Here is a 49,901-nt window from a genome sequence, read left to right on the forward strand (position 1 = left end):
TGGTCGGCGTCGTCCACATCAAGGACGTTCTGGCCGTGCCCGCCGACCGCAGGCCCCGCCAGTCGGTGGCGCATCTGATGCGCGAGCCGCTGCTCGTACCGGAGTCGCTGACCGTGGACCGGCTGCTCGACCGGCTCTCCGGCAAGCGCACGATGGCCGTCGTCATCGACGAGTACGGGGGTACGGCCGGAGTGGCCACCCTCGAGGACATCGTCGAGGAGGTCGTGGGCGAGGTCCGCGACGAGCACGATCCGCACGAGACCACCGACCTGGCCCCGGCCGGCGAGGACGAGGAGGGGCGCTCGCTGTACTCGGCGGACGGCGCCGCCCGCATGGACCAGCTGGAGAGGATCGGCCTGCATGCGCCGGACGGCCCGTACGAGACGCTCGCCGGCCTGATGGCCACCGAGCTCGGCCACATCCCGGTCGTCGGCGACAGCATCGAGGTGGCCGGCTGGCGCCTCGACGTGGTCGACGCCACCGGCCGCCGCGCCGCCCGCGTCCTGATGCACACGCCCCTGCACAAGACCTCCGCGGAGGCTCAGCGATGATCGCCGTACAGCTCCTCATCGGTCTGGCGACCCTGGTCGTCAACGCCTTCTTCGTGGGCGCCGAGTTCGCCCTGATCTCGGTGCGCCGCAGCCAGGTCGAACCTCATGCGGAAGAGGGCGACCGGCGCGCGCGCAGCGTCATGTGGGGCCTGGAGCACGTCTCGCACCTGATGGCGGCCGCCCAGCTCGGCATCACCCTGTGCACCCTGGTGCTCGGTATCGTCGCCGAGCCCGCGATCGCCCATCTCCTGGAGCCGGGCATGGACGCCATCGGGGTGCCGCACGGTCTGGTGCATCCGATCTCGTTCGTGATCGCTCTCTCGGTGGCCACGTATCTGCACATGCTGCTCGGCGAGATGATCCCGAAGAACATCGCGCTCGCCGAGCCCGTGAAGTCGGCGCTGCTGCTCGGCCCGCCGCTGGTCGCGATCACCCGGGCGCTGCGTCCGGTGATCTTCGCGATCAACGCCTTCGCCAACGCGCTGCTCAAGCTGCTGCGGGTGGAGCCGAAGGACGAGGTCGAGGCGAGCTTCTCGGACGATCAACTGGCCCGTATGGTCAAGGACTCCAGTGACGCGGGTCTGCTCGACGACCGTGCGACGGAGCGTCTGCACGATGCCCTGGAGCTGGGCAACCGTCCGGTGCGGGATGTCGTGCTGCCGCTGGAGCAGGTCACCTACGCACGGCTCGGAGTGACGCCGGAGCAGTTGGAGCGGCTCTCGGCCGAGTCCGGGTTCTCCCGCTTCCCCGTGGTGGACCAGGCGCGCAGGATCGTCGGGTATCTCCACGTCAAGGACGCGCTTGAGGTCCAGCCGCGTGATCTGCCGTTCCAGGTGCAGGACATGCGCGCGATCGCACGGGTGCGCGAGACGACCCCGCTGGACGACGTGCTGACCGCGATGCGCCGCAGCCGTACGCATGTGGCGGCGGTGCTCGGCGAGGACGGACGGCTCGCGGGTCTGGTGACCATGGAGGATGTGCTGCGGGAGCTGTTCGGGCAGCCGGTCTGAGGCCTGCCCGCTGCCGCGCCGTAAATCGGTTGACCGTGTCCATAGGGTTTCCGGCATGACCCTTCGCCTGGCAGAGATCACCCCGGACACCCTCGACACCGCGCTCGCGATCCGCGTAAGGAGCGACCAGGAGCACCTGGTCGCTCCCGTGGTGAAGTCACTCGCCGAGGCGTATGTGCATCAGGAGACGGCCTGGCCGCGGCTGATCATGGACGGGGACAGGGCCGTCGGCTTTCTCATGCTGTTTCTCGACATCCACTGGGACGAGGACCCGAACGGCACGGACATACGCTCCGGTCTGTGGCGTCTGAACATCGCGGACGGTGAACAGGGCCGCGGATACGGCCGGTTCGCGGTCGAGGCAGTCGCACAGGAGCTCCGCCGGCGGGGCGAGAAGAGCCTGTACGTGACGTGGCACCCGGGCCCGGACGGGCCCGAAGGGTTCTACCGCGGCCTCGGGTTCGAGCCCACCGGCGAGACGAGCGGCGACCAGACCGTGGGTGTGCTCGCCCTGGGGTGAGCACACCCACGCGTCGCCGGTTCAGTACTGGCCGACTTCGTAGTGGCCGGCCGGCTGCTGGGTGATGACGTTGAGCCGGTTGAAGGTGTTGATGATCGCGATACCCATCACCAGCGCCGACAACTGCTCCTCGTCGTAGTGCTTGGCGGCGTCGGCCCACGCCTCGTCGCTCACACCGCCGGCCGCGTCCGCGATCCGGGTGCCCTGCTCGGCCAGTTCCAGGGCCGCGCGCTCGGCGTCGGTGTAGACGGTGGCCTCGCGCCAGGCGGCCACGAGGTTCAGCCGGATCAGCGTCTCGCCCGCGGCGGCCGCCTCCTTGAGATGCATGTCGAGGCAGCCCGAGCAGCCGTTGATCTGGCTGGCGCGGATCTTCACCAGCTCCTGCGTGGCCCGGGGCAGCGTCGACTCCTCGAGGACCTTGCCCGCCGCGATGATGTGCTTCAGGGCCTTCATCGGGACCTGGTGGCCCATGGGGTTCAGACGAGCTTCCATTGTGTGCTCCTCGGTTCGTTGTGATGCCTGCACTCACGTGACGAGACAGCCCGGCTGCGCGTAACACGCACGCGTGTGACCTGCGTCTCAGGGTTCACGGGCAGGCGCGGCAGGTCCCGGAGCGAGGCGATAACATCACTCGCGCCATGCAGATGAATGCCACATACACCAGTCTTGTCGCGGTCGGCGACTCCTTCACCGAGGGCATGTCGGACCGCCTGCCCGACGGCAGCTACCTGCCAACGAAATCCCGACTATTGACCAGGTGAGGGACCGCAGCGGCGGGGTGTTTCTCGGGGTTCCTGGGGCGTTCCTCCGGGTGTACCCGGCATGATCGTCTCCCAAATCCCCCCCCCACCTGTCCCCCATGGCGGATCGCAGCATTCCACCGCACCTCCCCCACCCAGGAGCAGAATAGGCGCGAGCCCCCCTCCGGCTATGGGAGGGGGGCTCACTCGCGCCGGGTTCCCGACAGAGGGCCACTCGGTTGGGCCCGGCACGACAGGAAGGGCGCATGGCCCACCCTGTCCAACTGATGCCCTAGGCAAGCGGTTGTTCCCTCTTTCGAGTGAACTATGCCAGGGGAATATGCCAACACGAAGGGCCTCGCGGCGGGGTGGGGCCGCGAGGCCGGACGTGCCGAGGGGTGCGCTCCCCGCGGGGGCCGGGCGGGGGGGGGGGGAGGCCGGGGCCGCTGACCGCCGGGTCCCGAATCCCGGCGGTCAGCAGCGGAGCATGTCGAGCGTCCTACCCCCTGACAGATCGTTGAAAGCGGTGTGCTGCATATATCTAGAGCGTTCCGTTCACACGGGGCGCGCGTGGACCCTGCGATCTCCCGACGTTTTCGGCGTCATCCGAGGTGACGGCGCTTCCCTGTCGCGGAAGATCATCAAATTTACCGGGCCAGGTAAAGACACATTGCCATGATCGTTACAGCTTGTTCGAGTGCCACTCGACCCGATGCCCATCTGGGTACACACCCGCCGCCGGGCAATCGGCGAGCACATCCGCACCGCACGTCTCCATGCCAACCTCTCGCAAGCCGCGCTTGGTGAACTTGTCGGCCGCGACCACAAGACGATCCACCGGTACGAGCGCGGCGACAGTGACCCCCGGCTCAGCGACCTCCTGCTCATCGCCGACGCGCTCGAAGTCCCCGTCGCCGAACTCCTCGCTGAATAGGCCCGCCCGCCGCACAGGGGCCGTCCCCGCTCAACGCGCCGCCGGAAGGTCCAGCACGTTGCGCGAGCCACGGCGGGCGGGGGTCTTAGGCGTTCTCCCGCAGGGCGGATGGTGTCGGGCGGCCTGAGCTGGGCCACTCTGTCTTGCTGTAGCAGTGGTAGTGCTCGCCCTTGTGCTTCTCGGGGAGGGTGCAGTGGAGGCTTCCGGAAGGGTCCGCGTGGAAGCAGGGCAGGCCCGAGCCTGCGTGCGGCCTCACCCGGTGGCTGTCGTTCGCGCTCATTCCCCGCCCGCCTTCCCGCAGTTGTCGCACGCCCGCGGGAACCACGCGAAGCGCTGGCCGGCGCGGTGTGCGTACCGCGGGCCGAGATCGGTGACACTTCCGGCCGCGAGGGTGATGGAGCACCACACGCAATCCCGGCCACGTATCTGCGGCTCGCTGAGCTCACGCAGCGGCGGAAGCTGCCGCGACGGCTTCTTTCGGCTGTCGAATGCTGCGTTTGCTGTACGCGGTGTGGTCACAGGTCGATGATGGGAGTGCACGTCAGGCGGGAGATAGGCCGTGCGGTGGCCACGAGTGGCCATGTCGCGGCCATGGCCGAAAGTCTGAGCGATGACAGCGCACAATGACCGCATGGGCCGCAACGACGCGCTCCGGGCTGCCCGGCTGCGGGCGGGCTGGCGCTCTGCCGAACAGGCCGCCGAAAAGCTGCAGTTACTGGGCCAGCGGATTCTCGACGATCCGCATTTCACGGTGTCGGCGCGATCGTGGCGACGCTGGGAGGGGCAGCGTCCGGGCTGGCCCTCCGATGAGACTGCGGCGGTGTTGCACGATGCATTCGGCCTGTGGCCCGAAGATCTGGGCTTCACGACTCCGCCCGGGTGGATCCGGCCCGAGCATCACCGCGAGGGCGACATGAAGCGCCGCGGCTTCCTCAACGTGACCGCCGCCGCGCTCGTCGCCGGCCCGGTGTCCCCGCAGCACGTCGACCCCGCCCTGATCGACTACTTTCAGCAGCAGTTGGAGGGCCACTACAGGGCGGACATGTTCCTCGGTCCGCATGATCTGATCGGCACGGTGTCCGCGCAGTACCAACTGATCGACAAGCTGGTGCGGTCGGCGGCCGGCGAGACCCGTCGCGGTCTGCTGCGCGTGGGTGCCGCCTATGCCGCGCTGGTGGGCTGGCTGTATCAGGACGCCGGCGACATGGACGGAGCCTCGTTCTGGCGCGGGGTGACGCAGGAGATCGCGATGCGGTCCCGTGACCCGCACCTGATCGGATACTCGCTCGTCAACCAGGCGCAGGTGCGCACGGATCTGGGCGACGGGTACGCGGTCATCGACTTGTGCGAGGCCGCGCTCGAGGACTCGCGTCGGATCGTGCCGAAGGTCCGCATCATGGCCATGCAGCAGCAGGCCCACGGTGCCAGCCTCACCGGCGACCGCACCGCGGTAGACCGGCTCATCGACCAGGCCGACCAGCTGCTGCCCCGTGTCGATGACGATCTGCCGTGGGGGAACGCTTGTCGTCGTACCCCCGGCTATCTCGAGGTGCAACGTGCCACCTGCTATGGCCGGTTGGGGCTCGGTGATGAGGCCGGCGCCCTGTGGGGGCAGGTGCTTGATGCCGTCCCGGAGACGGCTCGTCGTGATCGCGGCGTGTACATGGCCCGGCACGCGACTGCAGCGGCCACGGCCGGCGATCCGGACCAGGCGCTGCACATTGCGCGCGTGGTCGCGGATATTGCGTCGGAGACGCGGTCGGCCAGGATGCGGAGGGAGTTGGGGGCTCTTCAGCGGGCGATGAGGCCGTGGCAGGATGCCCCGGTCGGCCGGGATCTCGGGGAGGTTCTGGCGCCTGTGACGGAGGGGATTTGATCGTGGCTGAGCTGCCGGTGCCGTTGACCGAGGATGAGATTGTGATCGCGCTGGATGGGGCGCCGGGTTGGCGGCGTGAGGGTGATGAGATCTCCCGGACGTTCGGGATCCGGTATCACGGCGGTGTGGCGATGATCGTGCACGTGGCGGACGTCGAGCGTCTCATCGGTCACCACGCGGACATCGACCTCAGGTGGGGCACGGTGCGGTTCGCGATCACCACGCACGACGCCGGGCACAAGCTGACCGCCGCGGACTTCGACCTCGCGCATCGGATCGACGCCATCGCCGAGGCGCACGGGGCTGCGCCTCGGGCGTGACTGGGCATATGCCGTCTTCCTGCGGGGATGGTGCGGTGTCAGTGCGTCCACATAGGCTTTGATCTATGCCCCCCGCCCCCTCTGCCTCTGGCTCTGTGCGCGCTGACGAGCTGAACGAGCAGATCCGTTTGCTTGTGTCGGCGTGCCCGGCGGTGCGGCTGCGTCCGGAGCAGAGCGCCGAATACTGGCGGCTCGTGGCGGAATGGAATGCCGCGGTGCGCAGCGAGGTCGTCGAGGCGGCCTGAAGGTCAACCTCGGATCTGCGAGGTGTCGGCCTCACGCCCGATGGCCGAAGCTGTCCGGGTCGATCAGCTATCGAATGGGGGATGCATGCGTCATGTGACACGAGGGACGACGGTTCTGTCCGCCGTGGCAGCCGCGGTGCTCTTTGCCGCAACAGGGGCCGCCGCCGCGCCGACCGGAGACCCTGAGATCTGGACGCGGAGTTGTGGGACGACTTACTCCGGGGTGACGACGAGCAAGAAGGCGGTCACCGGCAAGGGTAGCGATGGGTGGTGTGCCGGCCACGCGTGGCTGCGAGTGCAGTACCGGGCGGGCAACTGGTCCGCATGGAAGCACGGCACGCATCAGGCCGTCATCACAAACGCCGACGGGAACATCATGCGCAGCCAGCACAAGGGTTGCGGAGATTGCGCGGTATACAAGACCGAGAAATGACCAGGCCAGCCAGGTGATTGCCGCATGCCTGCGCTGCCTACGGCGTGGGCATGCGGCGATACGCGGCGAGGTCGCCACGGCGGCTTAAGATCCTGAGGTGGCTATCGAACTCCCTGATGATCTGATCGCGAAGGAACGAGCGGCTTGGGCTGCGATCCAGGCCGGAACGCTGAATGTGGAGACGGCTGCGCAGGTTCAGGCCGGAATCACCGCACTCGCAGAAGCGACGGGCGAAAGCCGCTACACGATTGAGCAGGCCCTCAAGCACGCTGTTCGTCACCCCGAGCCTGAGGCCGACGCGGCCTGAGTCCACAGGGGCAGGCCGCGCGCGGTCGGATGCGGATAGCCTCGCCGCGGGGGACGACGAGGCCACGCTCTGGCAGGGTCAGGCGACCGCGGGCCGCTGCGTCCACAGATCCGCTATGAGATCAAGGCCGCTCGACGATACGTAGGCGGTCGGATGGGTCCAGCCGTTGGTCATCTCCATCTTCACGGTGAAGTGACCCGAGTCCTGGTGCGGCTTACGGGGCAAGTTCCTCGCCCCACCACGCTGCGACACCTGGCGTCGGAAGATGTTGATCTCGACCAGCCAGGTAGTCAGCACCTTTACGTCGACGCCGAACAGGTCGGCCGTCTCGCGCATGCCGATCAGGCCGTCAGTAGCGAGAAACTTGTCCCACTTGCCTGCCTTCGGCGCGGCGACCTCCAACTCTGCCTTGATCTTCTGCTCGCGTTCGAGAGCCTGTACGTACTGCCGAGCCATGTCGAGTTCGGAGATCGGCTTGGACGGCCCGAGCTCGGCTTCCCGGGTCCGGACGGCGAAGTACGCCTGCGCCGCAGCGACGGCGGGCTTGTTTGGGTCGCCGTTCATGGCGACCAGGTACGCGGCGCCGCGACTCAGACGGAAGTCGATCCGCGCGGGGCCCCCTCCGGGAACGTTTTCCCGGAGTCGGGAAAACGCCTGTTCAGAATAGGTGTTGGTGTTCTCGGCGGCCCGGACCGCCCGGTCTATGACGCGCAGGAAGTTGTCCCACTTGTCGTAGGCCATGACGGGCTGAAGCTCGCGGGCGAGCCAGTATTCGCCGCGCTCGTCCTCGTGACGCAGGGCGTCGAATGGGCTGGTCGGCTGGCTGAAGGGCGACCCGGGCCGACTGAATTCGTACCCGCTGTTGACGGCGGGTACAGGAACGTTAGGGTGGAACTGATCCATGGAGCTGTTTCTCCTTGATCCGTAGCCCTCGGCGGACCCGACATCCGCGCGAGGGCTGATCTATGTCCCGACACCGATCGGCATATGCGGATCGGCTAGCCCTGAAGTCTACGCTGCGTTACCGACATGGAGCGGGCGCTAGTGGGGCGCAAGTGGCGCACGAGGGGCGTGAGTTGAAGGCGTGCGCCCCTACGGCCAGGACTTCACGACCTCGCCGGTCTCGGTGTCGACGAGCGTGATCCGCGCGGTCTCGCGGTGCCCGTATTCGCCGACGTCGCCCGCGAATTTCCGCTCAGCGGTGGCGCGGGACTTCCACCAGCCGATGGCCACGTCACGCCCGCCGATCACGAGGGTGAGGCGGTATCTGCCTGCCGAGTCCATGGCGTCATCGTCTCCCCAGGTGGTGGCGGTGGCAGCGTAACCCTAGAATCGAACGTATGAACGATCAGGATCCGGAGGAGCGGCTCGCCAAGCACAAGTCCGTGGCGGCATGGCTGGAGTACCAGCTTCAGCAGGAGATCCGGATCATCGCCGCCCTGGAGCGTGAGGTAGCCGAGCACGAGCGGCGCAAGAAGGTCGCGCACCGGGAGCTGCGGTTCGTCGTCGAACGTAGCTGGACCGAGGAAACGCCCGACGCCATGCACCGCGGCAACTGCCGCAAGAACCGCAGCGGCGGCGAACTCATCGAGGGCCAAGAGGCCGCGCTGATCATGCGCGACCGGAGCGACCACATCATCGCCTGCGCGACCTGCAACCCGCTGCCCGCGCTCAAGGCGGTATACCTCACACCCCACACACCGGACGAAGGCGCGTAGCCGCGCTCAGGAACTACCGGCCTGGCTGTTCACCGGGCCAACCCAGTGCAGGCCCTCGTGGCTCCAACTGGGGCTGACCTCCAGGTCGACCTTCGCGAGCTGGGCACGTGGCACGTCGAACCCGAACTCGGCGGTGCCTGACGAGCCAGGCGAGATGCTGCCGTCGATCCCGCCGCCGACATGGTTGGCGCTGTCGAAGATCTGCTCACACTGGACGCCCTCGTCGCCCGCTTTGACGTTCACGGTCAGAGAGCCCCGGTACGGGTCGTCAGAACCATTCGTGATCGTGATTCGCCATTTGACAGCCTGCGCACCCTCCTGCGGATACGAGGAAGTGAACTCCTCGGGTGGGAACACCGTGACGGTCAACCCGTCGTCCCACTTCATGGTGTCTCCCCATGCCCCCGCTTCGTCGCGCGCGGCAATCACCGCGTCCACACGCGCGGGGACGGCTGTGGCCGTTCCCGCGCTGGCGCCGAGGAGACAAGCAGCTACCGCCGCGACAACCCCACGGGCCACCGCCGACCTGCTGATGCCGTTCATGACTTCAGGATGCGCCTGCACCGGCGGCAGTGCCTGCCCAAGGTGCAGCGCTCGGGGCAGACCTACACCCTGGGAGTATGGGAGGCGCGCCGATCATCGTGCACCCGCCGCTCGGCACCGGCGGCCGGCGCGTCACCGTGCGCGGGCAGATGCTCGGCCTCGCGCACAATGACACCGACGTGATCGAGTTCCTGCGCCGTGCCGGGCTCCCCGACGGCGAGCGGCTCCTCGACGACGAGGCATGGGTGACGTGGCGCGGCGGACGTGCGCACCGCTACGACGCGGCGTAGGCAGATCAGAGTCCGATGTCCTCGCTGGCTGCGTCGGTCCACTTGTCGGCTTCGCGGATGTAGCCCCAGAAGGCGGGGCTGTTCTCGGCGTGGCCAGACTGCTCGCGGATCTTCTCTTCGCGCTTCCCGGCCTTGCGGCTGGTGGTGATGAACCCCGCCCGCATCGAGTGCCCGGTGAGTCGGACGGCGAGTCCAGCTCGTTCGGCGTTGCGGGCGATGATCTCGCGGACGGCTTCCGGACTGAGGGCGCGGTCGCCGAGGTGGCCCCAGACGCCGATGGGGAGGAAGGCGGGTCCGGCGGTGATGCCTGCGGCGGCGCGCCAGGTGAGCCAGGCGCGGACGGGGCAGGTGTCGGCGTTCTTGCCGTAACTGACGACGACATCGCGGGGCGGTCGTCCTTTGACGGCGGGGACGTGGACTTCGAGGCCTTGGCTGACGTGGACGATGGTGTCGGCGCGGAGGGCGGCGACTTCGGCGGAGCGTCCGGCGATGGCGAAGGCCATGAGCCAGAGGGCGCGGTCGCGGAGGCCGGAGAGTCCGTCGGCGACGGCCGCGTTCATCTGCCGTAGCTGCTCGGGGGTGACGGCGGCGGCCTTGCCCCTGCCGCGCGCCATGCGTTCGGGGTCGTTCTTCAGCGGCTTGAGCGCCTTGCGGGCCGCGACGGTGGCGGCCTTCGTGACTTCGACGCCGAGGCCGCGTGCGGTGACGGTGACGCCGGTGATCCGCCGGTCGATCGACGTGGGGGCCGCGAGCTTGATGGTGTCGAGCCAGACGACAAAGCCGACGAGGTTGCCTCTTGAGACTGCGGTCGACGGCATGCGGTGGCCGGTGCGTTCCGCGAGCCAGTCATGGAACTCTTCCCAGAGTGCCCAGTCGTTGGCGTATCCGCGCTTGGTGTTGTCGGGGATGATCCTGTCGAGGTGCTCGTCGGCCGCCTTCTCCATAGCGGCCAGGACGGCGAGCGTCGCAGCGTCGTAGACGGCCGGGGTGGCGTCCGGCTGGTGCGGGACGAGGCTGGTCACTGCTGCTCCTCGCCTACGCGCTCATGTTCCCCTGATAGGCACAGGACGCAGAACTTCGTGTTGGGTCCGGAGTGCTGTACCCGCTCGGCGGCAGACTCCAGAGCACCGTTGTTCTCGGGCGGAGTGGTCACCGCTCACGCTCCCATCGCGCGGCGTGGTGGCGCTCTCGGTCGTCCATGACGCAGGCGTGGATGCCTCCTGCGCGCTGACGCTCGAACATGGCGGCTATCCAGACCTGATCGGGTGCGTGCAGTGCAAGGTCCGCCCAGCCTTGCGGGCTCAGCCGCATGGGGTCCTTGCAATCGCCGCAGTCACAGGGGCAGTTCGGGACGGGGTCAAGGAGAACGTTCACGCCCCAGCACTTGTGATGCCAGTGCTGGGCGCAGGCATCGCATGCGTCCTTGGGGATGAAGAAGAAAGTCATCCAGCCGGGCAGGTCGCCCTTGCTCGACGGCAGCATGGCGCCGTTGCTCGCGCGTCGCACGCCTGCCTTACGACTACGGGCGCGTCGAACAGACAGCTCGTCATGAGGGTTGTCAGCCATAGCTAATTGTACCGTTTTTTCGCCCGCGATATGGCATGTTATCGAGAGCTAGCCTCGGCGAACTCCCCATGCCACGGAAGCCCGTTGAGACCTCCGGCTCCCTCGGCGGCCGAAAGAGGAAACGTGAAACATCCCCGACCCGCTGTCGCCTCGCGCCAACGGAGGGGAGGCTGGGCGCGTGGAAACCACTCCGGAAGACCTCAGCACCCTTTACCGCGAAGACCATCTTCAGTGCGTCATCGTCTCGTATGGCGACGGCCACAACGACGCACCGGCCGGCGGCGCCATCCGCGTCGACACTCGCCCTCTGCGTAACCCACCCGAGGACCCCGAGGTCCGAGACCGGATGCTGCACAGCAACGGCCTGGACCCGGAGGTCCGCCGGTACGTCATGGCGACGCCCGGCGCGAAGGAACTGGTGGCGCAGAACGCGGAGAAGGTCCGCATCCTGCTCCAGCGGGACAACCTCCACCAGTGGGCCGGCGGCCCGCAGCAGTACCGCATCGACGTCCATGTCGTCTGCGGCGGTGGCCGCCATCGTTCAGTAGCCGTTGCCGAGGAGATCGCAGTACACCTACGGGCCGCGGGGATCGGGTGCGAGGTCGAGCACCGGCACATCGACAGGCCGATCCTCACGTGAGAGTCGATGCGAGCGCACAAGGGAAAGTTATGCGCTATCTCAGTCAGGAATCAGGCGCGAGGTCGGGCAGCGTCACCTCGGGTACGGCGGCCGGGAGTTCGAGGCGGTACGCACGCCCGGGAGCATCGGTCCATTCCTCGTCGACGCGGTACAGCCAGCTGGTTGGGGTGAAGCCGTCGGCATCGGTGGCGAGGAGGTCGACGGTGAACCGGCCGGTGTCGTCAAGGGTCACCACAACCGCACCCTGCACGATGACGTCATGGTCGGCGGACCGCACCAACTCCTCAGGCGTGAAGCGGATCTGGCCCGTGTAGGGGGTGCCGTCGGGGCGGAGGTAGCCGAGCGCGCCGGCGGTCACGGTCACGGTCTGCACGTTCGACGGCCACGGCATGTCTCTCCTCGAAGTTGATCAAATCCAAGTTCCGCCGCCGGTGCGGGTCTTCACGGCGCGGGGTGTCCAGGCGCTGCCGGTCCACGTCTTGACGGGGCAAGGCTGCCAGGCGCTACCCGTCCAGACGCGGGCGCCCATGGGGATGTTGACGTTGTCGAACTCGGCGTAGTCGTCGGTGCCGTCGCTGCGGTGGGCGATGAGCTGAAACTCGAGGTTCGCGTCGGCGACCCATGTGGGGCTGGTCAAGGTCCGGCGAGTGGTCCACGTTCGGCCATTGGCGGATGTTTCCCAGTAGGTGTTGCCGCCGGTTTCACGGACGCGTAGCCACGCGTGGTCGGTGGCGGAGTAGGCAAGGGTGACGGGGTCGGCTTCGAAGTAGCCGACCCGGTTGAAGCAAACGAGCTGGCCAGTGAGGGCTTTCAGTTCGAACCCGAGATCGGTGCCGCCGACCGACGATTTGATCAGGATTTGTGCCCAGGCCTCGGTGGTGGCGCCGCCGGCAGCGGGTGGCCACGCACGCAGGGAGGCTGCGGACTCGTCGAGGGTGTAGGTGAGGGCGCTGGAGTACGCGTTGTAGCCGGTATTGCAGCCGATGCGGGCGCGTCCGCCCACCTCGCTGTAGGTGCCGAAGCTGTTGGGCCACAGCGTGGTGTTGACGGAGTTGTCGTTGAAGTCGTCGACGAGGGTCGCCAGGAGTGCCACGATATCCCCTAGTTCGTGTCGATCCACACGTCGCCGACGGCCGGCGATCCGGGCGCCGACGTGCCGACGGTGATCTTTGGGGTGCGGTTGTCGACGTACTGCTTCGTCGCGGCCTTCAGCGCGGCGTCGGGGTCGCGGGGCAGTGTCACGTCGGTCTCGAAGTCGGGCATCGGATGCTCACCCGTGGACGGTGACGCGGAACTCGTTGGATGTCGGCGCCGTCACGAAGCTGAGGGTGACGTTGTTAGTGTCGGTCGCCACCCAGTCCGTTTCGACGCGGGCGTCATCGGAGTTGCGGCGCATCGTCACGGACACGTCCTTCGTGCCCAGGTTGTGGGTTACGGCGATCGAGGTGGCGGAGCCGTTGCCGATCGATGCGGACGCGTGCCGGGTGACGACGCTCGTGTCCACTGCCACCGTGTCCGTGGCCACCGTGATTCCGGTGCCCTGTCCGACGGCCAGCACGCCGGCGGCTTCGGTGAGTCCGGCGCCAGCGGCTGCGGACCCGATACGGACGCCGCTCGCGGACTTCTGCAGCGTCGACCCGTCGAGCTCGAGCGCGAACTGGTTGCCGGAGACTTCGATGCCGTTGCCGTCGGCGGTGTACGTCTGCCCGCCGCCGAACTGGGTCCAGACGAGCGGTGTCGTGTCGAGGGTGATGGTGTCGACGGTCTGTGTGAATGCCTTGTCGGCGTTCGCGGTGCCTTCGAGTACCTGCACCGCCGCGCCGTACAGTTCGGCGGCGCTGTCGGCGTCCGTCGCGCGAGCCGGGGCGCCGGAGGCGGCGACGATGCGGATGCCGTTCTCCTGGCCCGCGGTCTGGTTCTTCAGCAGGATGCGGTCGCCGGTGACGAGGGTGACGCCGTCGACGCTGGAGCCGTTGGCGAAGGCGCTGGCGAGGGTGCCGTTGGTGGTGGTGGCGACGCGTACCGGTTGCTTCCAGCGGAGTCCGTTGAGGAGGTTGTCGACGTAGGCCTTTGTGGCGGCATCCGAGGACGAGGAGGGGTCGGCGACGGAGACGACGCGCTGCGAGCTGGCGTCGAATCCGGTGAGGGACTGGAGGGCCATCGATTGTGCCTTTCAGGAGCAGACGGCTCGGCCGCTGTAGGGGGTGGGGAACGTGATGACGACGAGGTTCGGGGTGCTGTGATCGACGTCCGCGTATACGGCGCGCCCTGCATCGTTGATGATCGACACGTTGGGGAACTTGCCGAGGCTGTGCGGGACTTGCCACGTTGCGGCCGGGCTCGACTGCACATGCTCGTACCGGAACTCGATCCCTACGGGGCCGGTGACCACGAGGTAGTCGCCAGCCGTCGGGTCGGTCGGGGCGACGGCGGCGAGGTCGACGTTCGGGGCGGCCAGCGGCAGGGACAGCGGGAATGTCCGGCCGGGTACGCCGGTCAGGAGTTCGTCGACGCGGTACGTCCACCCGGTCGGCGTGACATCGGGATCGTCGGTGGCGAGCAAGACCGCCGTGAACGATCCGGCGGCATCGAGCAGCGCGTCGACGACACCAATGACGAGAGCGCCATGGCTCGCCGAGGTGAGCGTCCGCGGCACGGGCACGAACCGGATCGCGCCGGCCAGCGGCATTCCGGACGGGCTCAGATAGCGGCCGGTGACAGTCACGGTGGAGATTCCCGCGGGCAGCGACATCACAGCCTCCTGTAGGTCACAACGAGCGTCCCCATGCCGAGCAGCCCGCGGCGGGAGGGTGCCGGCTGCTCGGCGTCACTACGCCGGCACACGAGCGCATCGGGATCGTCGGGCGGAGGCTGGAGGGTGTAGCCGTCGGGGCAGGTCTGCCCGTCCTGTCCGTCGGCGCCGGCCGGCCCTGGTTCGCCTTGCGGGCCGGCGGGACCGGGTTCTCCGGCCGGTCCGGGCGGACCTTGCGGGCCGTCGGCACCGGGAACACCTGGTTCGCCGGGAGATCCGGTCTCGCCTGCTTCTCCTGGCGTCCCGGGGGTGCCGCTCCTGCCGGGCTCGCCCTTGGGGCCGGGCGGACCGGGGATGGGCACTGGGACTTCGGCGCGCGCGGGGAGATCCTCGACGGCCCGCCCAGGGTCGGGGGCGGCGGGTGTCTCGCCCTTCGCCTGGAGCTGCGCGCGGAGTTGCCGCACGTCGGTCGCGAGCGTCGACACGGCAGTGCCGCGGAGGTCTGCCTCCGCGGCGAGGTCATCGGCCCTGCTCTGGGCGCGGTCGATCTTCAGAAATGCGACACCGACCGCGCCACCGAGGAAGAGCAGCGCTGCCGCGACCCAGAGCAGGTGTCGGCGTCGGTACAGGACCCGTTCAGCTCGCGTCACGGGGTCCCTCCCAGCTGCATGACCAAGAGCTTCAGTCGCGCGACCTCGAGTTCCAGGATCGCAAGCTCGGCCTCTGCCTTGGCCTGGTCAGCTTCGGCCTTGTCCCGCTCAGCCGTGAGCCGTGCGGTCAGGCTGTCGTATCCGGTGATCACGCCGCCCTCCCGGGCTGCCCGATTCGCGCCCCGGGTGCCGTACATGGCTGCCAGCCCGGCCACAGGGCCCGCGATCAGCGCGGCTACAGCTGTGACCATGGCGGCATCCATGCACTCTCCCGATCGCGCGTGCTTCGGGCAGCTCAGACGCCCTGAGTCGTGCGGGGACCGGCGGTCACGAGGGTGTCCTGCGCCTTGCCGCTTACTCCGGTCGGCTTCCACAGCCCGAAGTGCGCCAGGACCGCCGTGCCGAAGGACACGAGCGTCAGGGTGACGGCGGCACCGAGGTCGTATCCGTCGCCGCCTGCCTGCAGCTCGACGAGGAACCCGTTGGCGGCGGTAAGTGCGAGGAGGAGGACGGCCTTGGCGCCTGCGTGAGTTACGCGGGTGGTGACGAGGCCGACGAGGACGGGCAGGGCGACGCTGATGGCGAGGCCGAGCCAGTAGGCAGAGTCGAGGTTGACGTTCATCGCGGGTTCCCTACTTCGCTATGCGTTCGGCGAGCCAGCGCCGGACGATCTGGTTGTGTCGGGCGTCGGCGAGAGCGTTGTGCTCGCCGCTCTCTTGCTTCGGCAGGTCGTCCCAGGCGAGGCCTTGACGGGATCGCTCCTGCTGAATGTCGTGGGTGAACATCGGCACTCCGGCGGGGATCGCGACCATAGGGCCCCAGAGCTGCGCGAGCGAGACGTGGTCGTAGGCGCCGTAGTTAGCCCAGAGCTCGACCTCGGGCCCGGCGGCCTGGATGAAGTCGCGCACCTCGTTAGCGATCACCCAGTGCGGTTTGACCAGGGTGTCCTTCGTGTCGGCCCCCACCTGACTCATCGACGGCTTTGGGTGGCTGTTCTCCGGAACCCTGAGGTAGGTCTCCAGAGAGAGACGCCCTGTGATCGGCAGCGAAGGCAGCACGTTCCGGATCAGCCAGTCGTTCTCTCGAATCCGGTCCCATGGCGCGTCGGCGTTGACGGCGTAGTACTCGCGGCCGTCGTCACACACCATCCCGATTGAGATCACCGCGATGGTGAAGCCGTCCTCCAGGAACTCAAGGTCGTAATCGATGGCGGTCACGCGGTCACCTCAAAACCGTGCTTGGCGGCGAGCCGGTTGAGGGAGGCGTGGCCTGGGATGCCGTCGGCGGCGGCGCCGGAGTAGCCGCATCGCTTCTGCCAGGCCTTGTACGCAGCGACGGTCTTGGTGCCGAACGCGCCGTCGACGAACGTGGCGGACAGAAGCCCCTCGGCCTTCAGCGCCTTCTCGACGACGAGGACTTCGGCCTTGTGCGTGGTGCGGCCCTGTGCGGCCGGCGGGTCTTTCCGCGCTGCGGTGATGATGTGCGCGAGGGACACGCGAGGCTGGGCCGGCACAGGCTTCGGGACGCTCGGCTTGGGCGGGCTGGGCTTGGGGGTGTGTCCGTCGAGGCGGGCGGCGATCCGGCCCCGCATCGTCTGCATCGAGAATCCGCGGGGGTCGACCTTGCCGGGCTGCCATTCGCGGTGGCCGATGACTGATCCGGCGCCCCAGCCGTAGCGGCGGCAGACGGCTGCCGCGACCTTCTCGATCGCGAGCAGTTGGGCTTCGGGCCAGGGGTCTTCGCCGTCGCCCATGTTTTCGCACTCAAGGCCGTAGAAGTGCCGGTTGCCGTCGGTGGTCGCCTCGTTGGGCTTGGGCATGGCGTGTTCGGCGATGACCGCCTTCAGTACGTCGTCGTCGCCCATGCCGGCGTGGTTGGTGCGGCCGTAGCCGACGAGATGCACCTTGCCGTCCTTGGTGATGACGCCGTGGCACAGCGGCCCGGGCAGGGAGCTGTACCCGTCGCGGCAGATCTGCACTGTTCGGTCCGAACCCTTAGTGACGGTGTGGTGCACCATCACGCCATGCACGTCGCCCCACTTGCCCTTGTGGTTGCGGTTGTGGTGCTCCCAGTCGCCGACCTCGATGACGGTGAGGCCCTCGTCGCGGAGCAGGTCGAGGAACTCTTGGGCGGATACGGGTCTGGCCATGCGGGTCTCCCTCGCAACGTCAGCACCTTCAAATCGTAGCCTGAACACCACCGTTCACCTACGAATCACAGGTATCGTTGTGGTTGGGTTCTTGCTCAGGGACCCGTGGCGGGGATGTGGCCGTGCGGGTCTGCGTCCCCGCCACACCAACCCGCACAGGAGCAGCCGCATGTCCGAGCCGCAGGATCCGATCACTGGCCTCGTCGCTGACGCAGTGCAGGTGCACGAGATCTACCTCGCCTACGTTCAGGCCGGGTTCACTGAGCAGCAGGCCCTGGAACTGAAGACCTTCCTGGTCGCGTGCCTTGGTGGCCGCTCATGACCGGCCCATGCACGCGCCCGGAGTGCGGCAGTGAGGTCCACACCGACGGCTGGGGGAATCCGACCCGCTGCCCACACGAACCGGTTGACCCCAACCGGCGCTGTCCGCGCTGCGACTGCTCGGTCGGTCACACCCAGTGCGAGCACTGCAAGGTCTGCCCCCACGCCGACGGGCCGGCTCCAGCGCCCGAGTACGCGGTCGCCCTGTACGAGGACGGCACCGGCACGCTCATCGTCGGCATCCACCCCGACGGGCAGTTCGACTACGGCCCGAGCTACGAACCCGACGCCGCCGCGCGGGAGTTCTGGGACGCCGTCACCCGCGCCGCACGGTCCGCGTCGCCATGGGAGGCGCCGTGACAGAGCCGACGCGCCTCACCTGCGAGCAGCTCGTACCCCTCGTTGCGGCCCTGCAACACCGCGAGGCTGCCGCACTCGCTGGCCGCCTCATCAAGCGGCCCTTGCCGGACTGCCCAACGTGCGGACAGCCGCCCAGTGAGCTCATGCTCAGCAACGACCAAATCGCTCAATTCCGCAACGACCAAATCGCATTCGGCTTCCGGCCCTGCGGGCACAACTTCACAGCCGACGGAGGAGAGCTAGACAGGGCTTACTCCGCCGCACGTGCATCTGGTGCTGGCTACGCGTCCCCGTGGGAGGCGCCGTGAACACCTTCCAACTCGTCCAACTCGGCATGTGCGCCCTGTTCGCGGTCTCCTGCGCCATCGTCACCTCGCAGTGTCGTCGCGCTGTCCGCCAGGCCCAAGCCGCCGCAGCACACGCCGAGGCCCAGGCCCGCCGCGCACAAGCCGGCCCCCTCACCAGCAAGGAGCAGATATGAAGGTTCTCGTCACCGGCGGCGCCGGCTTCATCGGCACATGGATCCGCAGCGAGCTCATCGCGCGCGGCCACTCCCTCCTCGTCTTCGACCACCAAGACCGCCGCCAGCACCTCGCCGACGGCGAGGAGTTCTTCCTCGGAGACGTCCGCGACGCCACCGCCGTCACCGAAGCCGCCGCGCACGTCGACGGAATCATCCACCTCGCCGCCGTCCTCGGCACGCAGGAGACCATCAGCAACCCGCGGCCCTCCGCCGAGACCAACATCCTCGGCAGCCTCAATGTGTTCGAGGCAGCAGCGCAGTACGACCTGCCCACGGTCTACGCAGGTGTCGGCAACCACGCTTTCCGGCTGGTCGGTACGGGCTGCTACACGATCACCAAGTCGGCGGCCGAGGATCTGACGCGGATGTACAACCTCTATCGCGACGGCGGCAGGATCACGACCGTCCGCCCGGTCAACGCCTACGGGCCAGGGCAGAGCATCGCGGCCCCGTTCGGCACATCCCGAGTCCGTAAGATCCTCCCGGCACTCTCGTGCCGCGCGCTGACCGGTACGGACATCGAGGTGTACGGAGACGGCACCCAGATCTCCGACTGCGTGTACGTCGAGGACGTCGCCCGCACTTTCGTCACCGCGCTCGAGCACACCGCCGAGCACGGGCCGACCGAGAAGCCGGTGGAAGTCGGGCCGCTCACCTCTGTGACCGTGAACGACATCGCGCGCCTCGTCGCCGAGTACGCCGCGAAGGTCAACGGCCGCGAACCGGTCGGCATCACCCACCTGCCCATGCGACCCGGCGAGGTACCGAACGCCGTCGTCACATCCGACACGGACACGCTCAAGCAGATCGGCATGACCGCCGCCGACTTCGTGCCCCTCGACGAAGGCATCCGCCGCACCGTCGACTACTACGCCGGCACCTGGCTCCCCGGCTACCTGGCCGCCTGAGACAAAGAGAGGCGGCCATGGCCCGCTATAGGAAGAAGCCCGTCGAGGTCGATGCTGTTCAGTGGACAGAAGCCGCGCCCATGCGGACACTGACCGACTTCGCTGGCGGCCTGGTCATACTCAACGACGTCGATCGCGACTTTCGCGTCTACGACCGGCTCCACGACACATGGGTCGCCTTCGAGTATGGCGACTGGATCATCAGGGGCATCCGAGGCGAGTTCTACCCCTGCAAAGCAGACGTCTTCGCCGCCACCTACGAACCGGTCAAGGTCTGACGTGCGCATTCACATGTGGTCGGCCGACGAGTCCGGCTCTGGCGTGTACCGGGCCGTGCTGCCCGGCATGTCGCTGCAGTGGCTCGGCCACCAGGTGACATGGGGCATGCGGCTGCCCGACGACTGGCAGGAGCTGGACGTGATCGTCGGCTGCCGGGTCGCGAAGCCCGGAGTAAGCGAGCGGTGGCGGGAGCTGAAGGAGCAGGGCACTCGGCTGGTCCTCGACCTGGACGACGACTACCTGCACCTCGACCCGGCCAACGTGCAGGCGTACCGGCTGTGGTCCGAGCCGAGTCTCCGCCGCAGCCTCCTCGGCAACATCGCCGAGGCGGACGTCGTCACGTGCTGCTCTGAACCGCTTGCCGCCGTGCTCCGCGAACACCACGACGACGTGCGGGTCGTTCCGAACGGCCTGCCCGCCCAGTACCTGGGTGAGCCCCGCGACTACTCCCCCGAGGTGCTGTCCGTCGGCTGGGCCGGCACCGCATCCACGATGAACGAGCTCGGCGTACCGGGGGTCGTGCGGGCGCTGAACCGAATCGCCGCATACCCGCGCCCCGGCGGGGTGACGGTGCGGCTCGTCGGCATCGACGCGCCGACCGCAGTATCCCGCGGCCTGGCCGGCAAACGCCTCGGGGCGCTCGGCTGGGTGAAGGACTTCGGCCGGTATCTGCAGGCCGTCAGCGCCTTCGACGTGTGGGTGGCTCCCTACCGCGATATCCCGTTCAACCGGGCCAAGTTCGCGACCAAGTTCCTCGAGGCGTCGATGCTCGGCATCCCTCTGATCGCATCGGACATCGAGCCGTACCGGCGGGTGATCCGGCACGGCGAGAACGGCTTCCTCGTGCGCCACGAGCACGAGTGGGGCCGCAACTTGAAGCAGCTCGCCGACGATCCAGACCTCCGACAGCGGATCGGGATGACCGCCCGCGGTGAAGCATCGGGATCGATCCTTCAGGCGCTCAACCGGCAGTGGGAGACGGCGCTGATGACGCCCGCGAAGGCGGCGGCGTGAGCGGCCAGTGGCTTGCGCAGGAGGTGAGCGACACGGTGGTCCACGCCGTGCCGCTGGATGACCTCATCGTGCACGACTTCAGCGAGACCTGTCCGTGCGGCCCGCTCCCCCGGGCAATTCCACGCGACGGCAGGCCAGACGGCTGGGTCTTCACCCACCACAGCCTTGACGGGCGCGAGTTCAGCGAGCCCGACCACGGCGACGCAACGACAGGAGATGGCAGTGATTGACGGCCGCCGCGTGATCGCCTGGACTCCCTACGGCAGGCGCCGCACGTACAGCATCCTGATCAAGTACCTCCAGCGGGATGTCGAGCGCGGCCTGATCGACGAGGTGTGGGCGTTCATGAACACAGACCCCACGGGCCAGGAAGACGACGTCGCCTACGCGCACGAACTCGCTGAACAGCACGGCTGGTTCAAGCTGAAGCACCGGCCCGAAGGCATCAACCTCGGCCGGCTCCCCAAGCAGCGGTACACCGGCCTGGCCTATCGGTACATGACCGACCCGAACTCGGTGTACCTGAGGCTCGACGACGACGTGGTGTACCTGCATGACGACGCCATTGCGAACCTTGTGCGGGCCCGGCTGGAAATGCCGGCGCCGGTCGCCGTGTTCCCCGTGATCTTCAACAATGCGATCTGTAGCCACTTCCTTCAGGCCTGCGGCAAGGTGCCGATGGAGTGGGGCGAGGTCAAGCCGTACTGCATGGACCCGACCGGCTGGGCCAACGGACCCTTCGCCGTGAAGCTGCACGAGCTACTGCTCGACCACATCGAGCGCGACGCCGTCGAGGACCTGTACCTCTATCAGGACTTCCCGCTCGCTCCCGGCACGCAATTCTCTGTCAGCTGCTTCGCGAGCCTCGGCGGGACCTATGCGGGCCTACCTAAGCCTGGCGTCCTCGTCCCAGATGAGGAGGAAAGCTGGCACACGATCCACCAGCCGCTCGCCACCGGAGCGCCGAACATCATCCGTGGCGACGCGATCGTGTCGCACTGGTCCTTCTTCCCGCAGAAGCCCTTCCTGGATGGATCTGCCCTCCTGGGCCGCTACCGAGAGATCGCGGAGAAGCTGTGACCAACTGCAAGGCAGACGGCTGCGGCCGGAAGATTCTCGCCAAAGGGCTGTGCGACAAGCACTACCGCCGTGCAAGGAAGCGTGGCGACGGCTCGTTCGAGGACCGTCGGCGGTATCTCCACGGTGGGACGGCGCTGGAACGCTACGAGAACCAGATAGACCGGAGTGGCGGTCCAGATGCTTGCCATCCGTGGCTCGGAGCTCAAGGGAACGCCTACGGGGTGTTCTGGGACGGCACCTACACGCCGGGCGGGCACTGCCACCTCGTCAAGGTGCACGCATGGGGCTATCGGCAGAAGGTCGGTGCGCTTGAGCCGGGCGAAGTAGTGCGGCATCTGTGCCACAACAAGCTCTGCCAGAACGAGCGGCACTGGGCTAAAGGCACACCTCACGACAACGCACGAGACTCGATGGCGGCTGGCATCCACCTCGGGCCCGGCAAGATGACCAGCGCACGCGTCGTCGAGGCCCGGCGCCGCTACGCGGCTGGAGGACTTTCGCAGCGCGCCCTGGCGGCCGAGTACGGCATCAGTGAGGGTCACCTCCGCAACATCGTCAACTACCGGGTGTGGAAGCACGTCGGCTCAGCAGAGCAGGTGGCGTAATGGCTCAGCAGATCAGCGTTGAGGACGCTTTCCCAACATTCCGGCAGCGGTGCCGGGAGCTGTTCGAGGAGAACCTGCTCCTGCGTGCCCAGGTCGACGTGCTCGAACGGCAGCTCGCTGAGGCACAGAACGCGTCCCCGGCTAGCGGCGTGGACGAGACCGGACCGCCCTTGTTCGCGGACGAGCAGCGGAGTTAGGGCCTGCGCCAGCCGAGGAGTGATCCGATGGCGATGATGCCAACTTCGATCAACAGGATGACTTCGAACGTGGTCATGGTCCGTTCCTTGTCTATGCAATGCGTTGGGCGATGACGCCCTGGCAGGTGGCTGTGTTGGACGCCGAGGCGGTGCCCCACGTCCACGTGATCACCATGTCTGCTGCGGTTGTTGTCGACCTTGCGACGGCCGCGGCCTGCTGGATTTGCCTGTACTGACCGGGCAGCGCGGCGACGGCGACGTCCTGGTACACGGCGAGCGACGGACGCCAGGATCCGCCGCCGCCGGCCACGGCGCACACCAGGTCGAAGCGCGCGTTCCATGCCCTCGTCGTCACGCCGGTCGATGCTGTGATCGCTCCAGTTGTGCCCATGCTCGTACCCGCAACCCCACCGAGCCTCGCCTGCACCGTGAACGTCGGGGTGCCCGTCACGGACGCGATGCCCCAGGCCTCGACGCGGTAGATCGCGCCTGCCACTGGGTCGTTGGCGGGGATCGTCATGGTGGCGACGACGGTCTCCGCCACCGTGTTCGCCACGGTCGTGGTCGCGGCGTGTAGCTGGTTGCGGATCCGGCGTGTGCCGACGACGAAGTCCTTCCCGTCGACCAGTACCAGGTCGGCGTTGTACGTCGACGAGGAGTTAGGGATCTGCACCCAGGATGCGGACGCGGGTGCGGTGCCGTTGGAGAAGTAGGTGCGGTAGCTGGTGTCGGATTCGGTGATGGGCTTGCCCGCGTAGGGGGCGGCGGGCCGGGTGCCGGAGGTGACGATCTGAAAGCCGGCGGCGAGGTCGAGCTTGTCGAGGTTCTGGTTGAGGTCGGTCTGGACGTTGACGAGTTCGCTGCCGTTGTTGAGAGGGCGGTGCAGCCCGAGGCGCGACGTTGGCGTTTCAGGCATGCAGGATCTCCTCGGCGGGCCGGATGGGGAGGTCGCTGTGCTGGTGGACCCAGCGCATAGTGTCGACCTCTTCGCGCATGGTGCGCACTCGTTCTCGGTCTGGGGTGTGGGTGGCACGGATGGTGTCGACTGCGCGGGACCCGCGAACGTCGATGCGTACCGGGCACGTCTTGACGCGGCTGAGGTGGGCTTCCCGGGCGGCGCGCGTACTTTCGGCCTCCCACAGGGTGGGGCCGGGATCGGCGTAACGCTGCGGGGTGCCGTCGGCCTCATCGGTCATGGGCATGTGCGGCTCGTGGAGGAGGATCTCGAGGAGGGAGTCGGTGTCGGTCGGGTTCATGTCGTATTCGGCGGCGTACCGGTCGAGGGCAGCCATGGGGATGGTGTGGATGTGTGGCCTGCCGTCGGGCCTGAGTAGGCGGAACTGCCAGCAGGGCGTGTCGCCGATCTTCTTCTCTGCGACCGTCTCGACGGTCCAGGTCTCTGGCATTGCGTCTCCCTTCAGACCCTGTAGCACCAGAAGCTGACGTTCATGTTTTGGGTGTTGTTCCAGGAAACGGTGAAGCTCGTTGTCGATGAGGCGGAGACGCCCCACACGGTGGGCGTTGCTGTGCCGAAGTTGGAGGCGCGCAGCGTGACGATGGGAACCATGGACGTGAGCATCGTGGCGCCATACGAGTACGTGGCCCCTGCGGCGCTGGTGACGGTGTCGCTGCCGGTGAAGATGCCTTCGTTCGAGTCGACCGCCACGTAGTTCCGCCAACGCCCCAGGTGGCGCGTCAGGTTGGATTCGTACTGGTGATAGTTCGCCGTGGCGGCTGTGCCGTCGTCCCAGCCGACTTTCGCGTCCTGCACCCGGCCCCGGAAGACGCCTCCGTCGATGCCGCCGGCGTGGTAGCCGACGTGCGTCTGGAGTGATGTGACTCGGAGGTATCCGCCGCGCCTTTCCGCGGTGTCGGCGCGCACTATGCCGAGTTCTGTTGTTCCGTCGGTGAGGAAGAGACGCGAAAAGACGCTCACCCCGGCGTCGTCGAAGACGCCGGCGTTCATGCCCAGGTTCGAGTTGGTGCCGGAGGAGGCGGCGTTGATGTAGGCGTAGTTGCTGCCAGTGTTCGGGTAGAAGCGGAGCTCCGGCAGGTACGTGGCCGTAGGCATGATCTCCAGGCGGCGGCCTGATGTGCCGGAGCTGATCTGCCCGAGGAGGCTGACCGAGCCGTCCGCGGCAGCGATGTTGACGGTCTGGATACCGCCCGCGTTGTAGGCCTGCAGGCCGGCCGCATTGAGCTCGACGCGTGCTCCGGTCGTGGCGGTGCGGATAGAGGCGGCGAGGAGCCAGTTCGCGGACACGGTGCCGGCGGTGACCTTGGAGACGGTGAGGTCGGAGATGTGCGCGTCGTCGATGAGGAGCGCGGTTGCCGAGGCTGCGTCACTGGGGCCGGATTTGTTGCCGGTGATATCAACGGCGATGAGGCGCACGTACCTGGTGTTCGTTTCCTCGACTTGCACGGTGGCGACGACGGGGATCTGCGCCTGGATCATTCCGGCGGTGGCGCGGACTTTGCCCTTCAACGTGTCGTCGGTGGGTGTGAAGGTGGGTTCGTAGTCGACGTGGACCTCGAAGTGATCGAGGTCTGACTCCAGGTTGTACGTGCCGCCGGACGACTTTCCGAGCTCGTGCGTGATCTGAAGGGCGATTCGGGAGCCGGCCACCGTGGGTGCGGCGGGAGTGGATGGCGGGATGTTGTCCTCGGACGCGACGAACGTCGTGATGCTGCTCCAGGCGCCGGTGTTGCCGACCTTGTCGACGGCGCGGATCTGTATGTCGTAGCCGACGCCGGGTGACAGATCCTGTAGCTGTGCGGAGGATTCGCCCCAGGCGACGAACATCGTCTGCCACTGGCCGGTCGGGGCGACGAACGGTTGTGCCCATGTCTCCATTGCGGCCCAGGTGATCTGGGAGGCCTGGGCCCAGGTGGAGGGGTAGAGCATGTCGGCGTCGACGGCGTAGCGGATCTCGTAGTGGTCGCCGTCGAGGATGGTGGAGCCGTCGACGTTGTTGGGGGCACTCCAAGCGATGATCACGCGGGCTCGTGTGAAGCCCTCGGCAGTGAGGTACGCGGACCCGACGAACGGCTCGACCAGCACCGGAACGCCAGGTATCGACGTGTCCTGATTGGGGCGGGACCCGACCGGCTCTCCCCCGGCACGCTGCAGTGCGCGAGCGAAGCCGCCCACGGTGACGTTCACGGTGTGGCCCGTGTCGAAATCGACGTGGTCCGTGAGGTCGTACCAGGCACCGTTGGCGTCCCGGTAGGCGACGGTGTAGCCCTCGCTGATGGGCCACGACGTCTCGGTCACCTGCAGTTTGATCGGGTTGAGACGCTCGCCCCGGAAGGTGACTTCGTTGGCGGTGTCGACGAGTCCGGAGTCCGGGTCGTATACCCACACCCAGTCGCCGACATCGAAGGCGCCTTCGATGTAGTAGTTGTCGGTCTCCACGGTCAGGCCGTCATGCGTACCGGTGTACTGCTCGAGGAGCAGCTGCGCTCGGGTGTCCGCGTTGGTGACCGTGGTGTCCGACTCGGACGCCAGGCGGGTCATCTGCAGCGGGTTGCCGTGGATGTCCTTGTACGGGTTGGCGCCGGGGCCGATGTCGGCGGTGCCGGTGGCGATGGACTCGCCCTCGCCCTCGGCGAGGAGCACGATGCGTGTGGTGAAGTCCTCGGCGTCCCGCGTCACGGCGAACCCGCCGGACACGGACTCCAGTCCGCCGAGATCCTTGCCGGCCTGCTTCTTCGAGATGATGCACTGCGGGTCGGTGACGTACAGATCAGCCTCTGGGCCGGCGTCGAGGGTGCCGTCGCCGTTGACCCGCCACGACACCGGCGTGCCAGCGGCAGCGGCGAAAGTGTCGCACACGTACTGGATGGCCTGCCGAGGCGACTCGTAGACGTGCCGCCCCGAGTATGTGGTGCCGACCGGGTAGAGGGTGCCTTCAGTGACCGGGCCCGGTGTGGGCAGGAGCGCCCGGATCGTGTTCGCGAACGTCTGGCTGTTCACCTCAACGGCTGTCTCGAGGACGGCGCCCTTGTTGTCCTCGTCGCCGAGCCACACGGACATGCCGACGCCGGCGAGTTCGTACTCCTGCTCGATCTGTTTGGTGCGCCGGTCGTCGCCGGAGGTGCCGCGCTTGCGCACGACTCCCACGTAGCGGGCAGCGGTCAGCAGGTTGTCGCCGTACTGGTCAGGCGCCATACGGCCCGGCACGAGCGCGATGTGCCCGAAGTACGTGATGCGGTCCCACAGGTCTGGAGGGGCCGTTGGCCGCAGCGAGAAGTTCCACGACCCGGGAGCGGTCAGGATCTGAGTGACAGGCATCAGCGCCTCACCCCGTAGACCACTTCGGGAAGACAGCCGACGTACTGATTCCGCAGGTCGAGCGCAGCATCCCCGGAGGGCGTGGCAGCGCGCAGTCGGATGTCGTCGCCGTACAGCAGGACGCCGGCGCCGGGCGAGCCGTTGAGTGCGAAATGGACGGCGCCGAATGCTGTCGACGCGGGTGCGCTGAAGTTGGTGTCCATGAAGAACCAGCTGCCGCTGACCGGGGTGGTGGAGTTCGCGGACGTCGACAGGTACGCGCCGCCCCCGTCGTACCAGTTGATGTTCAGGGCGACTCCGCCCGCGATCGGTGCGGGGGCGTACAGCCACCCCGAGGCCCGGTAGCTCTGGCCGGAAGTGACTGGCGCATTGGCCGACTGCACCCGCGGCGCTGAGCCGGCGGTGGACGTGAGGAGTCCGGACCACCCCCCGTACTTCGACTGGGTGCTGGAGCGGGTGATGGTGGCGTTCGTCGCCGTCCAGCCTGAGGTGTCCGTGTCGAAGCTCGGGTTGGCGTTGAGTGACGCCTGGGAGCCGGCGACGCCGATCCAGAAGTCCAGCGTGGTGGTGGCGGCCTTTTGCACTCCGCCGTTGGCGTGGGCGGTGAAGGTGCGGGCGGAGCCGATCGCGAAGCGGTTGCCGTCGGCGTCGTCGTCGGTGGCAACCAGGTATCCGGAGGCGGCGAAGGATGTGTTGGTCTCGGCCGTGCTGCGGTAAGCGGCGAGGGTGTCGGATGTGCCGACCTGGAGATATCCCTCGACGAAGCGGGACCCGCGGCGCAGCGCGAGGTCCAAGGTCGCCCGGCCAGGGTTGAGACTCTTGGTCAGGCGCATGATGACGTGCTCGGGTTCGTTCTTCAGGAGCGTCGCGCCATCCCACGTGGTGATCGAGGAGGCGCTCCCGGCGACGCTGACGTTCCACGACTTGGAGCGCCATGCGCCCCCCGTGTGGGCCTGCACGTCGAGGGTTCCGGAAGCCGACGTAGTCACGTTGACGAGGCCGTTGGTCAGCGCCCAGCCGGTCGGCGGGAGGGCCTGGTCGACGCCGCACAGTTCTGTCCCCGACGAGGTCAGCTGGACACGGCCGGTCAGGTAGTTCGTCGGGGTGCAGCCCCACCGTGGGGACACGCCGGCCGGCACACCCCGGTACACGGTCATCGCCCCATCGGCGCCGGTGCGCGTCATCACCGACGGGTTGGTGGATCCGGTGTAGTAGCCGTAGTGGCCGATGGGCGGGGCGTGCCAGCGTTCGCCGGTGAGGGCGAAGTCGTTGGCGCGGACCGCGCCGGTCAGGCGGCTCTGCAGGTCGATCTCGGCGTCGGTGCCCAACCGTCTCAGGCCGATCGTCCAGTCCGATCTGACGACGTCGCCGCGCCACTCGGTGTACGCGGCGGAGACGCTGCCCAGTTCGTAGTAGCCGTTGCGTTCGGGCTTGTCGGTGAACGTGGCGGGGACCAGGGAGCCCTGCTCCAGCGCGGTCAGGTTGTCGTGACGCCACACCAGTTCGCTGCGGGTGAGTGGCGGATTCGACTCCTGCCCCGACAGTTCCAGGGATCGGCTCTCGCCGCTCGACTCGTTGGCTTCGAACGTCTCGCGGAGCATGAGCCGGCCGACCTTCAGGTCTCCGTAGTCGCCCTGGGGCATCAGCGGCTCACCGACCTCTCACGCTGGTAGATGCGCAGCGCGTCGTTGGTTTCCTTGACGAGCAGGTTGGCGATGCGGCGCCGCTCGGCGGGGCTGCTGGCCAGGTCGTTGCTGTTGACGTTCACCGTGAGATTGATGGTGGGTCCCGTCTGTGCAGCCGCGCTGCTCGGGGCCTGGATGCTCATCTTGTTCGGGGCGGTGATGAGGCTCTTGCGGGAGGCGACGCCGATGTTGAAGCCGTCGGCGGTGTGCTGGCCGAGCTGCATCATCACGCGGGACGGTGACTTGATCCCGAGGGCCTTCTTGATGGCCGCTTCCATCGACTTGGCGATCTTCATCATTGCCGATTCGATCGCGCTCTGCTGAGCAGTGAGTCCCTTCACCAGCCCCTCGGCCGCCCGCAGCCCGGCCCCGTACATCGCATCAGCGGCAACAGTTCCGGCCTTGTTAGCGGAAGTCGTCAGCTGCTTCTGCAGCTCGTTGATCCGGGCGATCTGCTCAGGGCTCGCAGCCAGCAGCGACTGCGCGGTCGCCATGCCGCCACCGGTGACACCAGCGGACGCAATGTCCTCGATCATCTGCCCGTTCAGGCCGCGGGCCTTGAGCTGCTCGAGCTGGCCGGCGAACTGGGTGGTGCGGCCGGCGTCCGCGGTCAACTGCTTGATCAGCGTCTCCGGCGAGGTGCCGTACTTGCCGACCTTGGTGATGTTCCCGAACGAGATCAGCGACGAGGAGATCGACGTCTTCAGGGAATCGAACTTGCCCTTCAGGTCCTCGAAGTTCGACTTCGCGGCGTCCAGGCTCTTGTTGACCCCTTCGAGCTTCTTCTGATGGGCGAGGAGCGCCTTGCCGGAGGCCGTCATCTTCCCGACGAGCGACGACTCGGTCTTCCCCGTGAACGCTGCTTTGATCTGTGAGAGGTAGGTGTTGATGGTGCCGGCGAGCGCCGACACCGAGTCCGGGGTGCCCAGGTCGCGGGACATCTCCGCGTTCTTGAAACCGGCCATCTTCCCGGCGGTGGTGAAGGTGACGTCACTCGTCAGGGACTTCCGGGCGTCCTTCTGCGCTTGGGTGAGGCCGCCCTTCGCGAACTTCGGCAGCCGGCCGTCGTTGATCGCGGCCATGAAGCGGGTGCCGTACCGGGCGACCGCCGCCGCCTTCATCACCCACTCACCGTTCGACACCAGGGCCGGGATGCTGTCCGACGTGCCCGTACCCGGGCCGATCGCGAGGCCGCCCATAGGGAACGCCTGAATCCCGCCGCCGGACGCATAGCCGCGCACCGGACCCCCGGATGCGTACTTCAGCTGCGAACCCTGGCCGCCGCTGGTACGTGCCGAACTGCCCGTGACGACGTACCGGGTTGTGATCGTGATGGTCTTGGATGCAAGTCCGTCTCGTGCGCGCTGTACGGCTTTGATGTTCGAGAGCGCAGAGCCTGTGATGGCGGTGACCTGCACCTTGCCGCTGGGGAGCTTCTTCGTGCGGAAGCCCACGTCCTCCAGCATCCGAATCGCGCCGTCGGTGAGAGCGCCAACGGTGACGCTCTTCGACCCGGGCGTCGACTTGATCTTCGAGATGACCGCGTCGAGGCCCGCGATGGCGTCCTCGCGGTGCATCTCGATCCGCGTCTCAGCCTTGTTCGGGATCTTCAGGATGGAGTCGGCGAACTGTGTAGCCTCCGCGCTGGACAGTCCCATCTGCTGCGCGTACTTGATGAGCTCGCTACGACCCCGCGAGTAGATCCCATTGATCTTTTCCCAGGGAGCGTTGCTCTCTCTTGCTGCCGCAGTCGCCGCATCCGTCTTCGCCGCAAGGTCGGCCAGCGCCGTAGCCGCGGCCTGCGCCTTGGGCGAGTTCGTGTCCAACTCGCCGTTGATCATGCGGAGCGAGCCGGCATTCTCCTTCGCAGCCTTGGCCGCGGCATCGATGGACGCCTCGAAGCCGATCATCCCGCCGAGTGCCGCGCGGTTCACATCGTTCAGGGCCTGGATCGACTGCCGCAGCCCGTCCGCACTCTGCTTCTGCGCGTCCAACTTGCTCTTGGTCGCCATCGCCTGCTCACCGAACAAGCCCATGGCGCCCGCGGCGAGCTCCTGCTCCAGCTTCTGGTCCCTCAGGCCTTCCTTGTAGTTGTCGAGCTCCTGCTTGAACTCCTTGAGCTGCTCCGGGCTCATCCCCTTGGTCATGCGCTCGATCGCGGCTGCTGCAAGGTCCGCGTGGCCGCCCTCGACGAGGTTCGCCAACGCGCTGTCGATGCCGTCCATCTTCTCGATGAGGTCTTCGGTGGAGTCGCCGGCACGCAGGAAGCCGTTGGTGATGTCGGCGCCCCAGTTGTTGATCGACTCGGAGATGCTGGGGTCGGCGACCTTGGCAACGACGTCGTGGAGCTTGCCGAAATCTTCGCCGAGCACCCGCGCGCCCTCGCCGGTGAGTCTGCCGGTGCTGCCGAGTTCCTTGAGCGACGTCGTCAGCCGGTCGACGTTCGGTGGGGCTTCGCGGCCGAGGTTGCTGAGCTTCTGGATGGCGATCACTGCGGCAGCGATACCGGCCACGATGATCGTGCCCTTCGCCGCGCGGCTGAGGACACCGAACGCTGCCGCCAGACCCGCGAGGCCGCCACCTGCAGCCAGCGACGCCGCGCGCATTGCCGCGAGGGACGCAGCGAACCCGGCCATCCCGCCGCTCAGCGCGATCACGCCTGCCGCGCCCAGCTTGACCAGCTTGAACGCCGCATACAACTGCAGGAGCGTACCCAGAACTTCAGGCGGGATCGCGGACACCAACTCGGCGAGAGCGTTCGCCACGTGCAGCAGCGAGATACCGACGTCGCTGCCGGCCTCCATCAGGTGCAGCAGGGCGCGGCCGAGGTTGCCCAATGTCTCACTGATGATGGGCCCGGCCTCGCGCGCATTGTCCATGAACCGTTCGAACTGACTGCTGTCACCAAAGGTGTTGAGCGTCTGGGACAGGTTGATCAGGCCGTCGGTCATCCGGTTCAGTGCGGCGCTGCTGAGCTTCTCGACCTTGACCATGAACCGGTCGAAGCCCGGCGACGCGACCCCGCCGGCGATCACGGTCATGAGACGATCGAGTTCCCGCGACGTGCCCCTCACGAGCCCGCTGGTCTTCGGCAGCAGCGCCGAGAACGTCTGGAACGTCTTCGTGAAGACGGGCATCGTGTCGTCGGCCAACGAGTCCGACCACTTGCTGTACGCGTCCTTCATCACCATGAACGACGCGGCAGTCTCGCGGGTCGCCTGCGGCATCTTCGCCATGGTGCGCGCGTACTCGTTCTGTGCCTTGGCGGCCTTCTCGGACGTCTTGCCTGACTCCTCGACGGCCTTCTTGTACTTCGTCTGGGCCTGGCTCGCCTTCGCGATGTTCGCGACTTGCTTGCCGGCTGCCAGGCCGAAGGCGACCATGCCTGCGCCGGCCGCGGCCATCGAACCTGCGGCGACTGCACCGGCAGGGCCGAGCGCGCCCATAGCCGCAACCACCCCTGTGATTGCTGAGAGGGCTTTGTCGGTGCGGGCTTCGACGTTGACGTGGCCGGACGCGATGAGGAACGACACGGGGTCAGACCTCCACGCGTTCGATCAGGCCAGGCACCAGAAGGTTCATGGCGTCCACGGACACCTCCTGAGGGGCGTCGGGGTCCGAAGGTGCGGCAGCGGACTGTTCGTTGGCTACGGCTGCGGCCATCGCCCCGGAGTAGACGGGGAGGCGGCGGGCCAGGGCGAGGAAGCGTCTGGCCGGCAGAGTGCGGGTTTCGAGGTCGATGCCGTACAGGGCGAGGAAGTCGGCGTCGACGTCCTCGCGGTACTCGATGATCCAGCTGTGTGCGGTCAGCTGGTCGGCGAAGGCTCCGCAGCTTTTCCCGCCGCGTCGTTGTCGAGGCTGTTGATGTGATCAAAGAAGCGGCTGCTGATGACAGCGGTCACCTGGTCGAACTGCTTCGGCGTGAGTTTCTTGAGTTCGTACAGCTCGATGAAGCGTTCATACTGGCGCTCACCGAGGAGGAGCTCGGCGAGGTACATGGCGGCGAACAGTGCCCCCTCGGTGCGGACCTTGTTGAGGCCGAGGTACACGATGCGCTGGTCGATGACCTTCGGAATCGTGAAGACCTCCCCGTCGAGGGAGAACAGCGTCTCGCGTACCTCCTCCTCAACCTCGCCGTCGGAGGTGAACTCAAGCGGCCCCGACGCTTCGTCAGGGGTGGGCACCGGAGCGGTGCGGGTCTTGGACGCTCGGGCGGTCACAGAGTCTCCTAGGCGGTTTCGTCGATCAGCTTGAACGGGGCGATCACAGAACTGACGTAGAACCCGGACCACTTCACGGTGAACAGGGTCTGCGCGTCCTTCTTGTACGTGGACTCGACCTTGTCGCTGGACAGCACCTTGCGGATGATGAAGCGCCTGCGCTTCTGGTCAGGGCTGAAGCCGTCGAGGATCGCCGCCCGGTACGTCGGCTGCGTCGCCGAGCTCGCGTAGATCGGCTCAAAGGACTTGAAGCCCGCCCCAGACGCGGCTGTGCCGTCGTTGAGGAGGTACTTCAGGTTCTCCAGCGTCGGCTCGGCGAGGTTCGTCTCGATGGTGAACAGCCGCTTGGTGAGGCGGGCGCCAGCGACATCGACGATCTGGTCGACCTCGAGGTCCGTGTACGTCTGGTCGATGGTGAGCTTCGCGCCGTCCTGTGTGCCGCCGAGGTCCGTCCATGCCGACGCAGCTGGGATCGCGTTGATCGCGGTGTCGAGGGGTTCGGTCGCACCGAAGTTCGCCAGGTACAACGTCCCCGGCCCCATGATCAAGTTGGTGGTGGTTACGGCCATGGCCTAGGACTCCTTGCCCTTCGCGGCGGTGTTGGTCTTGGCCGGTGCGGCGGCAGGAACGGGCTGGTCCTCGACGAGGATGCCCTGGCGCTTCAGGTCGAGGTACTCGGCCTCGTCGACCTCGAGGTCGACGTGCGGCTGGATGGTGGTGCGGACGGTCGGCATCAGGGCTCCTAGAGACGTGCCTTCTCGAGAAAGTTGCGGAGGTAGTGGAGGGCGGCTTCAACGCGTTCCGGATCGTCACCGAGTTGACCAATGCCGATGTTGCAGTTGTTGCAGAGCAGGCCTCGAACGGCGCCCGTTGCATGGCAGTGGTCGACGCGAAAGATCGTGAGGTGACCGCCCGTCGTGAGGCCAGGCTCTGTGGTGCCGCATATGGCGCACCGGCCGTCTTGGGCCTCGAGCAGAGCTTCGTACTCGTCACCGGTGATGCCGTACTTCTTCAGTAGCCGTGACGACCGGGCGTTCCGGCGGACCCGATCGCGATTCGCCTCAGCCCACTTCTTCGTGTACTGGATGTACCGCTGCGGGTCCTCTCGGTACCGCTCGGTCCGATTGGCCGATGTACAGGACTTGCAGTTGGTCTGGACACCCAGCCGGTTGCTCTTGGCCTTGTAGTAGTCCGTGAGCGGAAGGTTCTGCCCGCAACCTGGGCACACCTTGTGTGTTCCAACCGAGCCCTCACGTGACCATCGGGATCGCAGTTCTCGGTTGTAAGCAGAGCGGCAGGGCTTGCAGACGGATGAACGCCCCAAGCTCCCGTTCCTCTGCTTCGAGAACATGTCCAACTCCTTGGTCTCACTGCACTTGCTGCATGTCCTGGTCATGTCGTGAACTATGCCAGTTACTAAAGACTGATCCAGTGGATACTCAAATCTCCGCTGTAGCGTGCGTATGACGAGTCGTCCCCTGGCATCCGTCGCGGCTCCGACATGAAATGGGCGGTCATCACCCGGGCTTGTGGGTAGCCGGCAGGGAGGGCGAGGGTGCGGTGCATGCGGTCCTCGTCGTAGGTCGCGGCAACGAGGAGCTCGAACAGCGACGACGCCTTGCCCCACGGCGCCTTCCCCGAGTTGGGGTTGACCGCGTAGGCGTCGACCTGCACGACCGGCTCCCGCAGCGCGTAGTGCAACTGCGGCGAGCCGCCGGCAACACCGACGACGTGCACGAAGCCGTTCGCAGCCCAGGCCGTCGAGTCCGCGGGGAGGGTGGTGGCCACCTGGCCGGCCTCGATGCCGTCGGCGCCGGCGAGCCACGCCGCGGCGACGAGCTCGGAGTTGGCGAGCGGGATCACGGCCATCACAGAGCCCCCCGCCGCTTGTAGAGGGCGGGACGTATGAACGGCTGAGCGGGGGTGCCGGGGTGGAAGACCTTGTTCACCGGGTGGCGGGCGCCGGGCCAGTACAGGGCCTTCTTCGCGTTGGGCCTGATCTCGTGCGGCCCGGATCCGAACTCGACCGTGGACCAGTACGGCACGTTGCGAACCCCGACGCGCAGCTGACCGCGGTTCACCTCGTAGTACACGCCGGCACGGAGGCGTCCGGTGCGGACGGGGGCCATGCGTTCCATGTCGTTCTGGATCTCGCGGCCCAGCTTGTGGAGGTAGCGGGTGATGGAGTTGCGGACCCAGCCGCGCCAGCCGTGATTCACGGTCACCGTGCAAGATGCGCTCAGCATCGCCCTTCACCTCCTCGACGGTTGGCGGGCCTTGATGCCCCTGCCTGGTGGGCCGTTGACGGGCCGTGAAGTACCGGGCGGGGCGGGAATATGTCGGAGCCTCAGGCGGCTCGTCCTGTGCGTTTCAGGTCCACGCGCAGGGGCTGTGCGAGGGCCGGGTTGGAGTTCTTCGTGACGGACACGACGATGTAGATCTCGTTCGTCTGCTCGTCCTTGATCCGTTTGGTCTCGTCGATGTCGGTGCCGGGGGGAACGCGGCAGACGTGGGTGCGGACGATCCGCGGCGTGCCCGTGATGGGCTCGGACGCAGTGCGGGACGCCTCGATCAGCGAGGCGGGGATGGCAGTTGCGAGGACGGTGGCGCCGTCCGTCTCGTCGCCGAACGCATCGGTGCTGCTGCCGCCGAGGATGGTGACCCGGGTGGTGGCCAGGTTCATGCGCCACCGCCCATCGGCGTCCAGTGGTGCTGTTCGTCGGACGCCTCGTTGAGGACGGAGCCGTAGCCGCGCTGCCCGTCCTCGAACGCCGAGCGGACGTGGATGGTGCGGGAGCGCATCCACGAGCAGCGCTGCAGGGCCTGCTTGGCGCGCGGGCCGAGGATCATGGCCCGCGCGTCGAGGTTGGCGACGACGCCGTCCTGCTGCACCTGGTTGGCGTCCAGGCGGGTGTTGAGGTCGTACTGGCCGACTTCCCACGCCGCCTGGTAGGCCACGGCCTTGCGCAGCCAGTAGAGGTCACGGGGCCGGATCTTCGGGGTGTCGTCGTAGATCCGGTTGGAGAACGTCTCGATCGACGACTGGGCCTGTGTCAGCTGGACATCTGTCACTGTGACGCCGGTGATGTCGATGACCTGCTGTGCGGTGGCCCAGGCGTCGACCATGCTCAGCCCTCGCCGTCTTCGATCTTGTCGCGGGGCGTGGTCGTCTTCTCGGGCTCCGTGTCCATCGCCGAAGGGATCACGTCGACGCTGTAGCGCAGCTGGTAGGAGACGCCGTCGTGCAGGAGCTCGGCCCCGTCGAATGACACGTCCCCGCGGGGGTGGAGGCCGCGCTGGATGGCCTCGCTGAGGACGGCCAGCTTGTTCGGGTCGTGCAGTGGCCCGTCCTCGTCGCCGAGGTCGTTGCCGAGGACGACGAAGTCCTTCTCGTGGCGGGTGCCTTCGGAGCCGTCGGCGGACCGCTTGGCGGTCTCCTCTTCCGGCGTGGGCTTCTTCGCTGCGGCCTTCTTCGCCGTCTGCGCAGCCATGTTCAGACCCCGAGGAGGATCGCGGCGGCCTTCGGGTGCGACAGGGCGAACGCTCGGCGGGCGCGCATCTTCAGGATCGACTCGTCGGTCAGGGCGGAGAGCCCGTCGCGGCCGTCGATGAAGATGGACTCCGGCCCCGAGCGGCGTCCCAGGCGCAGGTAGTCGGCGTTTGCGACGATGAGGACGGGCTTGCCGGTGGGGGCGTCGGTGGCGGTCGCCGAGACACGGCAGCCGAGCGACCAGCGGCACGGCAGGTCGAACAGCGTGTCAGGGGTGCCGCGGTCGCCGCCCTGGCCCTGCACGAAGACCGGCTGCCCCTGGTCGTCCTTGATGGTTCGCAGCACGCCGCGGAAGGACGGGTGGGCGATGACGACGGTGCGGGACAGGTCGAAGTAGTCGCCGCCCTCGACGTCTCCGAGGGTGTCGGACAGGTTGTTGTACGTGACGCCGCCGGACGCGGCCACCGTGACGTTGTCGTTGGCCGTGTAGCCGAGCGCCGCGTCGGTCTGGGTCAGGGTGTAGTACACCGACGCGAACGGCACGCCCGCACCCGGCGCCGCGGATACGGCGAGGGTCGCGTTGTCGAGGAGCTTGGCGTAACTGGTTGCCCAGTCCTTCTGCTTGGTGGCGAGGATGTTCGCGAGCGAGTCGTCAATGTCCTCTTCGGCGATACGGATCGCCTTGCCCAGCTTCTTCGCGGTGAGGACGATGTCGTCGTTCGTCGACGTGTCCTCGGAGTACGCGCCGCCCTTGTCGACGACGGCCACGCCGACGCCGGCCGAGCGCGGGATGCTCTTGGTGTTGGAGCTCATCGACTCCGGGGAGGCGAGGGCCTCGACGGCGGACATCTGGTCAACGCGCTGGATGACCTCGGAAGAGTCCTCTTCCGGGATCCACGCCTCATAGGTGTTGCGTGCCACGGTGCCCTCCTGCGGGCGTGTGATGGGGAAGCTGTCGGGCTCGGGCCCCATCACGGGCGCCTTCGCATCAAAGGGCGGCGGCCGATCCGATCACCGGATCAATTCACCTATCGATGAATATACCTTCGGTTGTCAACCCGCGCGGCCCAGAACCTTCATCGCATGCCGCTCCGCAGTCGACTTGGACTTCTCCTCCGCCGGCTTACGGTCCGCAGCCGTCGGACGCACCCTCGGCTTCGGCTTGTCCGCCTGGAAGAACTCCGGGTACTCGCTCTTGATCCGGTCGACTTCAGCCGCCAGCCCGATCACATCGCCGTCGTCATCGACCGACAGCGACTCCAGATCGAGTAGCCGCATCACACGGTCCGTCGAGCCGCCGAGCCCCGCCTCCGACAGCGCGGCACGGGCCGCAGCCTGCACGAGGGGCGCCCGGTACCGCTTCTCGCCCTCCTCGCGGGCTTCACGCAGGGCCTTCTCGTGCTCGGTCTCGTTGGTGCGGGTCTTCTCTTCCAGCTCCTTGTTGCGGAGCCGGTGCCGCTTGCCGTCCTCGTTGGCCTTCTTCAACGCGGTCTGGATCCTGCGCCATTCGGCCTCGGACGGAGGCGTGAACGGATCGCTGTCAGCTGTGTCCGCCTTCGCGTCGGCGGGCGGTCCGGGCTTGGGCGGTTCGCCCTGCCCAGTCTTGTCACCGTTCTCGACGTCGATGTCGGCGCCCTCGGTCTCGGTGCCGGTGTCGTCCACGTCGGTGCTGTTGTCGAACTCGGTGTCGCTCATCTGCTGCTCCCATCTCGGGGTTGCGGGTCACCCATCACGGGCTGGTCGGAAAAGTGCGGTCAGGGAAACGGCCGGCACGCACCGCCAGGAGCGCGAACTCCTCGACGGACTTCGGCAATCCGGGACCGGTGCGTAGGAGTTCACGGGCTGCCCGGATGCGGGCCGCGCCGGATTCGGTCGGCAGACTCCAGCCGCGGGCGATCGAGCGGCGGGCCTCGCGACGCAGGGAATCCGGGAACGAGATCACGCCCTCGACGGCCCAGTCATCAAGCCATGCAGTCACCCGGCAGCGGCAGTTCGGGTGCTTCGGTGGCGCGGCCAGTTCGCTCCCGCGGCCTCGCTGCTGCGGGTCCCAAGACCAGCCGGCCGGGAAGTCTGCGTCGGTGGCCACGGTGAGGCCGGCGTAGGCGGCGCAGTTGACGCACGCATCACGCTCTGCGATCCATACCTTCTTCGCGCCGAGGTGCTCGATGGCGGCTTCGGCTGCCTCGTTGACGGCCTCACTCACGGTGGTGGTGATGTGTCCTCGGACCGCGGAGAGTGCGCTGCGGGCAATCCCGATCCCGTTCTGCACGCTGCTCCATCGGCGGGCCGCGGCGCCACGGAGGTCGGCGAGTGCCCGGTCGCGTCGGTCGGCCACAACATCCGCGACGGCTGCGGCGCGCTGCCGCAGGGACCTGGATGGGCGGGCGTTGACGGGGCGGCTGCGGCGATCGGTGGCCTCCTCGACGAACGCCGCATGCTGCCTCGCGCCGAGGAGCACAGCTTCGACCAGGGCGTCGCCAAGGGCCTCTTGGGCTCGTGACCCGAGCGGGGCCAGGAGGCGGCGGATGGCGGCCCGGATCGTGGCGAGAAGGCGCCGCAGCACACCCGGCTGGTTGGCCTCGGCAGTGGTGCTGCCGAAGGCGGTGATCCAGGCCGTGAGGGACCGCTGCGACAGGATCATGAAGCGGTCGTCCAGATCACCGATGGCGCGGGCCGCGATGCGGTCTTCGAAGTCGCGGACGGCGTCAGTCTGATCGTCCTGGACCAGCGAGGCGAGGGCCGCGTTGCGGTCCCGGCGGGCCATCACGTTCGCGCCTCGCCTTCGGCGAGCAGCTCGATGTCGGCCAGGGCGCCGTTCAGGAGCGCCTGCGCCTGATCGCCGGAGACAACCCCAAGGGCCGTTGCCGCCCCAAGCTTCTGAGCGGAGTCGGCGAGGGTGGCAAGGATGTCGACGCGGCGGGCGAGTTCGGCGTCGTCTACGCCGCTGAGCCATTCGTCGACCTGCTCCTCGCGGTAGCCGGCCTCCATGAGGGCCTGCTTCCGCGGCACTCCATTCTTGATCTTCTCGCCGACGGTTTCCCATCCGGTCTGGTCGTCGACGGTGGCGGCGGGCACCCATCGCACATCCACGGTGGCGCCTTGGATGCCCAGGAGCTGGAGGGTGAAGGTGAAGACGTCGCGCCAGGTTGCGCCGAAGCTGAGCTGCCGGTTGCGGATCTTCTTGACGAACGGGGCTTCCTTCGCCCGGATACTTTCACCGGACGGCACGTCTCCCTGCGGGTCGAACAGGTGCAGGGGCGTGGTGGTGATCTGTGCCATGGCCCGGACTTCGAACAAGATCGGGTCCAGGAACACGCCTGGTTGTGCGGCGTCCAGCTGACCAACGGTCTTGAAGCCGCGGAGCATCCACACCTCGCCGGGCCCGGCCTTGAGGCTGGAGTCGTCGCCCGTGTCGGTGGGGCCGCTGCTCGCGTCGTCGGGCGGGAAGTCGTCGAAGTCGCCAGGCTCCAAGTCGCTGGTGTCGGTGGTGGCCGCGTCAGTGAGGGCGTAACGCTGTGGGAAGCCCTGATAGTCGACGGTGCCCATGTGCGTGATGGACAGCTTATTGATGGCGTTCTGCGGGCCGTAGGCACCGATGTGCTCGGGTCGGCCGTAGGGCCGCGCCGTGCGGAAGTGGAAGACCGGCGGCCGGCCGTAGTCGTGGCTGATGATCCACGAGTCGGCGTCCTCGGGCGCGTCATCTTCTGGATCGGCGAGCCAGTGGATCCAGTCGCCGGCCTGCTTGCCGTCGGCGCCCGGTTTCGTGGTCCAGCGCTCGATGCGGTCCCAGTACAGGAGTTCGGCGCGCTGGACCTTGCCGAGGGTCCGCGTCTCGCACCACTGCTTGATGAAGTACTCGACCTCGCGGGGGTTCTCCTGCGAGTAGATCGCCCGGACGGTCTGCGGAGAGTTGTAGTGCATCTCCACGCCGACGACGGTGCCGTTGTCGTCCTCGGTTGGCAGGACGATCAGGTAGGCGTCGCCGAGGGTGCAGGCGCGGCGGTGGAGATCGAGAGCTTCGAGGTCCATGCCGTTGCCGGCCCACACCTGCGAGATGAGCTGGGTGTGTGCGTCGTCGGCGCCGGTGATAGCCGCGATTTCGAGGCGGTCGACGACCGCGTCCACGGGGGTCTTGCTGAAGTTCAGCCGGAAATCGACACCCGTGTCTTCGAGGGCGCGGCGCAGACGGGCCGACGCGAAGATCTCGGGGACCGTGCCGTCGTAGTAGTCCTGCGCCTGCCGGTAGTTGGGGCGCGCCTCGTCGAGCTGCTCGATGCCGTACATCAGGTCACTCGACGCCACAGCTACCACCCTTCATCAAGGCAATCATACGCATTCACCTTGGAATCAAAGGTAGCTTGCGCTCTGGGCCTTGGGGGTCTCCCTCTTCGTCGGGATGAATCGGCGCACCGCCGACCCCACAGCGTCGACCAGGTCATCGTGCGGGGCCTTTGGGAACGCGCACATCTGCTGCTCCACCTCCACCAGCCGCCGGGCGTGGATCACCCGGCCGCGCTGGTAGTGGTTCAACACCCCTTCGGCACGGGTGAACTTGTTCTCCGTCTGCGTGACGGTCTTCACCTTCACCGGCATGCCGTGCAAGATCGCCTGCCAGGTGTCGCCGCCCTGGTTGACCTCGATCAAGATGAGGCCGATCTGCGGGAACTCATCCAGGAGCGCCAGCACGCGCTCCCGCAGCAGCGGCCCCGGCTGGATCTTCAACCCGATCGCGGCATGCACCGTGCACCGCCTGTGCCGCGCCGACCAGGACACGACCGCCAGACCCGTGTAGTCCGAACCCTTCTTCGCCGTGACCGCCGGGTCGATCGACAGCATCATGTGCGTGACAGGGTCGACACCCTCGTCGCCCGGGTAGCGAAAGTCGTCCGGCGTCCACAACTCCCCGTCCGCGCCCATCGGGTCGTTGGCGTAGTTCTTCGCGAACGACCGCGTGTGCTCAATGGACTTGAGGTAGTCGAGCGGCCACTTGCCCGGCCAGATGCTCCGCTCCGTGCCGTTCGGGCGTCGCACGATCGGCGGCGTGTAATGCGCGCGGAAGCCTTCTTCCTTCACCCAGTCCGCGGTCTCGACACCACGGCCGTGCTTCACAAGCTGGTGCACGATGCTGCCGGGCATGGTGACCGTGCCGGAGATGACGACGCGCGCGTACACGTTGAGCGGCAGAATCGAGTCGATCAGGGTGGTGCGGCGCTTCCGGGCCAACTCGACGCTGTAGCTGCTCTCGTCGGGTTCGATGTCATCGCACAAGATCAGGTCAGGGCGGGTCTCGCCGACCTTCATGCCGAGGTTCGACGAGTCGATGCCGCGGGCCGCGAACACGAATCCCGACCGGGCGATGTACATGTTCTGTGTGTCGGCGACGTTCCCGCCCGAGGGGCGCTTGGCGGGCGTGCACAGGTCGAGGAAGTCCTTCCGCAGCAGCTCATTGCCGTCGATCTCCCGCTTGAAGGTGCCCAGGTGCGTCTCGGCCTGCGTCGCCGACGAAGCGAACGCTGCAGCGAACCTGACGTGACTATGCGCGGCAGCCCACAGCGGCAAGATCAGAAACCACCACGTGCTTTTGCCCATGTTCCGGGGAGCGACATAGGCGTCGCGCCGCTCGGCCGGCACGCTCGCCGGCCGCACCCAGGCGCGGGCGGCGCGACACCAGTCCAGGTGCGCGTCACCGAACGTCATCGTCCCCTCGGAGTCCCGGAGATGGTGCCGGACATAGACCAGGGCGAACAGCAGGGGATCAAGACGCGTGAGCAGGCGGCGCCCTTCAGGGTCCGCGAGGAGTCTGGGGTCGAACCGGGCCAGGTAGGCAGTGAGGTCGAAGGTCTCCGCATCCAGGCCGCTGAGATAGCCGGGCGCGCGGACGACAGTGGTCATGGTCAGAGCCCGCCCATGTCGACGTCGAACTCTTCAACCTCCGTCTCGACGCGCAGCATCAGCATTCCGACCGGAGCCGGCACGGGGCTCGCAACCGGCCGAATGCGGAGGGGTGCAGCGACTTCGTACCCTTGATGCTCGAGACGATCGCGGAGGTGTTGCGTGATCGCGGCCCGGTAGCCGCCGTCATGCTGCAGCCAGGCCGGAACAAAGGAGTCGAGAAAGTACGTCGCGCGGGTCACGCGTCACCGCCGTCGAGGATCTGCCGCTCCTCCAGCTGCACCGCGGCCTTGGCGTCCCGGATCATCTCCTGCAGTTCGATGTCCTGCTGGGTGACCTCGGTGACCTGAACTTCGGATCGCGCGGGAGCGTCAAGGCCGAGAATCTTACGCAGGGATTCGTTGGTGCGTCGACGCGACTCTTCAATGCGAGTGAGGCGGTCGATGGCCTGAAGGACGAACGAGTCGTCGGGCAGCGGCTCGCCGTCGAGACTGATGATCCGCCCGTTGTTGACGGTGACGTGCTCGCGCTCAAGCACTCCTCGCGCCGCCTCTTCGAGCCCGTCGAGCCGGACGAGGCCGGCTTCGAGTCGCTCGACCTGGATGGCACGCCAGGCTTCAAGGCGGGGGTCGACGCGCCGCGCTGCTTCAGCGTAGATCAGTTCCTTGGCGGTGGTGACACTGATTCGATGTCCGCCGGTAGGCCCGTCGGGGGTCCGGGACAGGGCATCGATCTCGCGCAGGCTGAGCCCCTTGAGCCGTAGGTCGAAGATGATCGCGGCGAACTCGGCGCTCTTGGCGCGGTCCTTGCGCCGGTACGGCGCGGATCCTCCCGCCATCCCCAACACCCCTCAGGTAGCACCGGAATCAATAGCACAGAACCGCTATCACCTTTGAATCGTAGGACATTCAGGCGCTTTCGTCGCCACGCCCACTGCCGACCCTGCCGCCACCGGTACACCATCGAAGAACACCACCAACACAGGAGGCCTCCATGGTGACTTCGAAGGGCGGCCAGCACGGCTTTGTCTACGGCTCCCGCCACAGCGCGCCGCAAGGGCTCGAGCAAGCCGAAAGCCACCCGGATCAGCAACCGACGGCCGCGCCTTCGCCGCGCGGTCACAGATGGCGCACAGCAGCCATGACACGGCACCGACGGTGACAATGAGTGCATGAGCGAGCCCATCGACCCCTACGAGCTGCGTGCTCGACAACTCCGCATCCTGGCGAGCCTCCACAGGAAGAGGGCGGCCGAACTGGAGATGACCGCGCAGGCGGGGCTAGCGGTCCGATCCATGCGCAAGCTCACCGAGACGCTCACCGAGGCGGAGGTACGTCAGATCGCGGAGCACCCGGACTTGGCAGAGCTGAACGTGCAACTCGACGGGTTCTACGAAGGCCCGGAGCAGTAGCCCACCGCGCGACAGCGGCCCCGCCCCGGAACCCGGGAGCGGGCCGCTGCTGGTGCTGGTGCTGCTGTCAGTCGTCAGTGAGCCAGTCCACGGTGTCTCGGCCCTCCGGCGACATGTTGTCGAAGATGCCTTCCAGTACCAGCCCTCGATAGTCGTCCTTCTCGACGCCCTGGCAGGCGGTCGGCTTGCCCTCGACCTCGGGTGTATCCGCTCGTGCGGCCAGCGCCTGGCGGCAGTCGGCGACGAGGTCGTCATAGGCCTGAGCCTGGTACCAGACGACACCGCCGGCGATGACGATGGCCGCGAGGACGCCGGACACGATGATCCAAATAGTGCGTCTGCTCATGTTTCCCCCCAATGTGCTTGGCGGGATGGTAGCGGCCTCGGTATCGCCGGCATGGCGGGTTCGCTGCAACTCGGTGGACTACGCCGCCGGTTGCGGGTCGAGGTGGCAGTAGTGCCAGTCCGCCTGCTCGTGTGGTTCGGCGCCGAACATGCGAAGCACGTACACCTCACCGCCTAGCTCGAGCATCCCCGCGGGCCGGCCGCCCTCGACCACCGGCACCGTGACCTCCCGCCCATCACACGGCCCGCCCTCAATCCCCAACGTCATCATCTGGGGACCAACGGCGGGCCAGAGGTGCGGGTTACGTCCCGAGTCACTTCTCCATCTCGTCGAGGAGTCCGTTGATGACGAAGTGGAGCCGGTCCTCGGACTTCTTCGGCCCAGTCTTGCTCTTCTCTTCCGCCTGCTTCGCAAGGAGACGCAGCAGTTCCTTGTCGTCGGTGCGGTCGCTGATGGCGGACTTGCTGGCCTTACCGAACATGGTGTTCTCCCTCAGTTGTGGGTGGAGCTGCGGCCCCACCAGCGGTTGTAGTTCTTGATGTTGTTGATCGTGTCGCCGCCTCGGATCGCGCGGGCAGGCATGCGGGTTGCGAGGAACAGCAGGGCGAAGGCGAGCATTCCGCCGGTGCCGAACCCTGCGACGGCACTGAACACCTGGGCCGCGCCCCAGCCGGCCCCCGCGGCGAACGCACCACCTGCGGCGAGGACTTGGGCGCGCGGGTCGATGCCGTACCGCTGCGGAGTGGGCGGCGGCTGGGGCGGCTCGAAGAACGTCGCGGGCAGGACACTGCGGTCGACGCCGACGAACAGCGTCGGATTACGCGGGTCCGCGACGTAGATGATGCGCTTCTCGGTGGCGAGCTCAAGCTCGCCGCGACGCTGCGGGTCGGCGTACCACTGCCCGGCCGTGCGGTGGGGCAGCCGGTCGGGCAACGGCTGAGTCATGGTCTCTCCTCGTGGTCAGCGGCGGGTGCAGTTGCAGCGGGGTCCGTGAGCTGCGCGGCACAGGTCCTGGATGGTCAGCCCGTGGAGCGAGCCGCGGTGCTGGACGTTCCTCTCGACGACGCGGCCGGGCTTCCCGGTGGGGACGTCGATCTCCCAGCCGTCGGTCTGCCACTTGTTGCGACCGACCTTGCGGAGGGTGCCGACCTTCTTGATCCGCGGCTTCGAGGCGGCGCGCTGCTCTTCGGCCTGCCACTTGGTGGCGCGCTGACGGGCTGCTTCCTTCCGTCGGGCGGCGTTGTCGAACTCTTGCCGCCGCTGCTGGCTGCGGAGGTACTCCTCTTCAGGGGTGGGCATGTCGGAGAACTTCGGGCGTCGGTTGAAGAGGCTCATGGTCACCACCAGCTCGTCTTGCGGGTGGCCCTGTCGACGGCCTTGTCGCGCTTCTTCGCGTACTCCTGGTCGCGCTTGGCCTGTTCGACTTCGCGCCGGATGGAGCGTTTGTCGTCCTCGCGGATCGCGGCCCGGTCGAGGAGCCGGTCGATCTTCCGCTCGAAGCGGTAGCCGGACTTGCCGCGGGACTCGCGGATCTCCTTACGGGCTGCGAGCCACACGATCCGCGCGGCCTCCGCGGGGTTGACGTCATCCTCGTTGTTGATCGGCATTGGGAGTGCTCCTCCAAGGTGGTGTTCAGCAGGTGATCTGGCGCGGCGCCGTACCCCCTCTACCGGCACTACCTCGCAGGTCAGAGGGGTCTACCGGGGGTACTACCGGGGTAAAGGGGTCCCGCTACTTGAGGGCCCCCGGGTAGAGGGGTGTTGATATTGAGTTGGTAGTGGGGTTGGTAGTGCCCGGGGGCCCTACCTCATGCCGCGGCAAGGTCGTTGAGGATCTCGATGGGTACGGCGTCCTCGATGTCGCGGCGCTGGTAGCCGGCTCGGTTTTCGCCGCCGATCTTTACTTGCTTGCTGGAGCGGCGGACGCCGGCTTTGTCGAGCTCAGCGGCGAGTTGCTCCGCGTCCCAGTCGCCGTAGGTGTCCTCGTCGAGCCGCACGAGTCCGGCGAGGAGGTCGGTGGTGAAGATGCGCACGCTGTGCCGCATCACCTCGAGCACGTCGGAGATGACGGGCGGGATGAGGTAGCCCTGCTCGTCGGCTGCGGCCGGCACGTCACCGATGGCGTCGCCGCTGAGCTGTCCGATCTCCTTGCGCAGGGCGCGGCCCCGGGCACACAGGGCGGTGAAGGCGCTGCCGTCGAGGTAGTCGGCCAGAGCGGTGAGGAATGAGGCGGGCCCTGTGACCAGCACACCAACGCCCTGGTGCTCCTCGGACAGCACAGAGGCGTCTGCGCCCTGGGCGGCCTTGCCCTTGCCGAGGACCATGTCGGAGCTGGTCTGGTCGATGACCTGGGTGCAGTACCGGATGGTGACAATCTCGCGGAGCTTGGTGGGGACCGACTCGGCGTCGGGCCGCTGCGACGCGAAGTTGCTGATGAACCCGGCACTGGGGCCGCGGCGGGCGATGCGGCACAGGTCGCTGATGACCTCGTCGCGTTCTTCCTTGTCCATCGCGGTGAGGAATTCCTGCAGCTCGTCGATGGTGACGAAGATGAACGGCAGCTTGTACCGCTTCTGGATCTCCGGAGTGAGCTTGGCCTGCGGGCAGAGGGACGTCGGCAGGGACCGGAACAGGGCGTAGCGCCGCTCCATTTCCGTGATCAGCTCTTTGAGCATGGCCTTCAGCGCGGCGATCGCCTCCGTTTCCGCGCCCATGACCAGGCGGTGCGCGATCGCACGCAGGGGGATCCAGTCGGCGCCGCCCTTGCCGTCGGCCATGTAGTGCCGTGCCCACGGATCCAGCACCCCAGCGGCGGTGAGGAGCCGCTGAGAGAACGTCTTGCCGCGCCTCGGGAGGCCGCCGAAGAACATGGACTGCCAGATGATGGGCAGGTCAACGCGGTTGCCGCGGGCGTCACGGCCGAACGGGATCGGGTTCCAAACCGAGAACGAATCCATGGCGAGCAGCGGAGAGTTGTTCTTCGGCTCGCCATCGAGCAGGTACGGGTCTTCGTCCGCCACCCACATGGACACCCGGCCGGCGTGCCCACCCTTGGCCGCACGGACCCGGGACATGATGACCTGAATCTCGTCAACGCCGAGCTCAGCAGCTATGTCATCACGCTTAGCCAGGACGTCGGCGGCCTTCTTGCCGCCGCCGCGGGGCAGGTCGAAGATGACCGACCAGCCGTTTCCGTCGCGGATGGGTCCGACGATGCACGTGACCTTTGGGCCTTCGTCGTCGCCCTTGCCCTGCTTCAACAGCCCAACGGCGCGCAGGGCGTCGTTGAGCTGCTGCGCGGACATGTCGATCCGCAGCGGCGGGCAGGCGTGGTCGAGGATCTGCGACTCGCTGGACCAGCCGATCGCGGTCAATCCTGCGCACGCCATGCAACCGACGAGGGTCTGCAGGCCGAGCGAAGCGAACGACAGGGCGCCGGCCGCGGCGCCGCCGAGCAGGACGGCAGTGGTCCACCGCCAGCGGCGCGCCTCGGTACGCGCTCGGTGCGCCATCTGGTGCTGCATGGCGAGGCTGGCGTCGTCGGGCTTGGCCTTCGACTGTGCGGCCAGTGCCTTGACGGTCCGGCTGTGGTCCTGAGCTGCAAGAACGGGCCACAGGCGGCGCCCGCCCCGGTAGGCGCCCCGCACCGAGTAACCGACGACTTTCGCGCCGTACTTGGGGCTGCGCAGACCGTGGTAGCGGGCGTGCCACCATGCGGCCTTCCACAGCGCCGTGTGGTTGGCGCGGAAGGTGGCCCAGTTCCGTGCCCACGCCGGCAGGACCGGGGTGTCGGGGACGGTAAGCCAGTCGGCCAGCGGGTTATCGGCGCGGTCAACGGCCTCGACAACCTCCTCGGCTGCGGCGATGACGGCTTCGTCATCCTTCGCCAGGCTGACGGGTTCGATGGTGGTGGTCATCAGTTGTAGCCCCCTCCGCCCTGGCCGACCTGAGGGTCGGAGGCGGTTGTGGTGGTCTTCGGCTTGCGGGAGAGGACGGAGCGAACAAAGTTGGGTTCGACCTCGAGGTGATGCCGCTTCTCGACCTCGGCAGCGATGTCCTTCGCCGGCGCATCAGGCCCGAGCAACAGCGCAACATCCCGGATCGCGTCGGACTTCGTGAGCACGGGCTGAGGCTGACCGACCAGGGGCGCAACAGGTGTTGCGCCCTGTTGCGGCGCCCGGTCGATGGTCGTCCTCACCGGCTCGCCGCGAAGTACAAGGGCGACCTGCACGGCATCGACGACGACGCCGTAGGTGATCAGCAGAGAAGCCAACTCGGCAGGGGGCAGCCCGGGTTGCGCCTCGTGTGCGATCTGGATGGCGTCGGCCGGGTCCATCTCGGCGAAGCGTCGGCGCAGGACCGCCTGGGCGGACCGATCGGCATCCGGGAGGACGGCCGGCTCGCTGCGCCCGTACATGCTGGACAGTGCGGCGTCGGCGCCATCGCGGAGACGCTGTCGCTGAACGTCGACGAGGTCCAGGCCGAGGGCGTTGTCGCCGCGGCCGGCTTTCTCGGCAAGCTTCCAGCTCTCGCGCAAGGCGGCGTCGCGCACTTCTTCGTCGGGGTGGTGCTGGGCGACGGCCTGCTTGTAGGCGATGCGCTGCACCGTGTCGGCGTTGCGCCTCAGCTGCTCGGCATCGACACCGGTCCGGTAGGTGTTGACGCGGCGGGCGATCAGGCCGAGGCCTTCGGCGGCGCCACTCATGGCCATGGGGGTGATGCCGTACACGACGGCCTCGCCGATGTTGCGGGCGATCATCACGCCTGTTGCGCACGCCCCAACTGGGGCCAGCCACAGGCCGATACGGACGATGCTCGGCGACGGCTGGTCGAGCATGGTGAGGCACAGCATCGTCAGGGCGAGGACCAGCGCCAGACCCTCACCGGCGGCGACAACACCGGCCGCGGTGGCTTCCCGGTGGAACTGGGCTTGCACGTTGCTGTACGTGCCCCACGCCCCAAACCCGCCGACGGCGAGCATCAGCGCCGTGGCGACACCGAGCACCGCGTACTGCCACATGTTCAGGTCGCGGTGGTCAAGGGCGCGCATCACGCCCACCTCCGGTGGATCTTGTGGCCGAGGATCGTGACGGCCACTGCGACGAGCAGGGCAGGCTGTTGAGCGGCGGCTGTCGCCCCGGCTATCGGCGCCTCGAGCAGCCACGGGTAGTGGACGGTGAGTGCGGCGAGTACGAGGCACAGCAGCCAGGACGACCAGCTCACGACAAACTCCTCTCAGGGGATGGGGTCAGTGGCTCTTGCACTTGCCGCGTGCGCAGCGGGTGCAGTCCTCGTCGATGCGGGAACGGATCGGGCCGAGCGTCGTACTGGCGACGGTGTCGGCGGCTCGGCCGCCCTTGTCGCCTCCGAACCGGGTGCCGGCGCGGTGCATGGCAGCGGCGGTGTCATCGAGGGCTTCGGCGGACTTGCGGCTGAACAGACCCATGAACTTGTTCCTCTCGGGCTGGCCAGTGGCGGTCACCACCAGCGGGATTTGGGTTTCGGTACGCGGCTGCGGCAGCCGTGGATCATGTGGTCAACGCACTGCGGGCAGTCCTCCCGCGGCGCGAGATGCCGGTGCGCGTCCCGGTCGTGGGCGTGATGCCAGCACTGCGGGCACTCACCCGGCGGCGTCTTCATCAGCGGCGGCGTGCTACCTCGGCACTGATGTCGTGGTCGTCGATGCCGTGCGCGTCTGCCATCTGGTGCCATTCGCGAACGGCGCTCCGCCACTGCGGGTCAGCCGTGTGATCGCGGCCCTCTGCCTGGATGCCGGCGGCGATGCTCCGGCACGTGTTCATCTGGTCCGCCGCAGCGCCCAGGGCGTCGGCGGTGCGGGCGCGGTCGTCGATCTGGCTCTGCAGCCATGCGGGCTTAGCCATGACGGGCTCCTTCCGGGTCAGTTCTCGTCGGTGTCGTCGGGGGTGGGGTCGGGCAGCCGCATCGAGAAGGTGATGGCGTAGTCGCCGTCGGGCTCGACCTCGACCTCGCTGCCGGACTCGGTGGTGTAGCGGGCCATCGCGGGCTCCTCTC

At 67.5% G+C, this 49,901-nt stretch carries 73 protein-coding genes and 1 pseudogene (1 of these 74 cut by a window edge); 24 read left to right on the forward strand and 50 right to left on the reverse strand.

What is annotated here, in order from left to right; translation table 11 throughout:
• The 3 genes in view from JAO81_RS05150 to JAO81_RS05160 are tightly spaced (at most 55 nt apart) and all read left to right on the forward strand, a layout consistent with a single transcriptional unit that may run on beyond the window.
• Positions 1-551 carry the end of a hemolysin family protein gene (locus JAO81_RS05150; protein WP_199546545.1) on the forward strand. It extends 781 nt beyond the left edge of the window, so the window shows 551 of its 1,332 coding nt (coding positions 782-1,332); the start codon falls outside the window, past its left edge; the stop codon is at positions 549-551.
• A complete protein-coding gene (locus JAO81_RS05155) occupies positions 548-1,561 on the forward strand; it encodes a hemolysin family protein (RefSeq protein ID WP_199546546.1) in 1,014 nt (337 codons plus the stop codon). Before JAO81_RS05150 ends, JAO81_RS05155 begins: the two co-directional genes overlap by 4 nt.
• Positions 1,562-1,616: 55 nt before the next feature.
• The gene (locus JAO81_RS05160) at positions 1,617-2,081 is read left to right on the forward strand and encodes a GNAT family N-acetyltransferase (protein ID WP_199546547.1); all 465 of its coding nucleotides are present in this window, start codon (positions 1,617-1,619) and stop codon (positions 2,079-2,081) included.
• 21 nt (positions 2,082-2,102) lie between these two features.
• On the opposite strand, the gene JAO81_RS05165 is transcribed toward JAO81_RS05160, so the two are convergent.
• Positions 2,103-2,573 (reverse strand): carboxymuconolactone decarboxylase family protein, encoded by a 471-nt coding sequence (locus JAO81_RS05165; RefSeq protein WP_199546548.1) that lies wholly within the window; start codon positions 2,571-2,573, stop codon positions 2,103-2,105.
• Between the two features lie 146 nt (positions 2,574-2,719).
• Here JAO81_RS05165 and JAO81_RS42220 point away from each other — a divergent pair.
• The 7 genes and pseudogenes from JAO81_RS42220 to JAO81_RS05195 form a co-directional block, all read left to right on the forward strand.
• Positions 2,720-2,809, forward strand: a pseudogene (locus JAO81_RS42220) (SGNH/GDSL hydrolase family protein); the annotation flags it as partial.
• 724 nt (positions 2,810-3,533) lie between these two features.
• A complete protein-coding gene (locus JAO81_RS05170) occupies positions 3,534-3,755 on the forward strand; it encodes a helix-turn-helix domain-containing protein (protein ID WP_233414934.1) in 222 nt (73 codons plus the stop codon).
• A 631-nt stretch (positions 3,756-4,386) separates the two neighbouring features.
• Positions 4,387-5,631, forward strand: a complete 1,245-nt coding sequence (locus tag JAO81_RS05175; protein WP_199546550.1) for a Twin-arginine translocation pathway signal — start codon at positions 4,387-4,389, stop codon at positions 5,629-5,631.
• A gap of 2 nt (positions 5,632-5,633) precedes the next feature.
• Positions 5,634-5,951, forward strand: a complete 318-nt coding sequence (locus tag JAO81_RS05180) for a 4a-hydroxytetrahydrobiopterin dehydratase (protein ID WP_199546551.1) — start codon at positions 5,634-5,636, stop codon at positions 5,949-5,951.
• Positions 5,952-6,046: 95 nt separating this feature from the next.
• On the forward strand, positions 6,047-6,196 hold the full coding sequence (locus JAO81_RS05185; protein ID WP_307813150.1) for a hypothetical protein: 150 nt from the start codon (positions 6,047-6,049) through the stop codon (positions 6,194-6,196).
• 223 nt (positions 6,197-6,419) lie between these two features.
• On the forward strand, positions 6,420-6,629 hold the full coding sequence (locus JAO81_RS05190) for a hypothetical protein (RefSeq protein WP_199546553.1): 210 nt from the start codon (positions 6,420-6,422) through the stop codon (positions 6,627-6,629).
• Between the two features lie 97 nt (positions 6,630-6,726).
• Positions 6,727-6,936, forward strand: a complete 210-nt coding sequence (locus JAO81_RS05195) for a hypothetical protein (RefSeq protein WP_199546554.1) — start codon at positions 6,727-6,729, stop codon at positions 6,934-6,936.
• A gap of 78 nt (positions 6,937-7,014) precedes the next feature.
• Here the strand turns inward: JAO81_RS05195 and JAO81_RS05200 are convergent, their stop codons facing one another.
• A complete protein-coding gene (locus JAO81_RS05200) occupies positions 7,015-7,839 on the reverse strand; it encodes a phage antirepressor KilAC domain-containing protein (protein WP_199546555.1) in 825 nt (274 codons plus the stop codon).
• Positions 7,840-8,028: 189 nt separating this feature from the next.
• Positions 8,029-8,220 (reverse strand): hypothetical protein, encoded by a 192-nt coding sequence (locus tag JAO81_RS05205; RefSeq protein WP_199546556.1) that lies wholly within the window; start codon positions 8,218-8,220, stop codon positions 8,029-8,031.
• A gap of 56 nt (positions 8,221-8,276) precedes the next feature.
• On the opposite strand from JAO81_RS05205, the gene JAO81_RS05210 reads away from it, so the two are divergent.
• Complete coding sequence (locus tag JAO81_RS05210; RefSeq protein ID WP_199546557.1) at positions 8,277-8,654, forward strand: hypothetical protein; 378 nt, start codon at positions 8,277-8,279, stop codon at positions 8,652-8,654.
• A 6-nt stretch (positions 8,655-8,660) separates the two neighbouring features.
• Here the strand turns inward: JAO81_RS05210 and JAO81_RS05215 are convergent, their stop codons facing one another.
• The gene (locus tag JAO81_RS05215) at positions 8,661-9,197 is read right to left on the reverse strand and encodes a hypothetical protein (protein ID WP_199546558.1); all 537 of its coding nucleotides are present in this window, start codon (positions 9,195-9,197) and stop codon (positions 8,661-8,663) included.
• Positions 9,198-9,274: 77 nt separating this feature from the next.
• On the opposite strand from JAO81_RS05215, the gene JAO81_RS05220 reads away from it, so the two are divergent.
• Positions 9,275-9,487, forward strand: a complete 213-nt coding sequence (locus tag JAO81_RS05220) for a hypothetical protein (RefSeq protein ID WP_199546559.1) — start codon at positions 9,275-9,277, stop codon at positions 9,485-9,487.
• A 5-nt stretch (positions 9,488-9,492) separates the two neighbouring features.
• Here JAO81_RS05220 and JAO81_RS43615 read toward each other — a convergent pair whose 3' ends face one another.
• Both JAO81_RS43615 and JAO81_RS05230 read right to left on the reverse strand, forming a co-directional pair.
• On the reverse strand, positions 9,493-10,509 hold the full coding sequence (locus tag JAO81_RS43615) for a tyrosine-type recombinase/integrase (protein ID WP_199546560.1): 1,017 nt from the start codon (positions 10,507-10,509) through the stop codon (positions 9,493-9,495).
• Between the two features lie 127 nt (positions 10,510-10,636).
• Complete coding sequence (locus tag JAO81_RS05230) at positions 10,637-11,053, reverse strand: hypothetical protein (protein ID WP_199546561.1); 417 nt, start codon at positions 11,051-11,053, stop codon at positions 10,637-10,639.
• A 178-nt stretch (positions 11,054-11,231) separates the two neighbouring features.
• On the opposite strand from JAO81_RS05230, the gene JAO81_RS05235 reads away from it, so the two are divergent.
• A complete protein-coding gene (locus tag JAO81_RS05235) occupies positions 11,232-11,693 on the forward strand; it encodes an RNase adapter RapZ (protein WP_199546562.1) in 462 nt (153 codons plus the stop codon).
• 43 nt (positions 11,694-11,736) lie between these two features.
• On the opposite strand, the gene JAO81_RS05240 is transcribed toward JAO81_RS05235, so the two are convergent.
• From JAO81_RS05240 to JAO81_RS05285, 10 genes are read right to left on the reverse strand one after another with little or no spacing between them, the layout of a single operon-like run.
• Entirely contained in the window at positions 11,737-12,084 is a 348-nt protein-coding gene (locus tag JAO81_RS05240) for a hypothetical protein (RefSeq protein WP_199546563.1), read from the reverse strand.
• 18 nt (positions 12,085-12,102) lie between these two features.
• Positions 12,103-12,786, reverse strand: coding sequence for a hypothetical protein (locus JAO81_RS05245; protein WP_199546564.1), 684 nt, complete (start codon positions 12,784-12,786; stop codon positions 12,103-12,105).
• Positions 12,787-12,794: 8 nt separating this feature from the next.
• Positions 12,795-12,956 (reverse strand): hypothetical protein, encoded by a 162-nt coding sequence (locus tag JAO81_RS05250; RefSeq protein WP_199546565.1) that lies wholly within the window; start codon positions 12,954-12,956, stop codon positions 12,795-12,797.
• A 7-nt stretch (positions 12,957-12,963) separates the two neighbouring features.
• The gene (locus tag JAO81_RS05255; RefSeq protein ID WP_199546566.1) at positions 12,964-13,854 is read right to left on the reverse strand and encodes a hypothetical protein; all 891 of its coding nucleotides are present in this window, start codon (positions 13,852-13,854) and stop codon (positions 12,964-12,966) included.
• Between the two features lie 12 nt (positions 13,855-13,866).
• A complete protein-coding gene (locus JAO81_RS05260; RefSeq protein ID WP_199546567.1) occupies positions 13,867-14,445 on the reverse strand; it encodes a hypothetical protein in 579 nt (192 codons plus the stop codon).
• Positions 14,445-15,095, reverse strand: coding sequence for a collagen-like protein (locus JAO81_RS05265; protein WP_199546568.1), 651 nt, complete (start codon positions 15,093-15,095; stop codon positions 14,445-14,447). Before JAO81_RS05265 ends, JAO81_RS05260 begins: the two co-directional genes overlap by 1 nt.
• On the reverse strand, positions 15,092-15,358 hold the full coding sequence (locus tag JAO81_RS05270) for a hypothetical protein (RefSeq protein WP_199546569.1): 267 nt from the start codon (positions 15,356-15,358) through the stop codon (positions 15,092-15,094). Before JAO81_RS05270 ends, JAO81_RS05265 begins: the two co-directional genes overlap by 4 nt.
• A gap of 32 nt (positions 15,359-15,390) precedes the next feature.
• Positions 15,391-15,717: a hypothetical protein gene (locus JAO81_RS05275; RefSeq protein ID WP_199546570.1), complete on the reverse strand. Its 327-nt coding sequence runs from the start codon at positions 15,715-15,717 to the stop codon at positions 15,391-15,393.
• Positions 15,718-15,727: 10 nt separating this feature from the next.
• Entirely contained in the window at positions 15,728-16,312 is a 585-nt protein-coding gene (locus JAO81_RS05280; RefSeq protein ID WP_199546571.1) for a 3'-5' exoribonuclease domain-containing protein, read from the reverse strand.
• Positions 16,309-17,244, reverse strand: coding sequence for an N-acetylmuramoyl-L-alanine amidase (locus JAO81_RS05285; RefSeq protein ID WP_199546572.1), 936 nt, complete (start codon positions 17,242-17,244; stop codon positions 16,309-16,311). The genes JAO81_RS05280 and JAO81_RS05285 overlap by 4 nt, the downstream gene beginning before the upstream one ends.
• Positions 17,245-17,413: 169 nt before the next feature.
• On the opposite strand from JAO81_RS05285, the gene JAO81_RS05290 reads away from it, so the two are divergent.
• The 10 genes from JAO81_RS05290 (at position 17,414) to JAO81_RS05335 (ending at position 22,531) form a co-directional block, all read left to right on the forward strand.
• Positions 17,414-17,566 (forward strand): hypothetical protein, encoded by a 153-nt coding sequence (locus tag JAO81_RS05290; protein WP_199546573.1) that lies wholly within the window; start codon positions 17,414-17,416, stop codon positions 17,564-17,566.
• Positions 17,563-17,925, forward strand: a complete 363-nt coding sequence (locus tag JAO81_RS05295; protein WP_199546574.1) for a hypothetical protein — start codon at positions 17,563-17,565, stop codon at positions 17,923-17,925. The genes JAO81_RS05290 and JAO81_RS05295 overlap by 4 nt, the downstream gene beginning before the upstream one ends.
• Positions 17,926-18,229: 304 nt before the next feature.
• Positions 18,230-18,406, forward strand: coding sequence for a hypothetical protein (locus tag JAO81_RS05300; protein ID WP_199546575.1), 177 nt, complete (start codon positions 18,230-18,232; stop codon positions 18,404-18,406).
• On the forward strand, positions 18,403-19,356 hold the full coding sequence (locus tag JAO81_RS05305) for an NAD(P)-dependent oxidoreductase (RefSeq protein WP_199546576.1): 954 nt from the start codon (positions 18,403-18,405) through the stop codon (positions 19,354-19,356). Before JAO81_RS05300 ends, JAO81_RS05305 begins: the two co-directional genes overlap by 4 nt.
• Positions 19,357-19,373: 17 nt before the next feature.
• Positions 19,374-19,634, forward strand: a complete 261-nt coding sequence (locus tag JAO81_RS05310) for a hypothetical protein (RefSeq protein ID WP_199546577.1) — start codon at positions 19,374-19,376, stop codon at positions 19,632-19,634.
• Between the two features lies 1 nt (position 19,635).
• Positions 19,636-20,649, forward strand: a complete 1,014-nt coding sequence (locus JAO81_RS43315; RefSeq protein ID WP_199546578.1) for a glycosyltransferase family 4 protein — start codon at positions 19,636-19,638, stop codon at positions 20,647-20,649.
• Positions 20,646-20,879 (forward strand): hypothetical protein, encoded by a 234-nt coding sequence (locus JAO81_RS05320; protein ID WP_199546579.1) that lies wholly within the window; start codon positions 20,646-20,648, stop codon positions 20,877-20,879. The genes JAO81_RS43315 and JAO81_RS05320 overlap by 4 nt, the downstream gene beginning before the upstream one ends.
• Entirely contained in the window at positions 20,866-21,729 is an 864-nt protein-coding gene (locus JAO81_RS05325) for a hypothetical protein (RefSeq protein ID WP_199546580.1), read from the forward strand. Before JAO81_RS05320 ends, JAO81_RS05325 begins: the two co-directional genes overlap by 14 nt.
• Positions 21,726-22,334 carry a hypothetical protein gene (locus JAO81_RS05330; protein ID WP_199546581.1) on the forward strand — a complete coding sequence of 203 codons (609 nt, stop codon included), beginning with the start codon at positions 21,726-21,728 and terminating at the stop codon, positions 22,332-22,334. The genes JAO81_RS05325 and JAO81_RS05330 overlap by 4 nt, the downstream gene beginning before the upstream one ends.
• The gene (locus JAO81_RS05335) at positions 22,334-22,531 is read left to right on the forward strand and encodes a hypothetical protein (protein ID WP_199546582.1); all 198 of its coding nucleotides are present in this window, start codon (positions 22,334-22,336) and stop codon (positions 22,529-22,531) included. Before JAO81_RS05330 ends, JAO81_RS05335 begins: the two co-directional genes overlap by 1 nt.
• Positions 22,532-22,622: 91 nt before the next feature.
• Here the strand turns inward: JAO81_RS05335 and JAO81_RS05340 are convergent, their stop codons facing one another.
• The 22 genes from JAO81_RS05340 to JAO81_RS05440 form a co-directional block, all read right to left on the reverse strand.
• Positions 22,623-23,447, reverse strand: a complete 825-nt coding sequence (locus tag JAO81_RS05340; RefSeq protein ID WP_199546583.1) for a hypothetical protein — start codon at positions 23,445-23,447, stop codon at positions 22,623-22,625.
• Complete coding sequence (locus JAO81_RS05345; RefSeq protein ID WP_199546584.1) at positions 23,440-23,937, reverse strand: hypothetical protein; 498 nt, start codon at positions 23,935-23,937, stop codon at positions 23,440-23,442. Before JAO81_RS05345 ends, JAO81_RS05340 begins: the two co-directional genes overlap by 8 nt.
• Before the next feature lie 11 nt (positions 23,938-23,948).
• The gene (locus tag JAO81_RS05350; RefSeq protein WP_199546585.1) at positions 23,949-26,825 is read right to left on the reverse strand and encodes a fibronectin type III domain-containing protein; all 2,877 of its coding nucleotides are present in this window, start codon (positions 26,823-26,825) and stop codon (positions 23,949-23,951) included.
• Positions 26,825-28,468 carry a hypothetical protein gene (locus JAO81_RS05355; RefSeq protein ID WP_199546586.1) on the reverse strand — a complete coding sequence of 548 codons (1,644 nt, stop codon included), beginning with the start codon at positions 28,466-28,468 and terminating at the stop codon, positions 26,825-26,827. Before JAO81_RS05355 ends, JAO81_RS05350 begins: the two co-directional genes overlap by 1 nt.
• On the reverse strand, positions 28,468-32,043 hold the full coding sequence (locus JAO81_RS05360; RefSeq protein ID WP_199546587.1) for a phage tail protein: 3,576 nt from the start codon (positions 32,041-32,043) through the stop codon (positions 28,468-28,470). Before JAO81_RS05360 ends, JAO81_RS05355 begins: the two co-directional genes overlap by 1 nt.
• Positions 32,044-32,047: 4 nt before the next feature.
• Positions 32,048-32,173 (reverse strand): hypothetical protein, encoded by a 126-nt coding sequence (locus tag JAO81_RS43320; protein WP_267912973.1) that lies wholly within the window; start codon positions 32,171-32,173, stop codon positions 32,048-32,050.
• A gap of 143 nt (positions 32,174-32,316) precedes the next feature.
• Positions 32,317-32,730: a hypothetical protein gene (locus JAO81_RS05365; protein WP_199546588.1), complete on the reverse strand. Its 414-nt coding sequence runs from the start codon at positions 32,728-32,730 to the stop codon at positions 32,317-32,319.
• Between the two features lie 8 nt (positions 32,731-32,738).
• Positions 32,739-33,299, reverse strand: coding sequence for a hypothetical protein (locus tag JAO81_RS05370; RefSeq protein WP_199546589.1), 561 nt, complete (start codon positions 33,297-33,299; stop codon positions 32,739-32,741).
• 3 nt (positions 33,300-33,302) lie between these two features.
• Entirely contained in the window at positions 33,303-33,464 is a 162-nt protein-coding gene (locus JAO81_RS05375) for a hypothetical protein (protein WP_199546590.1), read from the reverse strand.
• A gap of 8 nt (positions 33,465-33,472) precedes the next feature.
• Positions 33,473-34,081 (reverse strand): endonuclease VII domain-containing protein, encoded by a 609-nt coding sequence (locus JAO81_RS05380; RefSeq protein ID WP_199546591.1) that lies wholly within the window; start codon positions 34,079-34,081, stop codon positions 33,473-33,475.
• A gap of 65 nt (positions 34,082-34,146) precedes the next feature.
• Positions 34,147-34,599 (reverse strand): hypothetical protein, encoded by a 453-nt coding sequence (locus JAO81_RS05385; protein WP_199546592.1) that lies wholly within the window; start codon positions 34,597-34,599, stop codon positions 34,147-34,149.
• The gene (locus JAO81_RS05390) at positions 34,599-34,976 is read right to left on the reverse strand and encodes an HK97 gp10 family phage protein (RefSeq protein WP_199546593.1); all 378 of its coding nucleotides are present in this window, start codon (positions 34,974-34,976) and stop codon (positions 34,599-34,601) included. Before JAO81_RS05390 ends, JAO81_RS05385 begins: the two co-directional genes overlap by 1 nt.
• Before the next feature lie 101 nt (positions 34,977-35,077).
• A complete protein-coding gene (locus tag JAO81_RS05395; RefSeq protein ID WP_199546594.1) occupies positions 35,078-35,413 on the reverse strand; it encodes a hypothetical protein in 336 nt (111 codons plus the stop codon).
• Positions 35,410-35,856, reverse strand: coding sequence for a hypothetical protein (locus JAO81_RS05400; RefSeq protein WP_199546595.1), 447 nt, complete (start codon positions 35,854-35,856; stop codon positions 35,410-35,412). The genes JAO81_RS05395 and JAO81_RS05400 overlap by 4 nt, the downstream gene beginning before the upstream one ends.
• 2 nt (positions 35,857-35,858) lie before the next feature.
• On the reverse strand, positions 35,859-36,221 hold the full coding sequence (locus JAO81_RS05405) for a hypothetical protein (protein ID WP_199546596.1): 363 nt from the start codon (positions 36,219-36,221) through the stop codon (positions 35,859-35,861).
• A 2-nt stretch (positions 36,222-36,223) separates the two neighbouring features.
• Entirely contained in the window at positions 36,224-37,141 is a 918-nt protein-coding gene (locus JAO81_RS05410; protein WP_199546597.1) for a phage major capsid protein, read from the reverse strand.
• A gap of 132 nt (positions 37,142-37,273) precedes the next feature.
• Positions 37,274-37,915 carry a phage scaffolding protein gene (locus tag JAO81_RS05415; protein ID WP_199546598.1) on the reverse strand — a complete coding sequence of 214 codons (642 nt, stop codon included), beginning with the start codon at positions 37,913-37,915 and terminating at the stop codon, positions 37,274-37,276.
• A 34-nt stretch (positions 37,916-37,949) separates the two neighbouring features.
• A complete protein-coding gene (locus JAO81_RS05420) occupies positions 37,950-38,984 on the reverse strand; it encodes a hypothetical protein (RefSeq protein ID WP_199546599.1) in 1,035 nt (344 codons plus the stop codon).
• Positions 38,984-40,522, reverse strand: a complete 1,539-nt coding sequence (locus JAO81_RS05425; protein WP_199546600.1) for a phage portal protein — start codon at positions 40,520-40,522, stop codon at positions 38,984-38,986. The genes JAO81_RS05420 and JAO81_RS05425 overlap by 1 nt, the downstream gene beginning before the upstream one ends.
• 45 nt (positions 40,523-40,567) lie before the next feature.
• Positions 40,568-42,112, reverse strand: a complete 1,545-nt coding sequence (locus tag JAO81_RS05430; RefSeq protein ID WP_199546601.1) for a hypothetical protein — start codon at positions 42,110-42,112, stop codon at positions 40,568-40,570.
• A gap of 2 nt (positions 42,113-42,114) precedes the next feature.
• Positions 42,115-42,354, reverse strand: coding sequence for a hypothetical protein (locus JAO81_RS05435; RefSeq protein ID WP_199546602.1), 240 nt, complete (start codon positions 42,352-42,354; stop codon positions 42,115-42,117).
• Entirely contained in the window at positions 42,351-42,950 is a 600-nt protein-coding gene (locus tag JAO81_RS05440) for a hypothetical protein (RefSeq protein ID WP_199546603.1), read from the reverse strand. Before JAO81_RS05440 ends, JAO81_RS05435 begins: the two co-directional genes overlap by 4 nt.
• Before the next feature lie 333 nt (positions 42,951-43,283).
• Here JAO81_RS05440 and JAO81_RS05445 point away from each other — a divergent pair, with 333 nt between their 5' ends.
• Positions 43,284-43,523 (forward strand): hypothetical protein, encoded by a 240-nt coding sequence (locus JAO81_RS05445; RefSeq protein ID WP_199546604.1) that lies wholly within the window; start codon positions 43,284-43,286, stop codon positions 43,521-43,523.
• A 67-nt stretch (positions 43,524-43,590) separates the two neighbouring features.
• Here the strand turns inward: JAO81_RS05445 and JAO81_RS05450 are convergent, their stop codons facing one another.
• The 12 genes from JAO81_RS05450 to JAO81_RS05500 form a co-directional block, all read right to left on the reverse strand.
• Complete coding sequence (locus JAO81_RS05450; protein ID WP_199546605.1) at positions 43,591-43,869, reverse strand: hypothetical protein; 279 nt, start codon at positions 43,867-43,869, stop codon at positions 43,591-43,593.
• 78 nt (positions 43,870-43,947) lie between these two features.
• Positions 43,948-44,088: a hypothetical protein gene (locus tag JAO81_RS05455; protein WP_199546606.1), complete on the reverse strand. Its 141-nt coding sequence runs from the start codon at positions 44,086-44,088 to the stop codon at positions 43,948-43,950.
• Between the two features lie 94 nt (positions 44,089-44,182).
• Positions 44,183-44,350: a hypothetical protein gene (locus JAO81_RS05460; protein ID WP_199546607.1), complete on the reverse strand. Its 168-nt coding sequence runs from the start codon at positions 44,348-44,350 to the stop codon at positions 44,183-44,185.
• Positions 44,351-44,361: 11 nt separating this feature from the next.
• Positions 44,362-44,814 carry a hypothetical protein gene (locus tag JAO81_RS05465; RefSeq protein WP_199546608.1) on the reverse strand — a complete coding sequence of 151 codons (453 nt, stop codon included), beginning with the start codon at positions 44,812-44,814 and terminating at the stop codon, positions 44,362-44,364.
• A gap of 15 nt (positions 44,815-44,829) precedes the next feature.
• The gene (locus tag JAO81_RS05470; protein ID WP_199546609.1) at positions 44,830-45,204 is read right to left on the reverse strand and encodes a hypothetical protein; all 375 of its coding nucleotides are present in this window, start codon (positions 45,202-45,204) and stop codon (positions 44,830-44,832) included.
• A 2-nt stretch (positions 45,205-45,206) separates the two neighbouring features.
• The gene (locus tag JAO81_RS05475) at positions 45,207-45,476 is read right to left on the reverse strand and encodes a hypothetical protein (RefSeq protein ID WP_199546610.1); all 270 of its coding nucleotides are present in this window, start codon (positions 45,474-45,476) and stop codon (positions 45,207-45,209) included.
• A gap of 200 nt (positions 45,477-45,676) precedes the next feature.
• The gene (locus JAO81_RS05480) at positions 45,677-47,785 is read right to left on the reverse strand and encodes an FtsK/SpoIIIE domain-containing protein (protein WP_199546611.1); all 2,109 of its coding nucleotides are present in this window, start codon (positions 47,783-47,785) and stop codon (positions 45,677-45,679) included.
• Entirely contained in the window at positions 47,785-48,927 is a 1,143-nt protein-coding gene (locus JAO81_RS05485; RefSeq protein WP_199546612.1) for a hypothetical protein, read from the reverse strand. Before JAO81_RS05485 ends, JAO81_RS05480 begins: the two co-directional genes overlap by 1 nt.
• Positions 48,918-49,091, reverse strand: a complete 174-nt coding sequence (locus JAO81_RS05490) for a hypothetical protein (protein ID WP_199546613.1) — start codon at positions 49,089-49,091, stop codon at positions 48,918-48,920. Before JAO81_RS05490 ends, JAO81_RS05485 begins: the two co-directional genes overlap by 10 nt.
• Positions 49,092-49,116: 25 nt before the next feature.
• Positions 49,117-49,353 (reverse strand): hypothetical protein, encoded by a 237-nt coding sequence (locus JAO81_RS05495; protein WP_199546614.1) that lies wholly within the window; start codon positions 49,351-49,353, stop codon positions 49,117-49,119.
• The gene (locus JAO81_RS42235) at positions 49,347-49,508 is read right to left on the reverse strand and encodes a pRL2-8 (RefSeq protein ID WP_233414935.1); all 162 of its coding nucleotides are present in this window, start codon (positions 49,506-49,508) and stop codon (positions 49,347-49,349) included. Before JAO81_RS42235 ends, JAO81_RS05495 begins: the two co-directional genes overlap by 7 nt.
• Complete coding sequence (locus tag JAO81_RS05500; RefSeq protein ID WP_199546615.1) at positions 49,508-49,750, reverse strand: hypothetical protein; 243 nt, start codon at positions 49,748-49,750, stop codon at positions 49,508-49,510. The genes JAO81_RS42235 and JAO81_RS05500 overlap by 1 nt, the downstream gene beginning before the upstream one ends.
• Positions 49,751-49,901: the final 151 nt, after the last annotated feature.

Origin of the sequence: Streptomyces sp. N35, from assembly GCF_016464295.1 — a bacterium.
Taxonomy (GTDB): Bacteria; Actinomycetota; Actinomycetes; order Streptomycetales; family Streptomycetaceae; genus Streptomyces.

Bases quoted from the DNA above. Each gene is read 5' to 3' on its own strand.
- JAO81_RS05155 (WP_199546546.1), top strand. From the start codon at position 548: ATGATCGCCGTACAGCTCCTCATCGGTCTGGCGACCCTGGTCGTCAAC.
- JAO81_RS05160 (WP_199546547.1), top strand. From the start codon at position 1,617: ATGACCCTTCGCCTGGCAGAGATCACCCCGGACACCCTCGACACCGCG.
- JAO81_RS05165 (WP_199546548.1), bottom strand. From the start codon at position 2,573: ATGGAAGCTCGTCTGAACCCCATGGGCCACCAGGTCCCGATGAAGGCC.
- JAO81_RS05170 (WP_233414934.1), top strand. From the start codon at position 3,534: ATGCCCATCTGGGTACACACCCGCCGCCGGGCAATCGGCGAGCACATC.
- JAO81_RS05175 (WP_199546550.1), top strand. From the start codon at position 4,387: ATGGGCCGCAACGACGCGCTCCGGGCTGCCCGGCTGCGGGCGGGCTGG.
- JAO81_RS05200 (WP_199546555.1), bottom strand. From the start codon at position 7,839: ATGGATCAGTTCCACCCTAACGTTCCTGTACCCGCCGTCAACAGCGGG.
- JAO81_RS05205 (WP_199546556.1), bottom strand. From the start codon at position 8,220: ATGGACTCGGCAGGCAGATACCGCCTCACCCTCGTGATCGGCGGGCGT.
- JAO81_RS05210 (WP_199546557.1), top strand. From the start codon at position 8,277: ATGAACGATCAGGATCCGGAGGAGCGGCTCGCCAAGCACAAGTCCGTG.
- JAO81_RS05215 (WP_199546558.1), bottom strand. From the start codon at position 9,197: ATGAACGGCATCAGCAGGTCGGCGGTGGCCCGTGGGGTTGTCGCGGCG.
- JAO81_RS05220 (WP_199546559.1), top strand. From the start codon at position 9,275: ATGGGAGGCGCGCCGATCATCGTGCACCCGCCGCTCGGCACCGGCGGC.
- JAO81_RS05230 (WP_199546561.1), bottom strand. From the start codon at position 11,053: ATGGCTGACAACCCTCATGACGAGCTGTCTGTTCGACGCGCCCGTAGT.
- JAO81_RS05240 (WP_199546563.1), bottom strand. From the start codon at position 12,084: ATGCCGTGGCCGTCGAACGTGCAGACCGTGACCGTGACCGCCGGCGCG.
- JAO81_RS05250 (WP_199546565.1), bottom strand. From the start codon at position 12,956: ATGCCCGACTTCGAGACCGACGTGACACTGCCCCGCGACCCCGACGCC.
- JAO81_RS05255 (WP_199546566.1), bottom strand. From the start codon at position 13,854: ATGGCCCTCCAGTCCCTCACCGGATTCGACGCCAGCTCGCAGCGCGTC.
- JAO81_RS05260 (WP_199546567.1), bottom strand. From the start codon at position 14,445: ATGTCGCTGCCCGCGGGAATCTCCACCGTGACTGTCACCGGCCGCTAT.
- JAO81_RS05270 (WP_199546569.1), bottom strand. From the start codon at position 15,358: ATGGATGCCGCCATGGTCACAGCTGTAGCCGCGCTGATCGCGGGCCCT.
- JAO81_RS05275 (WP_199546570.1), bottom strand. From the start codon at position 15,717: ATGAACGTCAACCTCGACTCTGCCTACTGGCTCGGCCTCGCCATCAGC.
- JAO81_RS05285 (WP_199546572.1), bottom strand. From the start codon at position 17,244: ATGGCCAGACCCGTATCCGCCCAAGAGTTCCTCGACCTGCTCCGCGAC.
- JAO81_RS05290 (WP_199546573.1), top strand. From the start codon at position 17,414: ATGTCCGAGCCGCAGGATCCGATCACTGGCCTCGTCGCTGACGCAGTG.
- JAO81_RS05295 (WP_199546574.1), top strand. From the start codon at position 17,563: ATGACCGGCCCATGCACGCGCCCGGAGTGCGGCAGTGAGGTCCACACC.
- JAO81_RS05305 (WP_199546576.1), top strand. From the start codon at position 18,403: ATGAAGGTTCTCGTCACCGGCGGCGCCGGCTTCATCGGCACATGGATC.
- JAO81_RS05310 (WP_199546577.1), top strand. From the start codon at position 19,374: ATGGCCCGCTATAGGAAGAAGCCCGTCGAGGTCGATGCTGTTCAGTGG.
- JAO81_RS05325 (WP_199546580.1), top strand. From the start codon at position 20,866: ATGGCAGTGATTGACGGCCGCCGCGTGATCGCCTGGACTCCCTACGGC.
- JAO81_RS05335 (WP_199546582.1), top strand. From the start codon at position 22,334: ATGGCTCAGCAGATCAGCGTTGAGGACGCTTTCCCAACATTCCGGCAG.
- JAO81_RS05340 (WP_199546583.1), bottom strand. From the start codon at position 23,447: ATGCCTGAAACGCCAACGTCGCGCCTCGGGCTGCACCGCCCTCTCAAC.
- JAO81_RS05345 (WP_199546584.1), bottom strand. From the start codon at position 23,937: ATGCCAGAGACCTGGACCGTCGAGACGGTCGCAGAGAAGAAGATCGGC.
- JAO81_RS05350 (WP_199546585.1), bottom strand. From the start codon at position 26,825: ATGCCTGTCACTCAGATCCTGACCGCTCCCGGGTCGTGGAACTTCTCG.
- JAO81_RS05355 (WP_199546586.1), bottom strand. From the start codon at position 28,468: ATGCCCCAGGGCGACTACGGAGACCTGAAGGTCGGCCGGCTCATGCTC.
- JAO81_RS43320 (WP_267912973.1), bottom strand. From the start codon at position 32,173: ATGGCCGCAGCCGTAGCCAACGAACAGTCCGCTGCCGCACCTTCGGAC.
- JAO81_RS05370 (WP_199546589.1), bottom strand. From the start codon at position 33,299: ATGGCCGTAACCACCACCAACTTGATCATGGGGCCGGGGACGTTGTAC.
- JAO81_RS05375 (WP_199546590.1), bottom strand. From the start codon at position 33,464: ATGCCGACCGTCCGCACCACCATCCAGCCGCACGTCGACCTCGAGGTC.
- JAO81_RS05380 (WP_199546591.1), bottom strand. From the start codon at position 34,081: ATGTTCTCGAAGCAGAGGAACGGGAGCTTGGGGCGTTCATCCGTCTGC.
- JAO81_RS05385 (WP_199546592.1), bottom strand. From the start codon at position 34,599: ATGGCCGTGATCCCGCTCGCCAACTCCGAGCTCGTCGCCGCGGCGTGG.
- JAO81_RS05390 (WP_199546593.1), bottom strand. From the start codon at position 34,976: ATGCTGAGCGCATCTTGCACGGTGACCGTGAATCACGGCTGGCGCGGC.
- JAO81_RS05395 (WP_199546594.1), bottom strand. From the start codon at position 35,413: ATGAACCTGGCCACCACCCGGGTCACCATCCTCGGCGGCAGCAGCACC.
- JAO81_RS05400 (WP_199546595.1), bottom strand. From the start codon at position 35,856: ATGGTCGACGCCTGGGCCACCGCACAGCAGGTCATCGACATCACCGGC.
- JAO81_RS05405 (WP_199546596.1), bottom strand. From the start codon at position 36,221: ATGGCTGCGCAGACGGCGAAGAAGGCCGCAGCGAAGAAGCCCACGCCG.
- JAO81_RS05415 (WP_199546598.1), bottom strand. From the start codon at position 37,915: ATGAGCGACACCGAGTTCGACAACAGCACCGACGTGGACGACACCGGC.
- JAO81_RS05420 (WP_199546599.1), bottom strand. From the start codon at position 38,984: ATGGCCCGCCGGGACCGCAACGCGGCCCTCGCCTCGCTGGTCCAGGAC.
- JAO81_RS05430 (WP_199546601.1), bottom strand. From the start codon at position 42,112: ATGACCACTGTCGTCCGCGCGCCCGGCTATCTCAGCGGCCTGGATGCG.
- JAO81_RS05440 (WP_199546603.1), bottom strand. From the start codon at position 42,950: ATGGCGGGAGGATCCGCGCCGTACCGGCGCAAGGACCGCGCCAAGAGC.
- JAO81_RS05445 (WP_199546604.1), top strand. From the start codon at position 43,284: ATGAGCGAGCCCATCGACCCCTACGAGCTGCGTGCTCGACAACTCCGC.
- JAO81_RS05450 (WP_199546605.1), bottom strand. From the start codon at position 43,869: ATGAGCAGACGCACTATTTGGATCATCGTGTCCGGCGTCCTCGCGGCC.
- JAO81_RS05460 (WP_199546607.1), bottom strand. From the start codon at position 44,350: ATGTTCGGTAAGGCCAGCAAGTCCGCCATCAGCGACCGCACCGACGAC.
- JAO81_RS05465 (WP_199546608.1), bottom strand. From the start codon at position 44,814: ATGACTCAGCCGTTGCCCGACCGGCTGCCCCACCGCACGGCCGGGCAG.
- JAO81_RS05470 (WP_199546609.1), bottom strand. From the start codon at position 45,204: ATGAGCCTCTTCAACCGACGCCCGAAGTTCTCCGACATGCCCACCCCT.
- JAO81_RS05475 (WP_199546610.1), bottom strand. From the start codon at position 45,476: ATGCCGATCAACAACGAGGATGACGTCAACCCCGCGGAGGCCGCGCGG.
- JAO81_RS05480 (WP_199546611.1), bottom strand. From the start codon at position 47,785: ATGACCACCACCATCGAACCCGTCAGCCTGGCGAAGGATGACGAAGCC.
- JAO81_RS42235 (WP_233414935.1), bottom strand. From the start codon at position 49,508: ATGAAGACGCCGCCGGGTGAGTGCCCGCAGTGCTGGCATCACGCCCAC.
- JAO81_RS05500 (WP_199546615.1), bottom strand. From the start codon at position 49,750: ATGGCTAAGCCCGCATGGCTGCAGAGCCAGATCGACGACCGCGCCCGC.